Annotated in this window: 54 protein-coding genes, 1 pseudogene and 1 riboswitch (2 of these 56 cut by a window edge); of the genes and pseudogenes, 7 read left to right on the forward strand and 48 right to left on the reverse strand. The window is 65.3% G+C overall.

The features are described 5' to 3' along the window. The 28 genes from tatC to BBA01S_RS43040 all read right to left on the reverse strand — a co-directional run. A protein-coding gene (gene tatC, locus BBA01S_RS27620; RefSeq protein ID WP_027819279.1) for a twin-arginine translocase subunit TatC crosses the window boundary here: on the reverse strand, positions 1–730 show its 5' portion. It extends 53 nt beyond the left edge of the window; the window shows 730 of its 783 coding nt (coding positions 1–730); its start codon is at positions 728–730; the stop codon falls past the left edge of the window. A 57-nt stretch (positions 731–787) separates the two neighbouring features. After that, a complete protein-coding gene (gene tatB / locus BBA01S_RS27625) occupies positions 788–1,381 on the reverse strand; it encodes a Sec-independent protein translocase protein TatB (protein ID WP_027819280.1) in 594 nt (197 codons plus the stop codon). Between the two features lie 97 nt (positions 1,382–1,478). Beyond that, on the reverse strand, positions 1,479–1,721 hold the full coding sequence (gene tatA, locus BBA01S_RS27630; protein ID WP_027819281.1) for a Sec-independent protein translocase subunit TatA: 243 nt from the start codon (positions 1,719–1,721) through the stop codon (positions 1,479–1,481). Between the two features lie 200 nt (positions 1,722–1,921). Continuing rightward, entirely contained in the window at positions 1,922–2,290 is a 369-nt protein-coding gene (locus BBA01S_RS27635; RefSeq protein ID WP_027819282.1) for a histidine triad nucleotide-binding protein, read from the reverse strand. Between the two features lie 59 nt (positions 2,291–2,349). Further along, positions 2,350–2,742, reverse strand: coding sequence for a DUF4870 family protein (locus tag BBA01S_RS27640; RefSeq protein ID WP_027819283.1), 393 nt, complete (start codon positions 2,740–2,742; stop codon positions 2,350–2,352). A gap of 124 nt (positions 2,743–2,866) precedes the next feature. Then, a complete protein-coding gene (locus BBA01S_RS27645; protein ID WP_027819284.1) occupies positions 2,867–3,235 on the reverse strand; it encodes a phosphoribosyl-ATP diphosphatase in 369 nt (122 codons plus the stop codon). After that, positions 3,232–3,645, reverse strand: a complete 414-nt coding sequence (gene hisI, locus BBA01S_RS27650) for a phosphoribosyl-AMP cyclohydrolase (RefSeq protein WP_027819285.1) — start codon at positions 3,643–3,645, stop codon at positions 3,232–3,234. The genes BBA01S_RS27645 and hisI overlap by 4 nt, the downstream gene beginning before the upstream one ends. Before the next feature lie 4 nt (positions 3,646–3,649). Then, a complete protein-coding gene (gene hisF / locus BBA01S_RS27655) occupies positions 3,650–4,423 on the reverse strand; it encodes an imidazole glycerol phosphate synthase subunit HisF (RefSeq protein ID WP_027819286.1) in 774 nt (257 codons plus the stop codon). A 214-nt stretch (positions 4,424–4,637) separates the two neighbouring features. Then, entirely contained in the window at positions 4,638–5,390 is a 753-nt protein-coding gene (hisA, locus tag BBA01S_RS27660; protein WP_027819287.1) for a 1-(5-phosphoribosyl)-5-[(5-phosphoribosylamino)methylideneamino]imidazole-4-carboxamide isomerase, read from the reverse strand. A gap of 180 nt (positions 5,391–5,570) precedes the next feature. Beyond that, positions 5,571–6,212: an imidazole glycerol phosphate synthase subunit HisH gene (gene hisH / locus BBA01S_RS27665; RefSeq protein ID WP_027819288.1), complete on the reverse strand. Its 642-nt coding sequence runs from the start codon at positions 6,210–6,212 to the stop codon at positions 5,571–5,573. Positions 6,213–6,378: 166 nt separating this feature from the next. Then, positions 6,379–6,966, reverse strand: a complete 588-nt coding sequence (hisB, locus tag BBA01S_RS27670; protein ID WP_027819289.1) for an imidazoleglycerol-phosphate dehydratase HisB — start codon at positions 6,964–6,966, stop codon at positions 6,379–6,381. A 72-nt stretch (positions 6,967–7,038) separates the two neighbouring features. Next, the gene (gene hisC / locus BBA01S_RS27675) at positions 7,039–8,115 is read right to left on the reverse strand and encodes a histidinol-phosphate transaminase (RefSeq protein ID WP_027819290.1); all 1,077 of its coding nucleotides are present in this window, start codon (positions 8,113–8,115) and stop codon (positions 7,039–7,041) included. A 277-nt stretch (positions 8,116–8,392) separates the two neighbouring features. Further along, positions 8,393–9,709, reverse strand: coding sequence for a histidinol dehydrogenase (gene hisD, locus BBA01S_RS27680; RefSeq protein WP_027819291.1), 1,317 nt, complete (start codon positions 9,707–9,709; stop codon positions 8,393–8,395). Positions 9,710–9,832: 123 nt separating this feature from the next. Beyond that, positions 9,833–10,531, reverse strand: a complete 699-nt coding sequence (gene hisG, locus BBA01S_RS27685) for an ATP phosphoribosyltransferase (protein WP_042298004.1) — start codon at positions 10,529–10,531, stop codon at positions 9,833–9,835. Next, positions 10,528–11,790: a UDP-N-acetylglucosamine 1-carboxyvinyltransferase gene (gene murA / locus BBA01S_RS27690; RefSeq protein WP_027819293.1), complete on the reverse strand. Its 1,263-nt coding sequence runs from the start codon at positions 11,788–11,790 to the stop codon at positions 10,528–10,530. The genes hisG and murA overlap by 4 nt, the downstream gene beginning before the upstream one ends. Positions 11,791–11,898: 108 nt before the next feature. Further along, a complete protein-coding gene (locus BBA01S_RS27695; RefSeq protein ID WP_042298005.1) occupies positions 11,899–12,147 on the reverse strand; it encodes a BolA family protein in 249 nt (82 codons plus the stop codon). A gap of 26 nt (positions 12,148–12,173) precedes the next feature. Next, the gene (locus BBA01S_RS27700) at positions 12,174–12,929 is read right to left on the reverse strand and encodes an ABC transporter permease (protein WP_027819295.1); all 756 of its coding nucleotides are present in this window, start codon (positions 12,927–12,929) and stop codon (positions 12,174–12,176) included. Next, positions 12,926–13,861, reverse strand: coding sequence for an ABC transporter ATP-binding protein (locus tag BBA01S_RS27705; protein WP_027819296.1), 936 nt, complete (start codon positions 13,859–13,861; stop codon positions 12,926–12,928). The genes BBA01S_RS27700 and BBA01S_RS27705 overlap by 4 nt, the downstream gene beginning before the upstream one ends. A gap of 267 nt (positions 13,862–14,128) precedes the next feature. Beyond that, a complete protein-coding gene (locus tag BBA01S_RS27710) occupies positions 14,129–14,401 on the reverse strand; it encodes an STAS domain-containing protein (protein ID WP_027819297.1) in 273 nt (90 codons plus the stop codon). Then, the gene (locus tag BBA01S_RS27715; RefSeq protein ID WP_027819298.1) at positions 14,398–15,048 is read right to left on the reverse strand and encodes an MlaC/ttg2D family ABC transporter substrate-binding protein; all 651 of its coding nucleotides are present in this window, start codon (positions 15,046–15,048) and stop codon (positions 14,398–14,400) included. The genes BBA01S_RS27710 and BBA01S_RS27715 overlap by 4 nt, the downstream gene beginning before the upstream one ends. Positions 15,049–15,245: 197 nt before the next feature. After that, positions 15,246–16,277, reverse strand: coding sequence for an MlaA family lipoprotein (locus BBA01S_RS27720; RefSeq protein WP_027819299.1), 1,032 nt, complete (start codon positions 16,275–16,277; stop codon positions 15,246–15,248). 12 nt (positions 16,278–16,289) lie between these two features. Then, positions 16,290–16,901 (reverse strand): outer membrane lipid asymmetry maintenance protein MlaD, encoded by a 612-nt coding sequence (mlaD, locus tag BBA01S_RS27725; RefSeq protein WP_027819300.1) that lies wholly within the window; start codon positions 16,899–16,901, stop codon positions 16,290–16,292. A 94-nt stretch (positions 16,902–16,995) separates the two neighbouring features. Next, positions 16,996–17,772: a lipid asymmetry maintenance ABC transporter permease subunit MlaE gene (mlaE, locus tag BBA01S_RS27730; RefSeq protein ID WP_027819301.1), complete on the reverse strand. Its 777-nt coding sequence runs from the start codon at positions 17,770–17,772 to the stop codon at positions 16,996–16,998. Then, positions 17,769–18,590: an ABC transporter ATP-binding protein gene (locus BBA01S_RS27735; protein ID WP_027819302.1), complete on the reverse strand. Its 822-nt coding sequence runs from the start codon at positions 18,588–18,590 to the stop codon at positions 17,769–17,771. Before BBA01S_RS27735 ends, mlaE begins: the two co-directional genes overlap by 4 nt. 181 nt (positions 18,591–18,771) lie before the next feature. After that, entirely contained in the window at positions 18,772–19,911 is a 1,140-nt protein-coding gene (gene thiE, locus BBA01S_RS46135; protein WP_084162581.1) for a thiamine phosphate synthase, read from the reverse strand. Continuing rightward, positions 19,911–20,723 (reverse strand): thiazole synthase, encoded by an 813-nt coding sequence (locus BBA01S_RS27745; protein ID WP_027819304.1) that lies wholly within the window; start codon positions 20,721–20,723, stop codon positions 19,911–19,913. The genes thiE and BBA01S_RS27745 overlap by 1 nt, the downstream gene beginning before the upstream one ends. A 64-nt stretch (positions 20,724–20,787) precedes the next feature. Further along, complete coding sequence (gene thiS / locus BBA01S_RS27750; RefSeq protein ID WP_027819305.1) at positions 20,788–20,985, reverse strand: sulfur carrier protein ThiS; 198 nt, start codon at positions 20,983–20,985, stop codon at positions 20,788–20,790. A 79-nt stretch (positions 20,986–21,064) separates the two neighbouring features. After that, a complete protein-coding gene (locus BBA01S_RS43040; RefSeq protein WP_042298007.1) occupies positions 21,065–22,210 on the reverse strand; it encodes an FAD-dependent oxidoreductase in 1,146 nt (381 codons plus the stop codon). A gap of 279 nt (positions 22,211–22,489) precedes the next feature. Next, a riboswitch (TPP riboswitch) is annotated at positions 22,490–22,594 on the reverse strand. A gap of 320 nt (positions 22,595–22,914) precedes the next feature. Here BBA01S_RS43040 and BBA01S_RS27760 point away from each other — a divergent pair. Together BBA01S_RS27760 and BBA01S_RS27765 are read left to right on the forward strand one after the other, a co-directional pair. After that, complete coding sequence (locus BBA01S_RS27760; protein ID WP_027819306.1) at positions 22,915–24,672, forward strand: ABC transporter ATP-binding protein/permease; 1,758 nt, start codon at positions 22,915–22,917, stop codon at positions 24,670–24,672. 485 nt (positions 24,673–25,157) lie between these two features. Next, positions 25,158–26,513: a D-amino acid dehydrogenase gene (locus BBA01S_RS27765; RefSeq protein WP_027819307.1), complete on the forward strand. Its 1,356-nt coding sequence runs from the start codon at positions 25,158–25,160 to the stop codon at positions 26,511–26,513. A gap of 18 nt (positions 26,514–26,531) precedes the next feature. Here BBA01S_RS27765 and BBA01S_RS27770 read toward each other — a convergent pair whose 3' ends face one another. The 6 genes and pseudogenes from BBA01S_RS27770 to BBA01S_RS43045 form a co-directional block, all read right to left on the reverse strand. Continuing rightward, on the reverse strand, positions 26,532–26,996 hold the full coding sequence (locus BBA01S_RS27770) for a type VI secretion system amidase immunity protein Tai4 (RefSeq protein WP_042298014.1): 465 nt from the start codon (positions 26,994–26,996) through the stop codon (positions 26,532–26,534). Positions 26,997–27,007: 11 nt separating this feature from the next. After that, complete coding sequence (locus tag BBA01S_RS27775; protein WP_027819309.1) at positions 27,008–27,508, reverse strand: type VI secretion system amidase effector protein Tae4; 501 nt, start codon at positions 27,506–27,508, stop codon at positions 27,008–27,010. A gap of 159 nt (positions 27,509–27,667) precedes the next feature. Continuing rightward, on the reverse strand, positions 27,668–28,213 hold the full coding sequence (thpR, locus tag BBA01S_RS27780) for an RNA 2',3'-cyclic phosphodiesterase (protein ID WP_042298008.1): 546 nt from the start codon (positions 28,211–28,213) through the stop codon (positions 27,668–27,670). Positions 28,214–28,380: 167 nt separating this feature from the next. Then, positions 28,381–29,847, reverse strand: coding sequence for a glutamate synthase subunit beta (locus BBA01S_RS27785; RefSeq protein WP_027819311.1), 1,467 nt, complete (start codon positions 29,845–29,847; stop codon positions 28,381–28,383). Positions 29,848–29,995: 148 nt separating this feature from the next. Then, positions 29,996–34,696: a glutamate synthase-related protein gene (locus tag BBA01S_RS27790; protein ID WP_027819312.1), complete on the reverse strand. Its 4,701-nt coding sequence runs from the start codon at positions 34,694–34,696 to the stop codon at positions 29,996–29,998. A gap of 668 nt (positions 34,697–35,364) precedes the next feature. Further along, a pseudogene (locus tag BBA01S_RS43045) lies at positions 35,365–36,066 on the reverse strand (transposase); the annotation flags it as partial. Positions 36,067–36,255: 189 nt separating this feature from the next. Between BBA01S_RS43045 and BBA01S_RS27800 the strand changes: the two are divergent. Beyond that, positions 36,256–36,981 (forward strand): OmpW/AlkL family protein, encoded by a 726-nt coding sequence (locus tag BBA01S_RS27800; RefSeq protein ID WP_027819313.1) that lies wholly within the window; start codon positions 36,256–36,258, stop codon positions 36,979–36,981. A 261-nt stretch (positions 36,982–37,242) separates the two neighbouring features. On the opposite strand, the gene BBA01S_RS47060 is transcribed toward BBA01S_RS27800, so the two are convergent. After that, positions 37,243–37,407 carry a hypothetical protein gene (locus tag BBA01S_RS47060; RefSeq protein ID WP_156966101.1) on the reverse strand — a complete coding sequence of 55 codons (165 nt, stop codon included), beginning with the start codon at positions 37,405–37,407 and terminating at the stop codon, positions 37,243–37,245. On the opposite strand from BBA01S_RS47060, the gene BBA01S_RS27805 reads away from it, so the two are divergent. Next, complete coding sequence (locus BBA01S_RS27805; protein WP_027819314.1) at positions 37,406–37,783, forward strand: DUF883 family protein; 378 nt, start codon at positions 37,406–37,408, stop codon at positions 37,781–37,783. The two genes, BBA01S_RS47060 and BBA01S_RS27805, sit on opposite strands and share 2 nt — an antisense overlap. Before the next feature lie 60 nt (positions 37,784–37,843). On the opposite strand, the gene ugpQ is transcribed toward BBA01S_RS27805, so the two are convergent. From ugpQ to pilM, 8 genes are all read right to left on the reverse strand, one after another. Next, complete coding sequence (ugpQ, locus tag BBA01S_RS27810) at positions 37,844–38,599, reverse strand: glycerophosphodiester phosphodiesterase (protein ID WP_027819315.1); 756 nt, start codon at positions 38,597–38,599, stop codon at positions 37,844–37,846. A 34-nt stretch (positions 38,600–38,633) separates the two neighbouring features. Next, positions 38,634–39,869 (reverse strand): deoxyguanosinetriphosphate triphosphohydrolase, encoded by a 1,236-nt coding sequence (locus tag BBA01S_RS43050; protein WP_042298016.1) that lies wholly within the window; start codon positions 39,867–39,869, stop codon positions 38,634–38,636. Positions 39,870–40,033: 164 nt separating this feature from the next. After that, the gene (gene aroB / locus BBA01S_RS27820; protein WP_027819316.1) at positions 40,034–41,116 is read right to left on the reverse strand and encodes a 3-dehydroquinate synthase; all 1,083 of its coding nucleotides are present in this window, start codon (positions 41,114–41,116) and stop codon (positions 40,034–40,036) included. A gap of 73 nt (positions 41,117–41,189) precedes the next feature. Beyond that, on the reverse strand, positions 41,190–41,744 hold the full coding sequence (locus BBA01S_RS27825; RefSeq protein ID WP_027819317.1) for a shikimate kinase: 555 nt from the start codon (positions 41,742–41,744) through the stop codon (positions 41,190–41,192). A 151-nt stretch (positions 41,745–41,895) separates the two neighbouring features. Continuing rightward, positions 41,896–43,515 (reverse strand): type IV pilus secretin PilQ, encoded by a 1,620-nt coding sequence (locus tag BBA01S_RS27830; RefSeq protein ID WP_042298017.1) that lies wholly within the window; start codon positions 43,513–43,515, stop codon positions 41,896–41,898. Further along, complete coding sequence (locus tag BBA01S_RS27835) at positions 43,515–44,399, reverse strand: hypothetical protein (protein ID WP_042298009.1); 885 nt, start codon at positions 44,397–44,399, stop codon at positions 43,515–43,517. The genes BBA01S_RS27830 and BBA01S_RS27835 overlap by 1 nt, the downstream gene beginning before the upstream one ends. After that, positions 44,396–44,986, reverse strand: coding sequence for a PilN domain-containing protein (locus tag BBA01S_RS43055; RefSeq protein WP_042298010.1), 591 nt, complete (start codon positions 44,984–44,986; stop codon positions 44,396–44,398). The genes BBA01S_RS27835 and BBA01S_RS43055 overlap by 4 nt, the downstream gene beginning before the upstream one ends. Beyond that, a complete protein-coding gene (pilM, locus tag BBA01S_RS27845) occupies positions 44,983–45,993 on the reverse strand; it encodes a pilus assembly protein PilM (protein WP_027819320.1) in 1,011 nt (336 codons plus the stop codon). Before pilM ends, BBA01S_RS43055 begins: the two co-directional genes overlap by 4 nt. A gap of 300 nt (positions 45,994–46,293) precedes the next feature. Between pilM and BBA01S_RS27850 the strand changes: the two genes are divergently transcribed. After that, positions 46,294–48,750, forward strand: coding sequence for a penicillin-binding protein 1A (locus BBA01S_RS27850; protein WP_027819321.1), 2,457 nt, complete (start codon positions 46,294–46,296; stop codon positions 48,748–48,750). A 103-nt stretch (positions 48,751–48,853) separates the two neighbouring features. Here BBA01S_RS27850 and cyaY read toward each other — a convergent pair whose 3' ends face one another. Next, complete coding sequence (gene cyaY / locus BBA01S_RS27855) at positions 48,854–49,171, reverse strand: iron donor protein CyaY (RefSeq protein ID WP_027819322.1); 318 nt, start codon at positions 49,169–49,171, stop codon at positions 48,854–48,856. 53 nt (positions 49,172–49,224) lie between these two features. Here cyaY and lptM point away from each other — a divergent pair, with 53 nt between their 5' ends. Beyond that, on the forward strand, positions 49,225–49,536 hold the full coding sequence (gene lptM, locus BBA01S_RS27860; RefSeq protein WP_027819323.1) for an LPS translocon maturation chaperone LptM: 312 nt from the start codon (positions 49,225–49,227) through the stop codon (positions 49,534–49,536). A gap of 61 nt (positions 49,537–49,597) precedes the next feature. Then, the gene (gene lysA / locus BBA01S_RS27865; protein WP_027819324.1) at positions 49,598–50,869 is read left to right on the forward strand and encodes a diaminopimelate decarboxylase; all 1,272 of its coding nucleotides are present in this window, start codon (positions 49,598–49,600) and stop codon (positions 50,867–50,869) included. 78 nt (positions 50,870–50,947) lie between these two features. Here lysA and msrQ read toward each other — a convergent pair whose 3' ends face one another. From msrQ to BBA01S_RS27885, 4 genes are all read right to left on the reverse strand, one after another. Continuing rightward, entirely contained in the window at positions 50,948–51,688 is a 741-nt protein-coding gene (gene msrQ / locus BBA01S_RS27870) for a protein-methionine-sulfoxide reductase heme-binding subunit MsrQ (protein WP_027819325.1), read from the reverse strand. 46 nt (positions 51,689–51,734) lie between these two features. Continuing rightward, positions 51,735–52,745, reverse strand: coding sequence for a protein-methionine-sulfoxide reductase catalytic subunit MsrP (gene msrP / locus BBA01S_RS27875; protein ID WP_027819326.1), 1,011 nt, complete (start codon positions 52,743–52,745; stop codon positions 51,735–51,737). Between the two features lie 168 nt (positions 52,746–52,913). Beyond that, complete coding sequence (gene ccsB / locus BBA01S_RS27880; RefSeq protein ID WP_027819327.1) at positions 52,914–54,155, reverse strand: c-type cytochrome biogenesis protein CcsB; 1,242 nt, start codon at positions 54,153–54,155, stop codon at positions 52,914–52,916. Positions 54,156–54,232: 77 nt separating this feature from the next. Beyond that, positions 54,233–55,587, reverse strand: partial view of a cytochrome c biogenesis protein ResB gene (locus BBA01S_RS27885; protein ID WP_027819328.1) — the 3' portion only. It continues 850 nt past the right edge of the window; the window shows 1,355 of its 2,205 coding nt (coding positions 851–2,205); its start codon lies beyond the right edge, outside the window — the gene reads right to left on this strand; it ends in the stop codon at positions 54,233–54,235.

Consider the following 55,587-nt stretch of genomic DNA (forward strand, 5'->3'; position numbering starts at 1 on the left):
AGATACGCGCGGCGATGATGCCCAGCTCGTATAGCACGATGAGCGGCAGCGCCAGGATCAGCTGCGAGAACACGTCCGGCGGCGTCACGACAGCGGCAATGATGAACGCGCCGACGATCACATAAGGCCGCACTTCCTTGAGCTTCTTGACCGTGACGAGCCCCATGCGCACGAGAATCACGACAACGATCGGCACCTCGAAGGTCACGCCGAAGGCGATGAACATCGTCAGCACAAAGCTCAGGTAATTGTCGATATCGGTCGTCATCTCCGCGCCAAGCGGCGCGTTGTAGTGCGCCATCACGCGGAAGATGGTCGGGAACACCACGAAATACGCGAACGCCATGCCGCACAGGAACAGCAGGTAACTGCTCGCCACCAGCGGCACAACCAGCTTCTTTTCGTGCTGATAGAGGCCAGGCGCGACAAACGCCCAGATCTGGTAGAGCACGATCGGCAGCGCGATCACAAAGGCGACGAGCATCGTCACCTTCATCGGCACGAAGAACGAGCCGGTCACGTCAGTCACGATCATCTTGCCGTCTTTCGGCAGGTTGTTCATGAGCGGACGGGCCAGCAGCTTGAAGATGTCAGGCGCCCAATAGACGAGACCCACGAACACCACGATCACGGCGATGCCCGCGCGCATGATGCGGTCGCGCAGCTCGACGAGGTGCGAGATGAAGGTCTCTTCAGTGCCCTCTTCCTGTTTTTGTTGGGGGTCGCTCACACCGGCCCTCGGGGGTTGGAGATGGACAAGTTCGAACTCGAATGGGGCATTGGCGCGTCAGAAAAAACGCACCGGACGGCGCAGGCTGGCCGGCGTGTGCTGTGCGACGCGCGCAGCGCCCGACTGCACGCGCGTGCGCCGCAGCGTCGCGCGCTTGTACCAGACCGGCGCTGCGCTCTGCTTGACCCGCCAGTTCTTGCGTTTGGCGGTGACGGCGCCGGCGTTGCCGGAGCGCCAGGCGGTGGCGCTGGAGCCATCGCTGATGCCAGACATGGCGGAGCTATCGAGCGCCGCGCCTTCGAGCGTGGCAATCGACGAACCCGCGGCACCATCGGCGCCGCCAGCAATGCTCGGCGACACGCTCGTGCCCTGGTTCCAGGCGTCGTTCAGGTCGGTCTCGTGCTTGCGCAGATTCTCGTGAACGTTTTTCTCGACGTTCTGCGCAGCCTGCTCAAACTCGCCCTTCATGCGGCGAAGTTCGTCCAGTTCGATCTCGCGCGTGACTTCCGCCTTGACGTCGTTGATATAGCGCTGCGCGCGGCCGAACAGGGCGCCTGCCGTACGCGCGACGCGCGGCAGCCGCTCCGGCCCGAGAACGACCAGCGCGACGACGCCGATCAGCGCCATCTTGGTTAGACCCAGATCGAGCATGAATGAAGCTTTCCGTCAGCCTTGGGGCGATTCAAACAGGAACGCGCGGGAGCACGCAGGAACAAGCAGGAACAAGCGAAAGAAACAGCCACCGCGCTTAGCGGTAGTCGTTCGAACGCGGGGTCTTGTCCTTGGCATCGACGTCAACCGTGCCGCCATTCTTGGGCAGTTCGCGCTTTTGCGCGTCTGCGCCCGGCTCTTCGCCGTCGCGCATGCCTTCCTTGAAGCCCTTCACCGCACCGCCCAGATCGCTGCCGATATTGCGCAGTTTCTTCGTACCGAAGACGAGCGCCACGATCAACAACACGATCAGCCAGTGCCAGATGCTCAACGAACCCATGATCAAAACTCTCCTTAACCCCGACGCCGCACTTCATGCGCGGCGAGAAAACGTTAGCGCGAGGACGCGTTCACGCTGGAAATGTTGCCTGTAAGGTATTTCGGCTGCGTGGCATTCTGCCCTTTTTCAGCCGCCTTTTCAGAAACGTACGTGGCTTTCGTGCAACGGCCCAAGAGTCAGCCCGGCAATCAGCCCGACAATCAGCCCATGCGCTGCCACGGACGCGGCCCGGCCAGCAGATGCGCGTGCAGGTGGTAGACCTCCTGACCGCCGCCCGGGCCCGTGTTCACCACGGTGCGAAAACCGGTCTCGCCGCCGGTGTACGACACGCCCAGATCCTTTGCGAGACGCGCCACCAGCACAAACATTCTACCAAGCAGCGGCGCATCGCTTTCACCGCAATCGGCAAGGGTCGGTATATGGGCGCGCGGGATCACCAGCACGTGGGTCTGCGCGGCAGGCCGGATATCGCGGAACGCGACGAACTCGTCGTCTTCGTAGACGCGCGTGCTCGGAATGTGGCCATCGGCGATCTTGCAGAAAAGGCAGGTGCTGCGGTCGTGACTCATAGGGCTCCCAGGCAGCCGCGCCGGACGGGCAAGTGGATCAGAAACGGATCAGAAGCGGATCAGAACCACGCGCGCGGATCGGCCAGCGGCTTGTTGTCGTGCAGATACAGCCAGCCTTTGATGATACGGTACAACGTCCAGATTGCGACAGCCCACAGAATCGGAATGCCGATCACCACGACGAACAGCGCAATGCCGATCAGGTGTCCCGCCAGCCCGTACCAGAAGGTGCGGATCTGCCAGGTGAAGTGCTGCTCGTAGGGCGTGCCCGCCGCTTCGTCGCGCTTGATGTAGTTGATGATGATGGCCACGAGCACAGTGACGCCGCCCGTGAGCCAGTAGAACGCGTACAGCCCGTAAAGCACGTGCGTGAGGGTGCGCAGGCTGCGCAGACGATCCGCGTCGAGCGGATCGCGCAAGGCGGGAGGCGGGTAACCGCCGGACGTGGACATGCGTGGCTTCTCCTGTCGAGAGGGGCTCGTCCGGACTGGACGAGCCTCAATGCTTTCGACAAGCCTACTCGAAGTCGGTTGCCTGAGGCGCAGCTCAAGTGCACCCCATGCGTGGGCCAGCGGCTTACTCGCCGCTTTCCTCGCGCTCGCGGCTCTTGCGCAGCGCCTTTTCCTCCAGACCCGACAGGCCTTCGCGGCGCTCCAGCTCCGCCAGCACGTCGGCGGGGCTCAGGTCGAAGTGCGACAGCGTGACGAGACAATGGAACCACAGATCGGCCATTTCGCCGACGAGCGCCTTCGGCGCGCCGCCCTGGCGCACGTCCTTCGCGGCCAGCACGACTTCAGTGGCTTCCTCGCCGACCTTCTTGAGCACCGCGTCGTCGCCCTTGTGAAAGAGGCGCGCAACGTAGGAGGAGTCCGGATCGCCGCCCTTGCGGCTGTCGATCACGGCTGCGAGGCGCAGCAGCGTGTCGTTGGTGTTCAGTTGCGTCATTTGTAGATGTCTTCGGGGTCTTTCAGCACGGGATCGACGGCGACCCAGCGGCCTTCGTCGACAGTGCCTTCGAATTGCTGGAAAAAGCACGAGTGGCGGCCCGTATGGCACGCGATGCCGGACACCTGCTCGATCTTGAGCAGCACGACGTCTTCGTCGCAGTCGAGGCGAATCTCACTCACGTGCTGCACGTGGCCCGATTCCTCGCCCTTGAACCACAGGCGCTGGCGCGAGCGCGAGAAGTACACCGCGCGGCGCAGCTCGACGGTCTTGGCGAGCGCCTCGCGGTTCATCCACGCGAACATCAGCACGTCGCCGGTCGTGGCTTCCTGGGCGATCACCGGCACGAGGCCGTTGACGTCCCAGTTGACCTTGTCGAGCCAGCCTGCGTTTTCGATCGAAGTCGTCATGGCGTTACATCCTCACCGAAATGCCCTGGTCGGCCATGAAGCGCTTCGCTTCGCCGACGGTGTGCTCGCCGTAGTGGAAGATGCTCGCCGCGAGCACCGCATCGGCGTGGCCCTTGACGACGCCGTCCGCCAGATCCTGCAGGCCGCCCACGCCGCCCGAGGCAATCACGGGCACCGGCACCGCGTCCGAGACGGCGCGCGTGAGGTCGAGGTCGAAGCCGCTCTTGGTGCCGTCGCGATCCATGCTGGTCAGCAGGATTTCGCCTGCGCCAAACTCGGCCATCTTGCGCGCCCATTCGACGGCATCGATGCCCGTGGCCTTGCGCCCGCCGTGCGTGAACACTTCCCAGCGCAACGGTTCACCCGGCGCGGACGTACGCTTGGCGTCGATCGCCACGACGATGCACTGCGAGCCGTACTTGTCCGCCGAATCGCGCACGAGCTGCGGATTCGCGACCGCCGACGAGTTCATGCCGACCTTGTCCGCGCCCGCGTTGAGCAGGCGGCGCACGTCGGTGACGGCGCGCACGCCGCCGCCCACCGTCAGCGGAATGAAGACCTGCGAGGCCACCGCTTCGATGATCGGCAGGATCAGGTCGCGCCCGTCGGAGGTGGCGGTGATGTCGAGGAAGGTGAGTTCGTCGGCGCCCTGCTCGTCATAGCGGCGCGCGATTTCGACGGGGTCGCCCGCGTCGCGCAGCTCGACGAAGTTGACGCCCTTGACGACCCGTCCAGCGGTCACGTCGAGACAGGGGATGATGCGTTTGGGTAGAGCCATGATCTTGCCGATGTTGCCAGTCGGTTGGGTGTCTTTCGTGCGCGGCGCTTGCGCCTCCACTTCCACGAAGCACGTTCATTGTCGCGCTTTGCCGCCTGTCGCGAAATGGCGAAACAGGCGGATGTGGCGGGCCTGAAACCCGCGCGCGCATGCACGCGCGCGTGGCCGCATAAAAGCAAAAGGCCTCCGGTGACGGAGGCCAGGTGCGCGACGCTTAAGCGTCGTCGGATTCGCGCAGGCTGTCCGCGCGCGTTTGCGCCGCCGCGAAATCGAGGTCGCCCGAGTAGATCGCACGGCCACAGATCACGCCTTCGACGCCTTCGTCTTCGACTTCGCACAGCGCGTCGATGTCGGCGAGGTTGGACAGGCCGCCGCTCGCGATGACCGGAATCTTCACCGCACGCGCAAGGCGCACCGTCGCTTCGATATTGATGCCTTGCAGCATGCCGTCGCGGCCGATGTCGGTGTAGATGATCGATTCGACGCCGTAGTCCTCGAACTTGCGTGCGAGATCCGCGACTTCGTGGCCGGTGAGCTTGCTCCAGCCGTCGGTGGCGACCTTGCCGTCCTTCGCGTCGAGGCCGACGATGATGTGGCCCCCGAACGCCGTGCACGCTTCCTGGAGGAAGCCCGGGTTCTTCACAGCCGCGGTGCCGATGATCACGTAAGAGAGACCGTCGTCGAGGTAACGCTCGATCGTGTCGAGGTCACGGATGCCGCCGCCCAGCTGGACGGGGATCTTGTCGCCGACTTCGCGAATGATTTCGCGGATCGCGTCTTCGTTCTTCGGCTTGCCCGCAAAGGCGCCATTCAGGTCGACGAGGTGCAGACGGCGCGCGCCGCGCTCGACCCAATGTCGGGCCATGGCCGCCGGTTCCTCGGAGAAAATAGTCGCCTGGTCCATATCGCCTTGTTTAAGGCGCACGCAGTGACCGTCTTTGAGATCGATGGCCGGAATCAGCAGCATAGCTATCGGGTGATATCTGGAAGTGTGGTTGAAATCAGCCGGCTTCGGCGGAAAAAAGGCCCGTTCCGACGCCGTTTCGCTAGTTTAGTACAACTCTTTCGGCGGCCTTGCTGAGGAAAATCGGCCTGGGCGCACGTCGAGCGTGGCCTGGCCATCAGTGCCATCAGCGCCGCCAGTGAATTACGGGTTCCAGTGCACGAAGTTGCGGTACACGCGCAAGCCCGCCGCGGCGCTCTTTTCCGGATGGAATTGGGTGGCGAAGATGTTATCCCGCGCCACGGCCGAGGTAAAGGCAGCGCCATACGGCGTTTCGCCCACGGTGTGCGCCGCGTCGGCGGGCACCACGTAGTAGCTGTGCACAAAGTAAAAGTAGCTTTCGTCGGGCACGCCGTCCCAGAGCGCATGTGCGCGCGACTGGCGCACGCGGTTCCAGCCCATCTGCGGCACCTTGAAGCGCGAGCCGTCGTCCTGCAACTGGTCTGCCAGGTCGAAACGCACGACCTTGCCCGGCAACAGGCCGAGGCCCTTCGTGTCGCCTTCCGCGCTCCAGTCGAACAGCATCTGCTCGCCCACGCACACGCCCATCAGCGGCTTGTTGCGCGACGCTTCGATCACGGCGTCCTGGAGGCCCGATTCCGCGAGGCTGCGCATGCAATCGGGCATGGCGCCCTGCCCCGGCAGCACCACGCGATCCGCCGCGCGGATCGCTTCCGGGCGCTCGACGATCTGCACGTCGGCTTCAGGAGCCGCCTGTTTCAGCGCCTGGGCGACCGAACGCAGGTTGCCCATCCCATAATCCACAATCGCAATTGAAGTAGTCATCTCGATTCAGGACTGTCCGTCCTGCTATCCGGCATGACGACACCGGCAGTGCGCAAGCCGCATGCGCCAGTGTCGAAACCCATGAATGTACGCGTTCCCGGCGCGGCACGCTCGCAGAGCGCAGCGCATGGCCAGCGCTTCGCGGCCGCGTTGCCGGTCAAACCGCTTAAAGGCTGCCCTTCGTCGACGGAATCTTGCCCGCCTGGCGCTCGTCGAATTCGGCGGCCTGGCGCAGCGCGCGGCCAAACGCCTTGAACACGGTTTCCAGCTGATGGTGAGCGTTCAGGCCACGCAGGTTGTCGATATGCAGCGTCACGCCGGCGTGATTGACGAAGCCGCGGAAGAATTCGATCGACAGGTCGACGTCGAAGCTGCCGATGCGCGCGCGCGTGAACGGCACGTGGAATTCGAGGCCCGGGCGGCCCGAGAAGTCGACCACGACGCGCGACAGCGCTTCGTCGAGCGGCACATAAGCATGGCCATAGCGACGAATGCCCTTCTTGTCGCCGATCGCCTGGGCGACCGCCTGACCAAGCGTGATGCCGACGTCTTCGACCGTATGGTGGTCGTCGATATGCGTGTCGCCATGCGCCTCGACTTCGAGATCGATCAGACCGTGTCGTGCGATCTGATCGAGCATGTGGTCGAGAAACGGCACGCCGGTCTTGAGCTTTTGCTCACCGGTGCCGTCCAGATTGATTTTCACGCTGATTTGCGTTTCGCTGGTGTTGCGAACGACTTGCGCGACGCGCATGGCAATTTCCTTCAAACAGCCCGTAACAGGAGGGATTTTAGAGAGGGCTCGCTCAGGACACGTGGGGACGGTTCACTTGAGGACAAGCTTCAGGGCGGCGAGCAACTGCGCGTTTTCGTCGGGGCTCCCGACGGTCAGGCGCACGCAATTCGCCAGCAATGGGTGCATTTTACTCACGTTTTTGACCAGCACCCGTGCAGTCAATAGCGTATCGAACACAGCGGGCGCGTCGGGCACGCGCACGAGCAGGAAATTTCCGGCGCTTTCGAACACTTCCGCGCCCGGCAATTTCGCCACTTCGGCGGCCAGTTGCGCACGGCCCGCGCGCAGTTGTGCGGCCTGCGCGTCCAGCACATCGAGGTGATCGAGCAGGAAGCCCGCGGCCGCCTGGGTGAGCACGTTGATGTTGTACGGCGGGCGCACCTTGTCGAATTCGTTGAGCCACGCGGAGCGGCCCGCGAGATAGCCCAGACGGATGCCCGCCAGGCCGAGCTTGGACATCGTGCGCATCACGACCACGTTGTCGAACTCGCCCGCGCGCGCCATCCAGCTCTGCTGCGCGAACGGCTGATACGCCTCGTCGATCACCACCAGACCATTCGCGGCAGCGGCGGCGGCGATCACGCGCTCGATATCGGCGTCCGGGAACAGCGTGCCGGTCGGATTGTTCGGATACGCGAGCCAGATCACGGCCGGACGATGCTCGCCGATCGCGGCGACCATGGCGTCGGTGTCGAGCGTGAAATCGGCATTCAAGGGCACGCCGACGAACTCCACCTGCGCGAATTTCGCCGACATCGCGTACATCACGAAGCCCGGCAGCGGCGCGAGCACCTTGGCGCCCGGCTTGGCGCACGCCATCGTGACCATGCTGATGATTTCGTCCGAGCCGTTGCCGAGCAGCACGTCGCAGTCGGTCGGCACGTGCATCGCCGCCTTGAGCTTCGCCATCAGCGCTTCGGGGCGCGGGGCCGGATAGCGGTTGAGCGCCACGCCTGCGAGATGCTCGCCCAGCCGCGCGGCCAGATCGGCGGGCAGCGGGTACGGGTTCTCCATCGCGTCGAGCTTCACGAAGCCGGTGGCGTCAGGCACCGGATAGCTCGTCATGGCGAGGACGTCGGGGCGAATGATGTCTTGAGGTGTCGTCATGTCTGCATGGCTCGCGCGCCAAAGCGGCGAGCCGGATCGGGCGGCTCAGGTGCTGCGTGGGCCGCCCTGGTTCTTGTTGGTCTCTGGCGTGCGGTTACTTCGGTGTTCCAGGCATCGAATGCTGCCAGCGGGCGCTGTGGCGCCCAGTGCGGCGGGCATTCGAAGGTCTCCTTCCGGGGTTCCTTCAATGCTTGCAAACATCTCGATATTCGTGCGCGGCAATGCCGCGCCAGCGCGCCGCCCGAACGTGCCGGGTGGCGCCTGACGCTTCAACGCATCAGTTCTTCATGCGGTATTCGGCGCTGCGCGCGTGGGCCTGCAGGCCTTCGCCGTAGGCCAGTTCCGCGGCGATTTCGCCGAGCGTCTGCGCGCCTTCCGCGCTGACTTCGATCAGGCTCGAACGCTTGATGAAATCATAGACGCCCAGCGGCGACGAGAAACGTGCGGTACGAGACGTAGGCAGCACGTGATTCGGCCCCGCACAGTAGTCGCCCAGGCTTTCGCTGGTGTAGCGGCCAAGGAAGATCGCGCCTGCGTGGCGGATTTCGGCGCCCCACTTCTGCGGCTCCAGCGCCGAGATTTCCAGGTGTTCCGGCGCAATGTCGTTGGCGATCGCGCAGGCTTCGGCCATGTCGCGCACCTTCACGAGCGCGCCGCGATTGGTGAGCGACGTCGCGATCACTCCGGCGCGCGGCATGGTCGGCAGCAGCTCGTCGATGGCGGCTTCCACGCGCTTGATAAAGCTCTCGTCCGGGCACAGCAGGATCGATTGCGCGAGCTCGTCGTGCTCGGCCTGCGAGAACAGATCCATTGCGACCCAGCGCGGATCGGTCGTGCCGTCGCAGATCACGAGGATTTCCGAGGGCCCGGCGATCATGTCGATGCCGACCGTGCCGAACACGCGGCGCTTGGCCGATGCCACATACGCATTGCCCGGGCCGCAGATCTTGTCGACCGGCGGAATCGTGTCGGTGCCGTAGGCGAGCGCGGCAACCGCCTGCGCGCCGCCGATCGTGAACACGCGATCGACGCCCGCGATCAGCGCCGCCGCCAGCACGAGCGGGTTCTTCACGCCGTCCGGCGTGGGCACGACCATGATGATTTCGCGCACGCCCGCGACGCGCGCCGGAATCGCATTCATCAGCACCGACGACGGATACGCCGCCTTGCCGCCCGGCACATACAGGCCGACGCGGTCGAGCGGCGTGACCTTCTGGCCCAGCACGGTGCCGTCCGATTCGGTGTACTGCCAGCTATGCGAGCCGCACTCGATGCGCTGCTTCTCGTGGTAGCCGCGCACACGCGCCGCGGCCGCTTCGAGCGCCGCGCGCTGCTTCGGTTCGAGGCTTTCGAGCGCTGCTTCGAGTTCGCTGATCGGCAGTTCGAGCGCCGCGACGCTCTTTGCGTCCAGGCGGTCGAAGCGCTGCGTGTACTCGAGCACCGCCGCATCGCCGCGCGCCTTCACGTCGGCCAGGATCTGCGCCACCGAGCGCTCGATCGCCTCATCTTCGCTCGCCTCGAACGCGAGCACCGCGTGCAGCGCCTTCTTGAAGCCTGCCGCGCTGGAGTCGAGTTTGCGAATCGTGATAGCCATGCTGAATTCCATCCGTATCGGTAATGCGCGGGGCGCGCGCGACGTCTTTTGAGATACGTCGCGCGCGGGCGGCGCGGGTTGGCGTGAGGTGCGCGGGCTTGCGACGCTCGCGCACCTCACCCCTTAAGCGGCTTGCTCGCCGCGCGACGCGCGTTCGAACGCGTCGAGGAACGGCCGCAGTGCGGCGCGCTTGAGCTTGAGCGCCGCCTGGTTCACGACGAGGCGCGACGAGATCTCCATGATCTCTTCGACTTCGACGAGGTCGTTCGCGCGCAGCGTGCCGCCGGTGCTCACCAGGTCGACGATCGCGTCGGCCAGGCCGACCAGCGGCGCGAGTTCCATCGAGCCGTACAGCTTGATCAGGTCGACGTGCACGCCCTTGGCCGCGAAGTGCTGGCGCGCGGCTTCGGTGTACTTGGTCGCCACGCGCAGGCGCGCGCCCTGGCGCACCGCATTGGCGTAATCGAAGCCGTTCTTCACGGCCACCGACAGGCGGCAGCGCGCGATATCCAGGTCGATCGGCTGATAAAGGCCGCCGCCGCCGTGTTCGTTGAGCACGTCCTTGCCCGCCACGCCGAAGTCGGCCGCGCCGTACTCCACGTAGGTGGGCACGTCGGTCGCGCGCACGATGATGACGCGCAGGTTCGGGTCGGTCGTCGGCAGGATCAGCTTGCGCGAGGTTTCCGGATCTTCGGTCACGTGCACGCCCGCTGCGGCGAGCAGCGGCATCGTCTCTTCAAAGATGCGGCCCTTCGACAGCGCGAGCGTCAGCGGCGCGCCGGCTGCGGCAGCCGGCGTGGGTTGCGATTGAACCGTGCTCATGCCTCGCTCCCCTTGATGCGTTTCACGTTCGCGCCGAGCTTCGTCAGCTTGGCTTCCATGCGGTCATAGCCACGGTCGAGGTGATAGATGCGGTCGATCAGCGTTTCGCCTTCGGCGCACATGGCGGCGATCACGAGGCTGGCCGACGCGCGCAGGTCGGTGGCCATCACCTTCGCGCCCGAGAGCTTTTCAACGCCCGCGACCAGCGCGGTCTTGCCTTCGATCGTGATGTGCGCGCCCAGGCGGTTCAGTTCCTGGACGTGCATGAAGCGGTTCTCGAAGATGTTTTCGACCACTTGCGAGGTGCCGTCCGCGATCGTGTTGAGCGCCATGAACTGCGCCTGCATGTCGGTCGGGAACGCCGGGTATTCGGAGGTGCGCAGATTCACGGCGCGGGCGCGCTCGTGCATCGTCACGCGCATCCAGTCGTCGCCTTCCTCGATCGTCACGCCAGCTTCGCGCAGCTTGTCCGTGACCGCGTCGAGCGTGTTCGGACGCACGTTGCGCAGCACGACATCGCCGCCCGCTGCCGCGACCGCGCACAGGAACGTGCCGGCTTCGATGCGATCGGGAATGACGGTGTGCTGGGCGCCGTGCAGCTTCTCGACGCCCTGGATCACGAGGCGGTCGGTGCCGATGCCGTCGATCTTCGCGCCCATCGCCACGAGCAGGTTCGCGAGGTCGCCCACTTCGGGCTCGCGCGCGGCGTTCTCGATCACGGTTTCGCCATCGGCCAGCACGGCGGCCATCAGCAGGTTTTCCGTGCCGGTGACCGTGATCATGTCGGTGACGATGCGCGCGCCCTTCAGGCGCTTCGCGCGGGCTTCGATGAAGCCGTGCTCGATGTTGATCTCGGCGCCCATCGCCTGCAGACCCTTGATGTGCTGGTCGACCGGACGCGCACCAATCGCGCAGCCGCCCGGCAGCGACACCTTCGCTTCGCCAAAGCGCGCGAGCAGCGGCCCGAGCACGAGGATCGAGGCGCGCATGGTCTTGACCAGCTCATACGGCGCCACGAGGCTCGTGACGTTCGACGCGTCGAGCTGCACGCGCGTGCCGTCCTGTTCGGTGCGCACGCCCATCTGGCTGAGCAGCTTGAGCGTGGTGCGCACGTCCTGGAGATCGGGCACGTTGTCCAGCTGGACGGGTTCGGCGCTCAGGAGGCCGGCGCACAGAATCGGCAGCGCAGCGTTCTTCGCGCCGGAAACGATGACTTCCCCCGCGAGCTTTTGCCCGCCGACGATGACGAGTTTGTCCATGCCTGAAGTTTCCTGATCGATGCGGCCGGCTTGAGTGGTCGCGTCTTGATGAGCGGCGCCGCTGGCTGCGGCGCCTTTATCCTGGGTAATTCGCACTGAGATTCCAGATTATGCGTTCTGCCATTCGGCGGGCGTGAGCGTCTTCATGCTGAGCGCATGAATTTCCTGGCGCATCCGGTCGCCGAGCGCCGCATAAACGAGCTGATGGCGCTGGATCAGACGCTTGCCGTCGAACGCCGACGAGACGATCGTCGCGAAGAAGTGCTGACCATCGCCCTCGACTTCGAGGTGCTCGCACGCGAGACCTGCCGAGATGTACTGCTTGACCTGTTCCGGAGTCGGCAACGTAGCTGACATGGGTAGTGCTCCTGCCTGAATTTCACTTAGTGGCGCAGCTTGTAGCCGCTTGCGAGCAGACGCATCGCAATGGCCGCCAGCACCACGAAAAAGACGAAAACGATCGCGAGGCTCGCGAGCGGGTTGATATCGGACAAACCGAAGAACCCGTAACGGAAGCCGTCGATCATGTAAAAGAACGGGTTAAGCCGCGACACTTCGCGCCAGACCGGCGGCAGCGTATGCGTCGAATAGAACACGCCCGAAAGGAACGTGAGCGGCATGATGAGAAAGTTCTGAAACGCCGCGAGCTGGTCGAACTTCTCGGCCCAGATCCCGGCGATCAGGCCGAGCGTGCCGAGAATCGCCGAGCCCAGCACCGCAAAGGCGATGATGTAGAGGGGCGCGGAAAAGCTCATCGGAATGAACCAGATCGTCACGACGAACACGCCCGCGCCAACGGCGAGGCCGCGCACGATCGAGGCGAGCACGTAAGCCCCAAACATCTCCCATGCGGCCAGCGGCGGCAATAAGACGAATACGAGATTGCCCGTGATCTTCGACTGGATCAGCGAAGATGACGAATTGGCGAAGGCGTTCTGCAGCACGCTCATCATCACGAGACCCGGGATCAGGAAGCTCGTGTATTCCACGCCCGGATAGACTTCGACGTGCCCGCGCAGCGCGTGGCCGAAGATCGTCAGGTAGAGCAGCGCGGTGATGACCGGGGCCAGCACCGTCTGGAAAGCGACCTTCCAGAAGCGCAGCACTTCTTTATAAAACAGCGTACGGAAACCGCTCATGCAAGCCCCTCGATCACTTCCGGCCCGTTCATGACCTGTACGAAGACGTCTTCCAGATCGGCCTTGCGCACTTCCATCTCTTCCAGCTTGCAGCCGTTCGCGCGGCACAGGCCCAGGATGCGCTCGACCTCGTCGTAGCTCGTGAGACGCAGCAGGTGCTGGTTGCCGTTGCTGTTCGGCAGGTTCGAGATATCGACTTCGAGCGAACGCAGTTCGGTGGGCAACGCGCCTTCGGAGAAGCGCAGATAGAGCTGCGTGCCCGCGAAACGCTGCAGCAGCGTGCTGGTGCGCTCAAGCGCCACCACCTCGCCGCGACGCAGCATGGCGATGCGGTCGCAGAGCTCTTCCGCTTCTTCGAGGTAGTGCGTGGTCAGCACGATGGTGTGCCCTTCGCGGTTCAGGCGCGCGATGAACTTCCAGAGCGTCTGGCGCAGTTCGACGTCCACGCCGGCGGTCGGCTCGTCGAGCACGATCACGGGCGGACGGTGCACCAGCGCCTGCGCGACCAGCACGCGGCGCTTCATGCCGCCCGAAAGCGCGCGCATGTTGACGTCGGCTTTCTCGGTGAGGTCGAGATTGGCCATGACCTCGTCGATCCACGCGTCGTTGTTGCGCAGGCCGAAGTAGCCGGACTGGATGCGCAGCGTCTCGCGCACCGTGAAGAACGGATCGAAGACGAGTTCCTGGGGCACGACGCCCAGGTTGCGGCGCGCGTTGCGGTAATCGCCGACGACGTCGTGACCGCGTACCGCGATCGTGCCCTCGTCGGGCCGTGCGAGGCCGGCGAGGCAACTGATGAGCGTCGTCTTGCCCGCGCCGTTCGGGCCGAGCAGCCCGAAGAACTCGCCTTCTTCAACCGTGAAGCTGACGCCCTTGAGCGCCTGAAGCTCTTTGTAGCGCTTCTTGACGTTGCGGATTTCTATGGCTGGCATGACTCAGACGCCGCCCGTTTTGAACGGCGCGGCCGGTAAGTGCATCAATGCTGCGGGGAGACCGCGGGGAAACTTATTTGGGGACGGCTTTTTGCGCCTTCGCCGCGTCCGGAAACCCGGGGCAGCGCCCAAAAAACATTTGATTATAGGCCAAGTCGCAAAGGCCGACCCGACCTTGGTCTGAACAGGGAGATGGAGAATGCACCGGTTTGCGGCGGCTGCGCATCTGGTGATGAACCAGCGCGGCGCGCCGCCAGCCGGTGCGCGTCAATGTCGCTCGTGCAGGAGCGTATCGACGCCGTAGGCGCGCGCCAGAGCGGCGAGCGAGGCAGGCAGATTGAGGACGCTGAGGGTGGCGCCGCGTTCGTTCGCGGCGCGCTGCCAGGCGATCAGCACGGCAAGCGCGGAAGAGTCGAACTGCGTCAGCGGCGCGCAATCGACAGCCGTGGCGCCCGCCTTGATCTGGGCGAGACCCGCCGAGAGCGCGGCGTTCGCGCTCTCGTGGGTCAGCGTGGCGCCCGTAGCGAAGCGTTCGCTCACGAAGCAGCCTTGCCTGCGGCGAGTTGCTGGTTACGCTGCGTCAGGAACGAGATCAGGCCTTGCACACCGCCCTGCTGGATCTTTTCCTGGAACTGCTGCTGGTACGCCTGGATCAGCCATGCGCCGAGCACGTTGATGTCATACACGCGCCAGCCTTGCGCCGTCTTGTACAGACGGTAGTCGAGCTCGATCGGCTGGCCGTTGTTCAGCACCGTCGAACGAACCACGACATCGGTATCGTCCGGGTTGGCGCGGAACGGCTTGTATTCGATCTGTTGATCGCGAACCTGGGCAAGCGCGCCCGAGTACGTGCGGATCAGCAGCATCTTGAACTGCTCGATGACCTGTTGCTGCTGGTCGGGCGTGGCGGCGCGCCAGTTGCGGCCCATCGCGAGCTGCGTGGTGCGGCGGAAGTCCGTGTACGGCAGGATCTTCTCGTTCACGAGCTGCGTGATCTTGGTGATGTCGCCCGACTGGATCGACTTGTCGCCCTTGATCTGATCCATCACCTGCTGGGTGATGGTCTTGACCATGGCGTCAGGATTGCTGGTGTCGACGGTTTGCGCGGATGCTGAACCGGCAAACCCGGCGAATCCGGCAAACGCAAAAAACATGGCAAAAAGCGGAGACAGAAAGAATTTTTTCATATCGAGTCCTGCAAGTTGGGGAAATACGCCCCGTTGGACGCCAACGATATCACGCGAGTTCTATCGCACTGAGTCAATAAGTGCCAGGAAACTGCGACAAGCGTATCGACTTGTTACGTCAGACGTGTGCCAGGGGACGCCGGCGTGACGCGGCCAGGTTGCCGCGCGCCACGCCGGATGTCTCATTCAACCCGTGCTCAATGCAGACGCAGCATTCCCGGATAACCGAGACGCGCCGGCGGCACCATCTGGTCGCCGGGCACGTTGGTCGCCGAAGCGGCGTTCGGCACTTGCGCACCGGAGGCCGACTCCGGCGTCGCAGCGCCAGCCGGGCCTTCGAGCGTGGCCGGTGCGGACGTTACGCCGTTCGGATAAGCCGGCGGCATGCTGGCCGCGCTCGGCGTAGCAGCACGTGCGGTGCCCGAGGCCGGGACGGCGGCAGCCGCGCCGGACGCCGGTGCAGCCGCTGCCCCGCCATCGTCGGGTTCGCCGTAGTTCGGCAGCGGTGCGCCATCGCCGTAGTCGGGCACGCCCGACGCCGAAGCGCGACCATCCGACAGCAGATAGCGGCGGCGCTGCAGGTAGGTGTTACGTACGAACGAATACTGGTCGATCGCCGCGCCCTGGAGCAGGTCGCTCGCGCCGAGCAGGTTCGCACGCGTGCTGATGACGTTCAGGCCGTAGAGGCCCCACGACACCGCCGACGAATCGATGTAGCTGATGGGGTTGATGAAGTAGTTGCCCACCAGGCCCACGCCGTCGCGCACCGTGCTCGGGCCGAACAGCGGCAGCACGAGGTACGGGCCCGGCGGCACGCCATAGTGGCCAAGCGTCAGGCCGAAGTCCTGGTTGTGCTTGGGCAGCTTCGCGAGCGTCGCCACGTCGAACAGGCCGCCTACGCCGAAGACCGTGTTGATCACGATCCGCATGATGTCTTCGACACCATCGGTGATCTTCAGCTGGAGGAAGTTGTTGGCCGCGTTATAGACGTCGCCGATGTTGGCGAAGAAGTTCGTCACGCTGTCACGCACGGGCTGCGGCGTGATCTTTACGTAGCCCTTGGCGACCGGCTTGAGCGCGTACTGGTCGACCTTGTCGTTGAAGGTGTAGACCGTGCGGTTGAAGCCTTCCCACGGATCGTCCTTCGACGGCGTCTGCACCGTCGAGCACGCCGTCAGCGCAAGCGCTGCAACGCCGATCGTGATGGCGCGCATGCGTGTGGTGTTCATCTTTTATTCTCCTTATTGGGCCGCCGCGCCGGAGCCTGCCTGCGCTGGCACCGGTGCAGGAGCCGGTGCGGCGCTATCGCCGCCCGCTGCCCCGCCTGCCGCCCCGTTCGCGGCTCCGTTGCCTGCGCTACCACCCGCGCTGCTGCCAGATTTCGAAGCGCCCGAATCGGCCGCCTTGCTATAGAGGAACTGACTGATCAGGTTCTCAAGCACGATCGCCGACTGGGTCATGGCGACGGTGTCGCCATTCTTGAGCATTTCGGTGTCGCCGCCCGGCTCCAGACCGATGTACTGCTCGCCGAGCAGGCCCGACGTCAGGATCTTCGCCGACGAGTCCTTCGGGAACTGGTACTGCTGGTCCAGGTTGATCGTCACGAGCGCCTGATAGGTGTTGCTATCGAAGCCGATCGACGCCACGCGGCCCACGGTCACGCCCGCGCTCTTGACGGGCGCGCGCGGCTTGAGGCCGCCGATGTTGTCGAATTTCATCTTCACGGCGTAGGTCTGCTGGAACGAAAGCGAGCTCATGTTGCCGGCCTTCAGCGCGAGAAACAGCAGCGCAATGAAGCCCAGCACCACGAACAGGCCGACCCAGAAGTCGAGAGCAGTCTTTTTCATCGTCATCCCAATGAGAATCCGTTGCGGCGCCGCCCTGATCCAGGCGACTGCCGCGCAGCCCGCACGCCGCCATCAGGCAGGCGTGTCACGGGCCTAATCCTTAGCTGAACATCAGCGCGGTAAGCAGGAAGTCGAGGCCGAGCACCGCAAGCGATGCGTACACGACGGTCTTGGTCGTTGCGCGCGACACGCCTTCGGGCGTGGGCTTCGCTTCGTAACCCTGGTACAGCGCGGTGAACGTGACAGCGAAGCCGAACACGATGCTCTTGATCACGCCGTTGCCCACGTCAGTCCAGACGTCGACGCCGCCCTGCATCTGCGACCAGAACGCGCCCGAATCCACGCCGATCAGCAGCACGCCCACCACGTAGCCACCCAGAATGCCGACGGCGCTGAAAATCGCCGCCAGGATCGGCATGGCGATCACGCCCGCCCACATGCGCGGCGCGACCACGATACGCACGGGATCGACCGCCATCATTTCCATGGCCGTCAGTTGCTCGCCCGCCTTCATCAGGCCGATTTCGGCCGTGAGCGACGTGCCCGCGCGGCCCGCGAACAGCAGCGCCGTGACCACCGGGCCGAGTTCGCGCACGAGCGAAAGCGCGACCAGCAGCCCAAGCGCCTGCTCCGAACCATAACGGTTGAGCGTGTAATACCCCTGCAACCCGAGCACGAAGCCAACGAACAGCCCCGACACCGCGATGATCAGCAGCGAATAATTACCGACGAAGTGGATCTGCTTCGTGACAAGACGCGGACGGCGCAGCAGCGGGAAAAATTCCAGCACGAGGCGCACGAAGAAACGCGTGGCGTGGCCCGCGCGCGTGATCGAGTCGAGCACGCCGCGGCCGACCGAACTGAAAGCGCCGATCATGAGCGGCCTCCGCCAATGCCGAAGTCCGCATCGAGCGGCACATTCGTCGGGTAATGAAAACGGAACGGGCCGTCCGGTGCGCCGTCGATGAACTGGCGCACGATCGGATCGGTCGAGGCGCGCAGCTCCGCAGGCGTGCCCTGCGCCTGCACCTTGCCGTTCGCGACGAAGTAGACGTAATCGGCGATGGCGAACGATTCCGGCACGTCGTGCGTGACGAGGATGGACGTCGCGCCGAGCGCGTCGTTCAGCGTGCGGATCAGGTTCGCCGTGATGCCGAGGGAAATCGGGTCGAGGCCCGCGAAGGGCTCGTCGTACATCATGAGTTCGGGGTCGAGCGCGATGGCGCGCGCAAGCGCCACACGGCGCGCCATGCCGCCCGAAATCTCCGACGGCGCGAGGTCGCGCGCGCCGCGCAGACCCACGGCGTTGAGCTTCATGAGCACGAGGTCGCGGATCAGTTCTTCGGGCAGATCGGTGTGTTCGCGCAAGGCAAAGGCGACGTTCTCGAACACGGACATATCCGTGAACAGCGCACCGAACTGGAACAGCATGCCCATCTTGCGGCGCAGCGCGTAAAGACCTTCGCGCGTCTGCCTGCCGACGTCCTGACCCTGAAACAGCACCTGGCCGCGCTGGGCGCGCACCAGACCGCCGATCAGGCGCAGCACCGTGGTCTTGCCGCCGCCCGAGCCGCCCATGACCGCGACCACCTGACCGCGGCCAAAGCGCATGTTCAGTCCGGACAGGACGAGCCGGTCGCTATAGCCGAAGTCGACGTCGCGCAGCTCCAGAAGGGTCTCAGAGGATGAGGGCACGTAAGCTGACAAGTCCATTTACACGAAGGCGGGATTATAGGGCCATCGTGAAATTGATGCCGTGATGCGCCCATGACCCTTTGATGAAGCAACGGCGCCGTCTGGCGCCCGTTGCCGCTCGTTCCTCGCCGCTTCGCGCCCCGATTAAACCGGGTGCGCGACTTGCGCCGAGGCCGGGCCATTATTGCGTAAACGCTTTGCGCAGCGCAGCAACGGCGGCAGCCGGATCGGCCGCCTCGGTGACCGCGCGCACGACGGCCGCACTGCCCGCGCCGGTCGTCAGCACTTCCGGCAGCACGGCGCCGTCGATGCCGCCGATCGCGACCATCGGCACCACGCCGTCCAGCAGTTGCACGTAGCGCTTGAGGCGCTTCATGCCCTGCGGAGCGGTCGGCATTTCCTTGGTCGTTGTGGCGAACACCGCGCCGCACGCGATGTAGCTCGGGCGGAAGTGCAGCGCCGTGAGCATCTCGAAGTAGCCATGTGTCGACAAACCTAAACGAATGCCCGATGCGGCCAGCGCGTTGAGATCGGCTTCGCGCAGATCCTCCTGGCCGAGGTGGACGCCGTAAGCGCCTGCGGCCATGGCCGCCTGCCAGTGATCGTTGATGAAAAGTTGCGCGTCGTGCTTGCGGCCTGCCGCAACGCAACGCTCGATCTCGTCCGTGAGCTCAGGCGATGCGGTCTTCTTGCTGCGCAGCTGCACGGTCTTCACGCCGAAGCCGAGCACGCGCTCGACCCAGTCGGCGGTGGGCAGAACCGGGTAAAGGCCCAGCTTTTGCGGGCAGGTCGCGAACGGCCGCGCGGGCGCGTCGGGCAAGCCGAGCACGCGCGGGAAGCGCGCGATGTCCACCGGCCAGGCGTCGGCTTTCTGCTCGTCGCCGTCGCGCCAGGCGAGGGCCAGCACGAGCGCGTCGTGCGGATCGAAACCGCAGTCGAGGAACGCCGCCAGCGCCGGGATCCAGTCTTCGGCGAGCGTGCCTTCGAGCGCGTAGCGCTCGCCGCCCAGATGCAGCGTGACGAGCGCGGCTTGCGCTTTGTCCACGTTACCGGCGTTGTCGGGCTGACCGGCTTTCGCCTCGATCACGCCCGCGCCTTCGGTCATCCAGCGCGCGATGCTCGCGAGATGCGGCGCGGCGTCGGTCACGATGATGAGGTCGCCGCCATTGGGCGCGTCCGGCGGCGTCAGGCACAGGCGCCACGGCGCCTGCGTGGCCGGCCAGTCGCCGAGCGTCGCCCGGATGCGTTCGGCGGTTTCGGTGAGTTCGTCGGCCGGCGGCCAGAACAGTTCGCGGTCTTTGAGTCGCAGCGTGTCAGTCATTATTTGCCTCCATCCTGGTGCCAGAACGGCATGCCGACCACCGGCGTGCTCGCCACGGCGGCTTCGCGTTCGGCCATCGGCCCGGCCAGATAAGCCGTGCGGCCCGCTTCCACGCCCAGCGCGAACGCGCGCGCCATCGCTTCCGGATGCGTCGCCTGCGCCACCGCCGTATTCAGCAGCACGCCGTCGAAGCCCCACTCCATCACCTGCGCCGCGTGCGACGGCAGGCCCAGGCCCGCATCGACGATCAGCGGCACGTCGGGCAGCCGCTCGCGCAGCACGCGCAGGCCGTAGGGATTGATCACGCCCTTGCCGGTGCCGATGGGCGCGCCCCACGGCATCAGCGCTTCGCAGCCCGCGTCGAGCAGGCGGCGGCCGATCACGAGATCCTCGGTGCAATAAGGCAGTACCTTGAAGCCATCCTTCACGAGCCGCGCGGCGGCTTCGATCAGGCCGACCGGGTCGGGTTGCAGCGTGTAGTCGTCGCCGATCAGTTCGAGCTTGATCCAGTCGGTCTCGAACACTTCGCGCGCCATGTGGGCCGTGGTCACGGCTTCGTTGACGGTGAGGCAGCCGGCCGTGTTCGGCAGCAGCGGCACGCCGTGGCGCTTGAGCAGGTCGAAGAAACCGGCTTCGGCGGTGCCATCGTTCATCTGGCGGCGCAGCGCGACGGTGATCATGCCGGGGCGCGCGGCTTGCATCGAATCGGACAGCGATTGCAGCGACGGATAGCGCGAGGTGCCGAGCAGCAGGCGGCCCTGGAAGGTTTCGCCGTAGAGCGTGAGCGCGTCGGCGGTAGGTAAGGTGGTCATGGCGTGGAATCCTTGAGCGAAAGACGCGGAGGCAAGACGTCGAGCGTGCGGCGCGAGCCGACGATCAGCCGCCCGCCACCGGGCTCACGACGTCGAGGCGGTCGCCCGCCGACAAGGTGCGCGCGCCATGCTGGCCACGCGCGACGAAATCGCCATTCAAGGCGACGGCAAACGGGGGACGCGCGCCGAAGGCGGCAAGCGCATCGGCGACAGTCGCGCCCTCGGGCAGCGTGAGCGGCTTCTGGTTGATCTGAATGTCCATGGCGAATCGGGTCACTTCGTTAAATCGTTGCGGGGCGCAAGGCGCGCGCCGCGCTTCGTGATTGCGGCGGCGCACGTCATCAGGCGTGGGCGCGCTCGCTGTGTGTGTCCTGCCCTGCAGTCGCGTGCAGCATCGAGGCCCAGCGCGACTCGGCACGCAGCGCCTCGAAAGCGTCGGCATCGGCGAGCTTGCCCGCCAGCATCGCTTCGGCCATGCGCACGGCTTCGTCGGCGACGGCGGGCGCGATCATGAAACCGTGGCGATACAGGCCGTTCACGCGCAGCGTTTTGCCGTCACCCCGGCCAGCGTCCCAGATCAGCGCAGGACGATGGTCAGGCAGCGTCGGGCGGCACTGCGAATTGAGTTCGAGAATGCGCGCCTCGCCGAACGCCGGATGCACGGCAAAGGCCGCGCTCAGCAGTTCGAGCGCCGAGCGCACGCTCACCGGCGAGCGGTCTTCGCCCTCGATTTCCGTTGCGCCGATGACGTAGAGATCGTTCTGCTTCGGCGCGATATAGAGCGGATAGCGCGGGTGCAGCAGGCGCACCGGACGCGTCAGGCCGATACCCGGCGCGTGCACGCGCGCGACTTCGCCGCGAATGCCGCGCAGCGCGGGCAGCGCGGGCTTGGCGCCGAGGCCCCGGCAATCGATCGTCACGCGCGCCTGCGGCAGGTTGGCGTCATCGACGCTCGTGTTCCAGTGCGTTTGGACGCCGCGTTGTGCAAGGCCTGCCGCGAGCGCCGCCAGCGCCTGGCGGTTGTCGAGCTGGCCTTCGCCGTCGAGCAGCCAGCCGCGCGCGAAACGCCCGGCGAGCGCCGGTTCGGCGGCGTCGAGCTGCGCGCCCTGGAGCGTCGTGAAGTGCGCATCGGCGAGCTCGCGCGGCGCGTTGGCGCGCACGCGTCGCTCGAACAGCGGCGCTTCGGTGCGGTCGGCGTGATGCCAGACGACGAGCGTGCCGTTGCGCTGGAAGAACACCGGCTCGGGCAACTCGGCCAGAATGCACGGCCACGTTTCGAGCGAGGCGACGCCCAGTTCGGTGATCAGCAGTTCGGCGACCGCGGCTTCGGCGAGCGGCGCAAGCATGGCCGCCGCGACCCAGGCCGCGGCTTCCCCGCCCTCGGGGCCGCCGCGCTCGTAGAGCGCCACGCGATGGCCCGCGCCCGCGAGCCGCCAGGCGACGAGTCGTCCGCTCAGCCCGCCGCCCAGCACGGCGAAATCAGGCATGGCTGATCCTGGCGCGCGTGCGCCGGAAACCGGGGAATGATCGGAAATCAAATTGGAAGCAGCGGTCATCGTATCCTTTCCGTACGGCAAAAATGCGTACCCAAGGACGAAACCGGCTGGCAAGGCCGGCCGTGCAAACGATGTGACGCGCGAAACTGGTCATGCGCCGCAAGGATTGCCCGGCGGGAATCTGGACGCCTGAATAATCAGACGATGAGCGAATGAATAATCGCCCCCTATCGACTGATCAACTGGATCAAAACTGATCGATGGCGCCAGCAAGACTTTCCGGAAACTTCCCGCGCCGGTATTACCCGGATCGGGTGCGAAGGGTCTCTCTCAGCCTCACTCCGGCATGCCGGTGAAGCACCCCTGTTTCGTCAACGGCCATTAGACCACAAAAGCCGCGCGAGCCGCAAACGGCCGGGGCAGGCGCACAATCTCTGCTCTGGCACAATGCGCTGAACCGGCGCAAACCGCGTGGCGCAGGCGCAAAGTGTGACAATACCGGCCCTGCCGCGCCGCGCGTGTGCAGGCCCGCTTAAGCATGCCGATTAAGACTCGCTTAAGCGGTGCGGGACAGAATCGCAACGCTGACAGACGAACGTCAAAGCCAACGTCAAAAACTTCAGCGCACGGCATCACGCCACGCATGGCGGGCATCGTCGACGCCGGCCGCGGGCCGGCACAACATCAGGACGCACATGACCAACTCCACTCCCCGCGCCACGCCGGATCAGAACGAGCATCACAAGATCACGGCCTGGAGCCTGATCAAGCCCTACTGGGTCTCCGAGGAACGCTGGATCGCCTGGAGCCTGCTCGTCGCGATCATCGTGATGAACCTGCTCGTCGTGTGGATCAACGTGCGGCTCAACAGCTGGAACGCGGACTTCTACAACGCCCTGCAGAACAAGGACGTCAAACAGTTCCCGCATCTGCTGATGATCTTCACCGGGCTTGCGTTCGGCTTCATCATCCTCGCGGTGTACGGGCGCTATCTGCGCCAGATGCTCGGGTTCCGCTGGCGTCAGTGGCTCACGACGCGCTTCCTGAGCGACTGGCTCGGCAAAGGCGCGTTCTATCGCATCGAGCGCGACCGTCTCGCCGATAACCCCGACCAGCGTATCAGCGACGACCTGCAATCGTTCGCCACCACCACGCTTTCGCTCACGCTCGACCTGCTCTCGACGGTCGTGACGCTGGTGTCGTTCATCACGATCCTGTGGTCGCTGGCTGGCGCGCTAACCTTCTCGCTGGGCGCGACGCCCATCACGATTCCGGGCTACATGGTGTGGGCCGCCGCGCTCTACGCCGTGTTCGGCTCGCTGGTGATCCAGAAGGTCGGCCATCCGCTCGTGTCGATCAACTACCAGCAACAGAAGGTCGAGGCCGACTTCCGTTTCGGCCTGATCCGCCTGCGCGAAAACGCCGAACAGATCGCGCTCTACGACGGCATGGAAACCGAGCGCGGCAACGCACAGGGCCTCTTCACGCACATCCGCGACAACTGGTGGCGCGTGATGAAGTACACGAAGCGCCTCACCTTCGTGCTGAGCTTCTACGGCCAGATCGCGATTATCTTTCCGCTCGTCGTGGCCGCGCCGCGCTACTTCGCGGGCGCGTTCACCTTCGGCGTGCTGATGCAGATTTCGCAGGCCTTCGGCACCGTGAGCGACTGCTTCTCGTGGTTCATCAACAGTTACGCCACCCTCGTCGAATGGCGCGCTACCGTGAACCGTCTGCGCGAATTCGTGCGCGTCGTGCATTCGCCGCGCCTGAAGGAAAGCGTCTCGCCGGCCACGGAACACGGCGGCATCAACCTGCATTACGTCGATGCGAGCGAGCTTTCCACCGAACACCTGAAACTCGCGCTGCCCAACGGCAAGCCGCTTTCGGAAGTGCGCGACATCGCCATCAAGCCGGGTTCGCGCTGGCTCGTGCGCGGGCCGTCGGGCTCGGGCAAGAGCACGCTGATGCGCGCGCTCGCGGGTCTGTGGCCGTTCGGCGAAGGCTCGATCGATGCGCCGGTGGATGCACGCATGATGTTCATTCCGCAGCAAAGCTACCTGCCGATCGGCACGCTCAAGGCGGCGCTCACCTACCCCTCGCCCGCCGACGATTACAGCGACGAGGACTGCCGCGAAGCACTGCGCGCCTGTCGCCTGGAGGAGTACGCCGATCGCCTGAGCGAGTCGGCGCACTGGTCGCGCGTGCTGTCGCCGGGCGAGCAGCAGCGCCTTGCTGGCGCGCGCGTGCTGCTGCACAAGCCCGACTACCTGTTCCTCGACGAAGCGACCAGCGCGCTCGATCCGGACAACGAAGGCCGTCTCTACAAGCTGTTCGTCGAACGCCTGCCCAAGGCGGCGATCGTGAGCGTCGCGCACCGCGAGTCGCTTGAGGCGTATCACGGCGAGACGCTCGAAATCGCGCGCTCGCCTGAAGAGCGCGTCGCGGCTTAAGCCCAGCGCACGCCTTCCAGTCGATATCGCGCGCGGAGCCATCCAGGCTTCGCGCGCGTTTTGTTTTGGGCGCGCCCGTCGCGCACTCATTCGCTCGCTACCGAATCTTCCGGCCGCGCGCAAGCCCGCCAGCCGACCTTTTCCCCACACCCGCCTTTCAACGTCCTCGCATCGTCGGCACATCGCCCCTAAAATAGGCGCGACCCTGCCGCCCGGCACACCAGCGCCGACACAGACGCAGGCGTCGCAGACGAGATAGTCGCCACCCGCCGACCCACCCGGCCGTGGCCAGCACAACAAACGAGGGGGAGACGAGGCGCCATGGGCTCTTTTCAATGGTTCAGTGAACTGAACGAACGCCACCGCAACAGGCGCGAACACGAAGCCAGGGCGTGCGCCCGCGTGCGCGCAACCCCCTGCAGCCTCCGCTGCACAATGCGCCTGAACGTGCTGCAATACCGTCCATTCCCTACGCTACGACCGGCATGAAAACGATCGTCCTCGGCGCCGGTGTGATCGGCGTCGCCACTGCCTGGTACTTGAGCGAACAAGGCTGCGACGTTACGGTCATCGAGCGCGAACCGGGCGTTGCGCTCGGCACGAGCTTCGGCAACGCGGGGGTGATCGCACCCGGCTACGTCACGCCCTGGGCCGCGCCGGGCATGCCGGCCAGGCTCATCAAATTTCTGCTCAAGCCCACGTCGCCGCTGATCTTCCGGCCGACTTTCGACGCCGCGCAATGGCGCTGGATCGCGCGCTGGCTGCGCGAATGCGACCTTGCGCGCTTTCGCGTCAACAAGCAGCGCATGCAGCGCATCGCCTACTACAGCCGTCATTGCCTGCATGCGTTTCGCGCACAGCATGCGTTCGAGTACGGACGTAGCCAGGGCTATCTGCAACTCTTTCGCAGCGACGCCGATCTCGAACTCGCGCAGCCGGCGTTCGACGTGCTGCGCGACGCGGGCATTGTCTATCGCGAACTGGACGCCGCAGCCTGCGCGCAGGTCGAGCCGGGGCTCGCGTGGTCGCGCGTGAAACCGGTGGCGGGCCTCTATCTGCCCGACGACGAGGCAGGCGACTGCGCCCGCTTCACGCGTGAGCTGCGCGCCGTGTGCGAGAACAAGGGCGTGAAGTTCGTCTTCGATACCGAGGTGCTCGCGCTCGAAGCCGCGGGCGGCAAGGTGACCGGCGTGCGCGTGCGGCCGGTGCCGGGACGCGAGGCGCGCAATCGCCGCGAGCAGCGCCGCGCGCCCGCCGAAGTGCTGCGCCCTTCCGATCTGAGCGAGCCGGTCGCCAACGCGGCGCCGCAGACGCTGACTGCCGATGCAGTGGTGGTCGCGCTGGGCGTGGAAAGCGCGGCGCTGGTCGCGCCGCTGGGCGTGCGCGTGCCGCTGTATCCGGTGAAGGGGTATTCGGCGACGCTGCCTGTGGTCGACGAGCAAAAAGCGCCGCGTGCCGCGCTCATGGACGAATCGCTGAAGACGGCGATTACGCGCTTTGGGCCGTATCTGCGTGTGGCGGGCACGGCCGAGATCGGCAACCATCGCACGACGCTGCGCGAGCAGGCCTTGCAGACGCTGATGAAGGTGCTCGACGACTGGTTCCCGCATGCGGCGACGCCTTCGTCGGCGCAGTTCTGGGTCGGACGCCGGCCGATGTTGCCGGACGGCGCGCCGCTACTGGGCGCGTCGGGCGTCGAAGGTCTGTGGCTGAACGTGGGCCACGGCTCGACGGGCTGGGCAATGTCGATGGGCTCGGGCCGAGTGGTCGCCGATCTCGTCGCGCAGCGCAAGCCGGAGATCGATCTCGAAGGGCTGACGTTGGCGCGCTATCGGCGGTGAGTGTGTGCGCTTGATGCGTCAGGGCGCTTTGGTCTTCGCCTGAGCCTTTGACGCGACCGGATTGTCCTGGCGGTAAGTGCGATTGGGATGGATCACCAGTTGCCTGACCGCAGTATCAAGCTCCTTGCTGTGATACAGGTCGAGGCATTTCAGGAGGTCGAATTTGACGTCCTTGATTTCCGCGTCGGCCAGTGGGTTGTGATAGTCACGCGCCAGGTAGCGATCGATGAGGGCACCGATCGCGTCTGGGCCTTTGTCCATGTCGTAATAAGTCCAGTCCCGCAAGGCACTGACGCTGCTGCCCGCGTCTATCGCAGCGTCCTTGTCGCTCTCATAGGCCCTGGCGATACACGCGGCCAGAACCATATCCTTGAAGTTCTGCGCATAGGTCTGTGTGGCCGCTTGCGGCGACGTCGGGCTGCCATCCTTTGCGTGACTGATCGACGCCCCAGTGGCAAAAGCGAATACCGCTAGAACGCCCATCAAGGTCTTTTTCACGGCAGGCTCCAGAAGTTCGCGCGGTCGGTGCGATACCGGGCTTCTGGTTCGTTGAAGTAGCAATGATCATAGCAGCCGCTCCCGTTGTACAAGGTCGCGTGGCCCGCTGCGTCCGACCAACCGGACACTTCGAACAGAATGACGCCTTTCTTCCCTGCAAGGGTTCCGCCGCCGGACGGTGGATAGTTGACGATTTCCGGCTGCCCCCATCGTTGCCTCAGAAAAGCAATGAGGTCTCTTACGCGAAAGAAGTATTGGCGCTTGTCCGCGCCGGAAACGGTTTTGCCCGCAATTGGCGGAATGACCAGTCCGCATTGATTCAGGATATAGCTCATCCGGACTGCGCAGGTATTGCTCCATCGTTGCGCCGCGTCGGGGTTGCCAATGTTCTTTTCGACATTGCCACCGATCACCTGAGCGGCCTTCGCCGCGGAATCCACCGGGTCGTAAATTCGCATCGCTGCTGCCCAGGCCACAGAAAAAGACGGTCGACTCATTACGCACCCTTGCTCTTCTCGTTGAGGGCTGTTCGCCCTGGCAAGTCGATGCCGGCCACCCGCATCGACGAAGATGCATCGTAAGCCTTTGTTTGTATTGCGCATTCCCTGGAATTTGACCTACATCCAGGAAAACTTATTTGAGCCGCTGAGTTCGCGCTAAACCGGCAAACTCGCCAGCGCTTCATAACGCGCGCCCTGCTTCGCCAACGTGCTCGAATACAGCACGAGCGACGTGAACCGCAAAGGCGGCAACTCGACGTTGCTCGTCGGCGGCGCACCATGCGCGTCGCGAGCAAAACGCGCAAGCGTCACATGCGGACGGAACGCGCGCGCATCGAGCGACAACCCCACTTCGCCCATCGACGAGCGCACGCGCCAGTCGAGCGCCGTGAACGCATCGGACATCGCCAGCACGGCCACCAGCAGGCGCGGCTGCGCGTGACCCGGCCAGCATTCGATTTTCGTGACTTCGGCGGGTGGCACCGGCATCGCGTGATCGGCGAGCCGCTGCGCGAGCGCCTCACCTTGCGCGAACGACATCGCGCCGATGAACGCCACCGTGAGATGCAATTGCGCGTACGGCACGCGCCGCGCGTTGAGCGGCACGTCGAGCGCTGCCAGTACGTCACGCGAAGGCGCATCGGGCGCAAGCGCGATGAAACAGCGCTTCCACTCCTGCGCCTCGTCAATGGCTTCGGACATGATCGGGAGCCTCGAATCGGCGGGCAACCGGATCATGGTACGCCTGCACCCGCCGGACGTAAAAAAGCCGGGTCATCCTTGCGGATGCCCGGCTTTTACCTCTGTCTCCTGCCGTCTCCCGCACGTTCCGCCGAACCGGTGGAACGTACTAGAAGCCACAAGAAGCGTTAGCGCGGCAGCTCCGTGCTGCCCATCAGGAACGCATCGACGGAACGTGCGCACTGACGGCCTTCACGGATCGCCCACACCACGAGCGACTGGCCACGGCGCATGTCGCCTGCGGTGAAGACCTTGTCCACCGAGGTGTAGTACGCCTTCTCGCCTTCGGTCGCGGCGCGCACGTTGCCGCGCGCATCCTTCTCGACGCCGAACGCTTCGAGCACCGGCGACACCGGCTGCGTGAAGCCCATCGCGAGCAGCACCAGATCGGCCTTCATTTCGAATTCCGAATCCGGCACTTCGACCATCTTGCCGTCCTTCCACTCGACTCGCGCGGCGATCAGTTTCTCGACCTTGCCGTTCTTGCCTTCGAGGCGCTTGGTCGCGACGGCCCAGTCACGCGAGCAGCCTTCCTCGTGCGACGACGAGGTGCGCAGCTTGACCGGCCAGTACGGCCACACGAGCGGCTTGTTCTCGGCTTCCGGCGGTTGCGGCAGCAGTTCGAACTGCGTGACGCCCTTCGCGCCGTGACGGTTCGACGTGCCCACGCAATCCGAGCCCGTATCGCCGCCGCCGATCACGACGACGTGCTTGCCCTTGGCGAGCAACTGGTTCGGCAGCTTGTCGCCGGCGTTGACCTTGTTCTGCTGCGGCAGGAAGTCCATGGCGTAGTACACGCCTTCGAGTTCGCGGCCCGGCACCGGCAGGTCGCGCGGCGTTTCCGAACCGCCCGCGATCACCACGGCGTCGAACTGTTCCTTCAGCTCGTCCGGCGTGATGGTTTCCTTGGACGTGTTGCCGATGTACGCCGGCAGCTCGCCCTTGCCGATGAACACGTTGGTGCGGAACGTCACGCCTTCCGCTTCCATCTGGCGCATGCGGCGGTCGATCAGCCACTTTTCCAGCTTGAAGTCGGGGATGCCGTAGCGCAGCAGCCCGCCGACGCGGTCGTTCTTTTCGAACACGGTCACGTCATGACCGGCGCGCGCGAGTTGCTGCGCCGTGGCCAGACCCGCGGGGCCCGAGCCGACGACGGCAACCTTCTTGCCCGTCTTGTGCTTCGCGATTTGCGGCGCGACCCAGCCTTCGGCCCAGGCCTTGTCGATGATCGCGTGCTCGATCGACTTGATGCCGACCGGGTCGTTGTTGATGCCGAGCGTGCACGCTGCTTCGCAGGGCGCCGGGCAGATGCGGCCCGTGAACTCGGGGAAGTTGTTGGTCGAGTGCAGGACTTCGATCGCGTTCTTCCAGTCTTGATGGAAAACGAGGTCGTTGAAGTCCGGAATGATGTTGTTGACCGGGCAGCCGTTGTTGCAGAACGGGATGCCGCAGTCCATGCAGCGAGCGCCCTGGACTTTCGCGTCGGCGTCGGAGAGCGCCGCGACGAATTCCTTGTAGTGCTTCACACGCGTGAGCGGTGCTTCGTACGCCTCATGCTGGCGCTCGAACTCGAGAAAACCGGTTGCCTTACCCATTTGGTTCTCGTCTATCTAATCTATTCGGTGAGGGGGACTGCGCCCGCCGCCGCGTATTCGGTTTTCGTAACCCGGGTTTTCGTAACCCGAGTTTTCGTAACCCTCGCGCGGCGGGCGCTTCGTCTGTGAGTCGTCGTCGCTTCGCGGATCAGGCGGCCAGTTCTTCCTGGTTCGCCTTCTTCGCGCCGATTTCGCCCAGTGCGCGCTTGTATTCCGTCGGGAACACCTTCACGAACTGGCGGCGTGCCGCATCCCAGTTTTCCAGCAGCGCCTTTGCACGCGGCGAGCCGGTGAACTGGAAGTGACGCTCGACGAGTCCCTTGAGCAGCGCTTCGTCGGTCTGGCCTGCGTGCCACAGTGCGCGGTCGACCGTGCGTTCCTGTTCGGCCTGTTGCAGCACCGGATCCAGCGTGACCATCGACTTGTTGCACTTGTTGGCGAAGGAGCCATCCGGGTCGTACACGTAGGCGATACCGCCCGACATGCCCGCCGCGAAGTTACGGCCCGTTTCGCCGAGCACCACCACCGTGCCGCCCGTCATGTATTCGCAGCCGTGGTCGCCCGTGCCTTCGACGATCGCCGTCGCGCCCGAGTTACGCACCGCGAAACGCTCGCCCGCCACGCCACGCAGGAAGGCTTCGCCTTCGAGCGCGCCGTACATCACCGTGTTGCCGCAGATGATGTTTTCTTCGGACTTGCCGCGGAAGTCGTTGGTCGGACGGATGATGATGCGGCCACCCGACAGGCCCTTGCCGACGTAGTCGTTACCGTCGCCCACGAGATCCAGCGTGATGCCGCGTGCGAGGAAAGCGCCGAAGCTCTGGCCCGCCGTGCCCTTCAACTGAATGTGGATCGAGTCTTCCGGCAGACCGTCGTGGCCGTACTTCTTCGCGACCATGCCCGAGAGCATCGCACCGACCGTACGGTTGACGTTGCGCACCGGCTGGATGAACGAGACGTGCTCGCCCTTGTCGATCGCAGCGCGCGCCTTCTCGATCAGCGTGTGATCGAGCGCCTTGTCCAGACCGTGGTCTTGCGTGTCGACGTGCTTGCGGGCGACGTCTTCGCCAACCAGCGGCTGATAGAACACGCGCGAGAAGTCCAGACCCTTCGCCTTCCAGTGTTCCACGCCACGGCGCGTGTCGAGCAGATCCGCGCGGCCGACCAGGTCGTCGAACTTGCGGATACCCAGTTGCGCCATGATTTCGCGCACTTCTTCAGCGATGAAGAAGAAGAAGTTGACGACGTGCTCGGGCTGGCCCGAGAACTTCGCGCGCAGCACCGGATCTTGCGTCGCGACGCCGACCGGGCAGGTGTTCAGGTGGCACTTGCGCATCATGATGCAGCCCTGGACGACGAGCGGCGCCGTCGCAAAGCCGAATTCGTCCGCGCCGAGCAGCGCGCCGATCACCACGTCGCGGCCCGTCTTCATCTGGCCGTCAGCCTGCACGCGGATACGGCCGCGCAGCTGGTTCAGCACCAGGGTCTGCTGCGTTTCCGCCAGACCCAGTTCCCACGGCGTGCCAGCGTGCTTGAGCGACGAGAGCGGCGACGCGCCCGTGCCGCCGTCGTGACCGGCGATCACGACGTGGTCGGCCTTGGCCTTCGCCACACCGGCTGCCACCGTGCCCACGCCCACTTCCGACACCAGCTTCACCGAGATCGACGACACCGGGTTCACGTTCTTCAGGTCGTGGATGAGCTGCGCCAGATCTTCGATCGAGTAGATGTCGTGGTGCGGCGGCGGCGAAATGAGGCCCACGCCCGGCACCGAGTAACGCAGCTTGCCGATGTACTCCGACACCTTGTGACCCGGCAGCTGACCGCCTTCGCCCGGCTTCGCGCCCTGCGCCATCTTGATCTGGATCTGATCGGCCGACGACAGGTACTCTGCCGACACGCCGAAGCGGCCCGACGCCACCTGCTTGATCTTCGAACGCAGCGAGTCGCCATCCTTCAGCGGGATGTCCTTGACGACTTCCGGCCCGATGATCGACTGCATCGTGTCGCCGTTCTTGATCGGAATGCCGCGCAGTTCGTTGCGATAGCGCTTCTCGTCTTCGCCGCCTTCACCCGTGTTCGACTTGCCGCCGATACGGTTCATGGCGACCGCCAGCGTGGCGTGCGCTTCGGTCGAAATCGAGCCGAGCGACATCGCGCCAGTCGCAAAGCGCTTGACGATTTCCTTGGCCGGTTCGACGTCGTCGATCGAGATCGCGCGCGCCGGATCCAGGCGGAATTCGAACAGACCGCGGAAGGTCATGTGACGCTTCGTCTGGTCGTTGATCAGGTGCGCGTATTCCTTGTACGTCTGGTACGAGTTGCTGCGCGCCGAGTGCTGGAGCTTGGCGATCGCGTCCGGCGTCCACATGTGGTCTTCGCCGCGCACGCGGAACGCGTACTCGCCGCCCGCGTCGAGCATGTTGGCGAGAACCGGGTTGTCGCCGAATGCGTCGTGGTGCAGACGGATCGCTTCTTCAGCGACTTCGAACAGCCCAATGCCGCCGACCTTCGACGCCGTGCCCTTGAAGTACTTGGCGATCAGGTCGTCAGCCAGGCCGACGGCTTCGAAAATCTGCGCGCCCGTGTACGACATGTACGTCGAAATGCCCATCTTCGACATCACCTTGAGCAGGCCCTTGCCCACTGCCTTGGTGAAGTTGTAGACAGCCTTGTCCGCCGACAGGTCGCCCTTCAGGCCGGTGGCCATCTGCGCGAGCGTTTCCATCGCGAGGTACGGGTGCACGGCTTCTGCGCCGAAGCCCGCGAGCAGCGCGAAGTGGTGCGTTTCACGCGCCGAGCCCGTTTCCACGACGAGACCCGTGCTCGTGCGCAGGCCGTGCTGCACGAGGTGCGAGTGGATCGCGGACGTAGCCAGCAGCGCCGGGATCGCGACGTTGTCGCGGTCAGCACGGCGATCCGACACGATCAGGATGTTGTAGCCCGACTTGACCGCATCGACGGCTTCCGCGCACAGCGACGCGAGACGCGCTTCGATGCCTTCCTTGCCCCAGGCCACCGGATAGCAGATGTTCAGCTCGTAGCTGCTGAACTTGCCGCCCGTGTACTGCTCGATCGCGCGAATCTTCGCGATGTCCTTGAAGTCGAGCACCGGCTGCGACACTTCGAGACGCATCGGCGGGTTGATGTTGTTGGTGTCGAGCAGGTTCGGCTTCGGGCCGATGAACGACACGAGCGACATCACCATGTTTTCGCGGATCGGGTCGATCGGCGGGTTGGTGACCTGCGCGAACAGCTGCTTGAAGTAGTTGTAGAGCGTCTTGTTCTTGTTGGACATGACCGCCAGCGGCGAATCGTTGCCCATCGAGCCGACAGCCTCCTCACCCGACATCGCCATCGGCGCCATCAGGAACTTCAGGTCTTCCTGCGTGTAGCCAAACGCCTGCTGACGGTCGAGCAGCGCAGCGGCTTCAGCGCGCGCGGTCGCGACGTCTTCCGCCTTCGGCTCGATTTCGTCGAGCTTGATGCGCACGGCGTCGATCCAGCTCTTGTACGGCTTGGCGTTGGCGAGGTTGTCCTTCAGTTCCTTGTCGTCGATGATGCGGCCGTGTTCCATGTCGATCAGGAACATCTTGCCCGGCTGCAGACGCCACTTCTTGACGATCTTCGATTCCGGAATCGGCAGCGTGCCGGCTTCCGACGCCATGATGACCAGGTCGTCGTCGGTGACGATATAGCGCGCCGGACGCAGACCGTTACGGTCGAGCGTCGCGCCGATCTGGCGGCCGTCCGTGAAGGCGATCGCAGCGGGGCCGTCCCACGGCTCCATCATCGCCGCGTGGTATTCGTAGAACGCCTTGCGGTTCTCGTCCATCAGCGTGTGCTGTTCCCAGGCTTCCGGGATCATCATCATCATCGCGTGGACGAGCGGGTAGCCGGCCATCACCAGCAGTTCGAGGCAGTTGTCGAACGATGCCGTGTCCGACTGGCCCGGATAGATCAGCGGCCAGAGCTTGGGCAGGTCGTCGCCCAGGACGTGCGAGGCGATCGCGCCGGTACGGGCGTTCAGCCAGTTCACGTTGCCCTTCACGGTGTTGATTTCACCGTTGTGGGCAATCATGCGGTACGGGTGAGCCAGCTCCCACGCCGGGAACGTGTTGGTCGAGAAGCGCTGGTGCACGAGCGCCAGTGCCGACACGACGCGCTCGTCCTGCAGGTCGCGGTAGTACACGCCGACCTGACCGGCCAGCAGCAGGCCCTTGTAGACGACCGTGCGCGCCGAGCACGACGGCACGAAATATTCCTTGCCGTGCTTGAGCTTGAGCGCCTGGATGCGGTGGCTCGCGGTCTTGCGGATGATGTACAGCTTGCGCTCCAGCGCGTCCGTGACCATCACGTCCTTGCCGCGACCAATGAAGATCTGGCGGATCAGCGGCTCGCTGGCCTTGACCGTCGGCGAGATCGGCATGGTGTGGTCGACCGGCACGTCGCGCCAGCCCAGCACGACCTGGCCTTCTGCGCGCACCGTGCGCTCGAGTTCCTGTTCGCACGCGAGACGCGAAGCGTGTTCCTTCGGCAGAAAGATCATGCCGACGCCGTACTCGCCGAACGGCGGCAGCGTCACGCCCTGGCGGGCCATTTCTTCGCGGTAGAACGCGTCCGGAATCTGGATCAGGATGCCCGCGCCATCGCCCATCAGCGGATCGGCGCCGACGGCGCCCCGGTGGTCGAGGTTTTCGAGAATCTTCAGGCCTTGCTGAATGATTTCGTGGCTCTTCTTGCCCTTGATATGGGCGACGAAACCGACGCCGCAGGCATCGTGTTCGTTTTGCGGGTCATACAGACCTTGCGCTGCGGGCACCGCGGCGCGCTGCAGGTGATCGTTCATGGGGACACCGTCCTAGAGGGGCCAGGGGAATGGCCGTTGATTCCGTACTTTGTTTTCCCGCCGCTTGCGTGACCGCTGTACGGCGTTGCGCGGGCGATGCAGGCTTCCCGCGTTGTGCGTCCAGGAGAGCCGAAAGGCGAATATACGCGACGAATCAAGGGCATGCAAATAAAACCGTGTGTTTAGACCCCAATTATCGTCATGGTGCATTGCGGTGCTTTTTTATTGGGGACGCATCAAAATCGGGCAAAAGAAAACGGCACTCGCAGGTGCCGTTTTTCTTCGTAAGGTATTGAACTAAAAGAAGATCAGTGCGTGCCGGTGCCGGGCTTGTGGTCGTGATGGGTCGACGTGGATCCAGAACCGCTGCCCGACCCCGACGGCGACGAACCCGCAGAATGCCCGCTCGAACCACCCGTATTTGCCCCTGGCGTTGCGCCGCTACCACTACTGGAATGGCTGCTTGCATGGCCCGCCGCGTTCGATCCGGGCTGCGCAGCCGTCGGCGGCGATGAAAAGGGGCCTGATGAACTGACCTGCGGCGCGCCCTGTCCGGCAACATGCCCCGGAGTACCGCCACCCGCATTGCCGCCCGTCGCGACAGCGCCCGGGCTTGTCGTTCCTGCACTCGCCGTGGCCGCAGCACCGAGCGCCCCAGCCGCGGCCGCCGGCGCAGCCGGTTCGCGCACCTTGCGAGGCCGCCCTCGCGGCAGCGGCGACACCCGCCGGTTCGCCGTGCGCGACGCCCAGTCGCGATAGGTGTCGCTGCCAAGCACCCAGCCCTTGAGCGTGGCCTGCATCAGCTGATTGGTCTCGCGCTCGTCGAACGGCTGCTCGCAGAGTTCGCGATAGGCGCGCTGGCGCTCGAACGGCGTATTGCCGAGCGCCCAGTAAAGCGGGTGGTCGGTGATGAGGCTATCGACGGTGAGCCCGATGTGATGCCGGTAGCTCGACCAGCGATAGTCCTCCGCCGCCGCGACAAGGCCGTTGCGCACCGGCGCGAGTTCGACGACGCGGCTTGCCAGCAGGAAGAAGCGCTCGCCCTCGATGACGGTCGCGCGGTAGCGGCCCTCCCAGAGCGTGCCGCGCCGCGCGTAGCGGCGGTTGAAGTGCGCCACATAGCGCCTGCCGACCGCCTGCATCGCCTTGGGCAGGCTGGCTTCGTCGGATGGCGTGACGAGCAGTTGCACCGCGCCGGGCATCAAGACCCAGGCATGCACTGCAAGGTGGTGATCGCGCGCCGCTGCCTTGAGGCAGTCGATGAACAGTTCGTAGTCCTGGTCGTCGACGAATGCGGGCTGCTGATCCAGTCCGCGCAGAATCACATGCTGCGGCTGGTCGGGAACATAAAGACGTGCAAGCCGTGCCATGCTCGATTTTCCTGGTCCGTTGGTGAATACCCGCAGACCCGCCTGGGCCGCGCCAGCGCTTGTTCTCGCGGGCGTTGCAGCTTAGGCGGAGACCTCGCGGCGCTTAGGGAAAAAGCTCTAACGGTCGCATATGGTTTGTTGCAAACGTTGTGTTCATAATGAGCGGGCCTTTAATGGAGGAGCACATATATGAAATTAAAACAGGCGCTGGCAGCAGTCGCCGCGCTCGCCTGCATGTCGGGGGCTTACGCGCAAACGGCCAACACGTTCTACGTTACAACGGGGTGGTTCCATTTCAGTCCGCAGGACAGCAGCGATGCACTGAAGATCGACAATGTCGGCGGCACGACCGTCAACCAGTCGTTTCCTGGCACCGGTGCCGGTATCAGCAGCTCCGATACCTTTGGCCTGAGCCTGGGTTACTTCATCACCGATCACCTGGCCACTGAAGTCGAACTGGGCGTTCCGCCCAAATTCGACCTGAACGGCGAAGGCTCGCTCGGCGCTTACGGCAAGCTTGGCTCCGCCCGACTCTGGAGCCCCGCGCTTCTGTTCAAGTACTACTTCAACAAGCCTGACGCGAAGTTCCATCCGTACATGGGCATCGGCGTCACGCATGTCTCGTTCTCCGACGCGAAGATCACCAACAGTGATTTCATCAACAGTGCTGCACTTGGGGGTCCGACCAGCGTTTCGACGGACAGTTCCTGGGCGCCGGTGTTCAACGTCGGTTTCAACTACAACTTCACGAAGCACTGGTTCGCGGGCTTCTCGCTCTCGTACATCCCGGTCAGCGTGATCGCGACGCTCAACACCCAGAAGCAGACGCGGGTGGGTGTGCTCTCGCAGACCGCCGAAGCGAAGATCCACCTGAACCCGCTCGTGACGTACCTGAAGGTCGGCTACATGTTCTAAGCGCGCTTCGCGCTTCCGGCATCCGTGCCGCCTTCCCTGGCCGCCTTCCGTCCCGCCCTCGCGGCATCCGACGGTTGGCGGTTTCTTCCTCCTGACTACGTCAAACCCTCCTACTTCAGCACCGGTCGTTCCTGACAACCTGACCAGAAGCGGATCGGCTTTGCTTGATTCTATGCCTCTGGGAAAAACCGTGCTGTCCCCGTAATCATTTGTCGCAAACAAAGCGCAAAGCAAGTCCGGGAAAGCCCGCCACATCGGCCCTCAGCGCCGCGCCAGTTGGGCCTGCGCGATTTTCTCGATGCACACCTCGCCGCGCCGGGCACCCGATTTGCGCAATACTCGGACTCCTTCTCGAGCGTCCTGCCCTTTTTTGCGCAGACGCCGCGAGCCCCAGAACCTGAGATTGCCAAAACGGAGCCATTTCATGAGCGCATTCCCGAACACGCGAGACGCCCTCGGAGATTCCTGGACCCGCACGGGCCGCCATGCGAAGCGCATCGCGCGCCGCGGCCGCAACGCCGCCGCCGACATCGCCGACGAACTGCGAGAACTGCTCGGCGAACTGGAAACCACGCTGGGCGAAGGCACGCAAGCCGACGCCGCAGCCCTGCGCGCCGACGTGCGCAAGCGCCTCGACGCCGCGCGTGAACGCCTCGAAGTCGCCCGCGCCGCCGCGCGCGAGCGTGCAGGCGTGGCGATGGATCAAGCCGACGATTACGTCCACGCCAATCCGTGGCAGGCAATCGCGATTGTGGGCGGCGTCGCGCTGGTCGCGGGCGCGATTCTGGCGCGCTGCCGCTAAGGGTCTGCCGCTAAGGGCTATTGCGGCTCCTGTAGAAGTCGCGGGCCCACGCGCCGATGTCTAGCCGTCGAGCGCGTGCGGCTCGATCAGATCGATGCGATCGGTGCAGATCGTATCCACGCCCCAGCTCGCCAGTTCGCGCGCGCGATCCAGTTCGTTGACCGTGTAGGCCAGGACGAAAAGTCCTGCCTCCTTGATGCGCGCGACCAGCGCCTGATCCAGATGCCGATGGCTCGCGTGCAGCGACACGCAGCCCAGTGCGTCGGTCTGCTCGCGCCAGTCCTCGGGCACGCGCTCGAACAACAGGCCGCGCGGCAGATCCGGTGCGGCTTCGCGCGCGGCCGCCAGCGCCTCGAACGAGAACGACGACAGCAAAGGCGGCAACCCCGCCGCTTTCTTGCCCAGCCAGAGCTTCGCCGCCTCCGCGCCGACGATGCGCCCCGTGTCCTTCTCGCGCCCCGGACACGGCTTGATCTCCACGTTCGCCGCCAGCCCTTCCTCGCGGCAGCATTGCGCGGCCTCGGCGAGCGTCGGCATGTGCTCTTCCTCGAAACGCGGATCGCACCAGCTTCCCGCGTCGAACGCCGCGATCTGCGCGTAGCGCAGTTGCGCCGCCGCCCCGCGCCCGTTCGAGGTGCGATCGACCGTGTCGTCGTGCAGCAGGAAGGCGATGTTATCGGCGGAGAGCTTGGCGTCGAACTCCACCATCGTGTGCCCGAAGGCCGCGCCCACGCACAGGCCCGCAAGCGTGTTCTCGGGCGCGAGCGTGCCGCCGCCACGGTGCGCGGCGACGCGCGGATACGGCCAGGTTTTCATCGAAAAAACTCCAGAAAAAGCGCGCGGGCGGGCGTCAGACTTCGTCCGAAACGACGAACAGACGCCGATACTCCTTGAGCGCGTAACGATCGGTCATGCCCGCGATGTAGTGCGCGATCAGGCGTGGCTGCGCGGCCGGATCATGCACCTTCTGGTACGCGGGCGGCAAGAGACGCGGATCGTCGCTGAACGCGTCGAACAGCCCTTTCACGACGCGCTGCGCCTTGTTCGCCATGCGCATCACGCGATAGTGGCGATACAGGTTGCGGTAGAGAAAGCGCTTGAGCGCGGCCGCCTGCGCCGCGATGCGCTCGCTGTGCGCGACAAGCGGCGGCGCGGCGCGCACGTCGTCGAGCGACTGCGGCGCGTGTTCAGCAAGATTGCGGCGAGTCTGGCCAATCAGGTCGACGATCAGCGTATTGATGATGCGCCGCACGGTCTCGTGCACAAGCCGCCGCCCTTCGATCTGCGGATACTCGGCGCGTGCGGCTTCGTAATGGCTTTGCCAGAGTTCGACTTCGGCCAGTTGCTCGATGGTGATGAGACCGGAGCGCAGACCGTCGTCGACGTCGTGATTGTTGTAGGCGATCTCATCGGCGATGTTGGCGATCTGCGCTTCGAGCGACGGCTGGCGCCCGAGCAGAAAGCGCTCGCCCAGTTCGCCAAGCTGCCGCGCATGCTCGCGCGAACAATGCTTGAGAATGCCCTCGCGCGTCTCGAAACACAGGTTCAGGCCGTTGAACGCGCCATAGTGTTCCTCCAGCTCGTCGACCACGGCAAGGCTCTGCAGGTTGTGCTCGAAGCCGCCGTGATCGCGCATGCATTCGTTGAGCGCGTCCTGACCCGCGTGGCCGAACGGCGTATGGCCGAGGTCGTGAGCCAGCGAAATCGCCTCGACGAGGTCTTCGTTCAGGCGCAGATTGCGCGCCACCGAGCGCGCGATCTGCGCGACTTCGAGACTGTGCGTGAGCCGCGTGCGAAACAGGTCGCCCTCGTGGTTCACGAACACCTGGGTCTTGTATTCGAGACGGCGAAACGCAGTGGAATGGACGATACGGTCGCGGTCGCGCTGGAATTCGCTGCGCGCGGCGGGCGGCGGCTCGGCGAAGCGGCGGCCGCGCGACTGGGGAGAATGCGCCGCGTAGGGCGCGAGACCCGTTTCAAATTCCGATTCGAATTCAGATCCGGCTGCGCCTCGTGCAGGCGCGGGTGCGCGTGTGTCTGGGGTGTTGCCTGCGACGCGGGCCTCATCGGCCGGCGCGCCGCGCATGTCGCTGCGGGTGTCGCTCAACGGTTCCTCCGCATGGATCGCAAAGTGGACGGCTTGGGCCTCGTGGGCGCGAACCGTCGGTCAGCTCAACTTCGGAACTACATCGGCACTGCATTTTTGGGGCGCCGCACCGGCACTCGCGTCCGGTACGGCAAGCGGGCGAGTCAGCTCTTGACCGTCGCCGCCAGCGTGGCCTGCACCGCTTCATCGGGAGCAAGGCCGATATGCGTCTCGCCAAAGCGCTTGAGCAGAATGAACTTGATCGCCCCGCCTTCGGCCTTCTTGTCGACCTGCATCAGCTCGACGTAACGGTCGGCGCCCAGCGCGGGGCCGACGTCCGGCAGATGCGCCGCCTTGACCACGCGCACGAGACGCTCGCGCGACGCTTCGTCCAGCATGCCCATGCGCACCGACAGATCGGCCGCCATCACCATGCCGCAGCCGACGGCCTCGCCGTGCAGCCACTCACCGTAGCCGAGGCCCGCTTCAATCGCGTGACCGAAGGTGTGGCCGAAATTGAGGATCGCGCGCAGGCCGCCTTCGCGCTCGTCGGCGGCGACCACCGAGGCCTTGATCTCGCACGAGCGCTTGACCGCGTGTGCGAGCGCTTCGGGCTCGCAGCGGTTGAGCCGCTCGACGTTCGCTTCGATCCAGTTGAAGAATTCCGCGTCGGCGATCGCCCCGGTCTTGATGACTTCGGCCACGCCCGCCGCCAGTTCGCGCGCCGGCAGCGTGCGCAGCGCGGCGATATCGGCGATCACGGCCTGCGGCTGGTAGAACGCGCCGATCATGTTCTTGCCAAACGGGTGGTTGATGCCGGTCTTGCCGCCCACCGACGAATCGACCTGCGAAAGCAGCGTCGTCGGCACCTGGATGAAGGGCACGCCGCGCATGTAGCAGGCTGCCGCGAAGCCGGTCATGTCGCCCGTCACGCCGCCGCCCAGCGCGATCAGCGTGGTCTTGCGGTCGGCGCGCGAGGTGAGCAGCGCGTCGAAGATCTGGTTGAGCGTTTCCCAGTTCTTGAACGCCTCGCCATCGGGCAGCACGACGGTGTGCACGTCCTTGCCGAGCGGCGCGAGCGCGGCGCGCAGCTTCTCGCCATACAGCGGCTCGACCACGGTGTTGGTGACGATCGTCACCGACTTGCCGGCGATATGCGGCGCGAACAGCGCCGTCTGGCCGATCAGATCGGAGCCGATGTGGATGGGGTAGGCGCGGTCGCCCAGTTCGACGTTGACGGTAATCATGCCAGGCAGTAGTTCAAAGTGTGGGGCGCTGCGGTGAAATGCTGCGGCGAAGCGCCTGGGCGCCGGAAAAACGCTACTCGCTCGCCGGGGAGCGCAGGACGCCGGCCATGTCGAGTTGCATCAGCACCATATTGACGAGGCCGTTCACCGACGGACGGCCCGTCTCGATCACGAAGTCCGCGACTTCGCGATAAAGCGGATCGCGCTGCTCATAGAGCGCTTCGAGGCGCCCTTTGGGATCTTCGGTCTGCAGGAGCGGGCGGTTCTTGTCGCGACGCGTGCGCAGCCACAGGTCATGCGGGTGGGCGCGCAGGTACACGACGAAGCCACGCTCCTTGAGCGCCGTGCGGTTCTCAGGGCGCAGCACCGCACCGCCGCCCGTGGCGAGCACGATGCCTTCGCGCGCGCTCAGCTCCTCGATCATCTCGGCTTCGCGGTTACGAAAACCCGCCTCGCCTTCGAGTTCGAAGATCACCGGGATGCGCGCGCCGGTGCGCGCCTCGACCTCGTGATCGGAGTCGAAGAACGGACGCTCAAGCCGGCGCGCGACCGCCCGGCCCACGGTCGTCTTACCGGCGCCCATGAGCCCTACGAAAAAAACATTGGCGTTTGCGTCCCGCACTTGCAGCGTTTCCTACAAAAGATTGGTGCAGCAGCTTACTGGCAAAGCGGCGGCGTTGTCGAGCCTGCAGGCCGCGCGCTCCGGCCCTTTGAGCCATCCCGCGCAGCTTTTCCCTATTTTGGGGCCGAATCTTGCACAAAGACGGCACGAGCATCGGTCAATCCGCGCTGACTACGCGCGGCGTGATAAAGACGACCAGTTCGCTGCGCTTGTCATAGTGCGCGCGATGCGAAAAAAGCACGCCCAAAACCGGTATTTTGCCCAGGAGCGGCACGCGCGTCACATCATCCCGGTCATCACTTGCATCGATACCGCCAATCGAGACCGTTCCGCCGTCCTCGATTTCCACCCGGGTCTGCACGTGTTTGGTGTTGATCGCCGGCCCCGCGGCGGTCTGCTCGCCCACGCTGTCCTTGGCCACGTCGAGGTCGAGAATGACGCGGCCATCGGGCGTGATCTGCGGCTCGACCTCCAGTTTCAGGCTCGCGCGCCGAAATTGCACGCCCGACACGCCCTGCCCGACCTTCGCCTGATACGGCAACTCCGTGCCCTGCTCGACGACGGCCTTGGTGCGGTCGGCGGTGACGACGCGGGGGCTGGAGACGACCCGCCCGCGCCCTTCGGCTTCGATTGCGCTCAGTTCGATGTCCAGAAGACGCGTGGCGCGTGCCGCCAGCAGCGTCAGTCCGAGCTGCGCGGCGGCGAAACCGTTCAATGCGCCCGCGCCGAGGTCGAAGACCTTGCCCGCACCGCCATCGCCAGCGGCCGTGCCGCCACTCAGGCCGCGCGCGACGCCGCCGTCCACGACGACCGGCGTCACGCCAAGACGCACACCCAGCTCCCGCGACAAGCCCACATCGCCTTCGACGATGCGCGCCTCGATCAGCACCTGGCGCGCGGGCGCGTCCAGCCGCTGGATCAGCGCGGCGATCTGGTCGAGCCGCGCGGGCAGATCGGTGACGAAGAGCAGATTCGTGCGCGTGTCGGCGACCGCCGCGCCGCGCTTCGAGAGCGCGCGCTGCGTGCCTGAGCCGGTCAACAGCTTGCGCAGGTCTTCGGCGCGCGCGTATTGCAGTTCGAACGCACGGCTTGCGAGTGGCTCAAGATCGGCGGCGCGCGCATGGGCTTCGAAGCGCTGACGCTCGCGCGCGGCCAGTTCCGTCGCGGGTGCGACCCAGAGCACGTTGCCGATGCGCTCCAGCGCAAGGCCGTTCGAGGCCAGCAGCAGGTCGAAGGCGGCGCGCCACGGCACGCGGTCGAGGCGCAGTGTCACCTGGCCGCGCACGCGCTCGCTCGCGACGATGTTGAGCTTCGTGAACTGTGCGAAGGCGTGCAGCACCGATGTGAGTTCGGCGCGCTGGAAGTTCATCGAGATCGGGCGGTCGGGCGGCAGGCCGTCGTCTGCCGGGTTTGCGTCGCTCAGGCGTGCGACGGTGGGAAGCGGGGTTGGCGGCCCTTCGAGTGGCTCCGCTGCGGGCTGCGCAGTGGCTTGAGCAGCGGCTTGAGACGCGGCTTGCGTGGTGGCCGTTGGCGGCGGCGCGTCAGGCGCTGCGCTGTCGCCTGCAACGTCCGCGTCCGTGCCTTCGGCGAATGGATTCGCGACCCAACCCGTCTGCGCGGCAGGCTCGCCTTCAGGCAAAGGCGGGGCGTCGTAGCGCGCAACCGGAAGCGCCGCCGATTTCCACGCGGGCAGCGGTGGCGGCACTGCGGCGTGCAGAGCCGAAGCGACGAGTGGCAAAACCAGCGGCAAAACCAGGACAAGCGCGCGCCGCATCATCATCGCGTCTCCTTCGGCCACGCGAGCGTCTGCGTCGCGCCATCGGCCGCGAGCACGACGCGCGCCGGGCTCACTTCAACGACACGCGCGCCCGCGAGCATCGTCCCCGCCTGCACCGCCGTCGTTCCTTCGGCGGTTTCGATGAGTGCGACGGCGCGTCCACGTTCCACGAGCATCCCGGCAAGCCGCAGCGTGCCTTCACCTTTCGCACTCTGGCTGCTGCCGAAGCGATCCGAAAAAGGATCGGCGGCGCTGCTTTCATCGGCGTCATCGGAAAAGGCCACGGCGGGCAAGCCGTCGAACACCTGCAACAACGCCGAAATGGTGAGGCCGCTCGTACCGCGCTTGAGCGACAGCTCCGTGGGCACCGCGAGTTCGGGCAGCCCGGCAAGACCGTCGAGAAAAGCCCGCAGTTGCGCGAAGCCACCCTGCGCCATGAGTTTCGTCGCACGAAACGCCTGCGCTTTTGCGCCGCCGGGCGCGGCAGGTTCCAGCGCGATCAAGGCGAGGCCGGCTCGCGCGGCGAGTTGCGAGACGTTGCGCATGTCGTCGGCGCCGGTGCCGTTGTGCGAGCGCTGCGGCCAGTCGCGCGCGTCGCGCCGCAGCGCGGGCAGACGCGCCAGCGTCTGGTGCGCGGTTGCGAGCCGTGCCTGGGCGTCATTCAGGATGACATGCGCGGACTGAGCGCCGCCCGCATCCAGCGTCACGCAGGCTACCGCCGTCAGCATGGCGGCCAGCAAGCCCAGCGCCAAAGCCACGATCAAGCGTCGCCGCACACTCCACGCGTGAACAGGCCGCCAGCCGCGCAGCAATGCCGCGCTCAGTCCACCATGGGACGCCCCTGGGAAACCCAACGCCTGCGCCCCTGAACTCACATCGCTCATTTCGCCTCCTTCGCGCCCTTCCACACCAGCCGCGCCGCCACATGGATCGGCGCACCCTGTGTCGTGCCGTGCGGCTGCCTGCCTTGCGCCTCGCGTTTCATTTCGCGCACGTTCACCGCCTCGATATCGCGCAGCGTGTGCAGCCGTTCGAGCCACGCGGCCGCGGCAGCTTCATCGGTGGCGCTCGCGTGGAGCTCGGTTTCATCGGCGTGCTGGATGAGTTGATCGAGCGTGACGCCTTCCGTGCGCACCCGGGCCAGCGCCTCGATCAACGCGAACAGGTGCATGAGCGGCTTCGCCTTTTGCTGGGCCTCGCGCAACGAGGCGGCGCGTTCGTCCGCTTCGCGCGCGAGCCTGCGCGCTTCCCGCAACGGCGCACCCAGTTGCGCGAGTTGCTGCTCGGTCGCCGCGCGCCGCGTATCGGCACGCATGCGCTCGAACGTCTGCCAACCCGCCGCGACCGAGCCGAGCGCCCCGCCGATCAGCAGCGCCGCCAGCCATTCGAGCGCGCGCCGCCTGCGCAACCGCCGCACCGCAGCGAGCCGCCACGGCAACAAGTTGAAACCGTCCCACGCACGCGCGCTCATTCGTGCACTCCACGCATTGCCAGTCCAAACGCCACCGCACACGCCGGGTCGTGCAGCAACTGCGCGTCGAGCGGGACACCAGCGTCGGCGAGCGGCGCGCATTCGAACGGCAGCACCGGACAGCCGAGCACATCGCCGACATCGGCCAGCGAAAAATGCACGCCGTGCAGCAAGCCGAGGTCGCCGGCCACAATCGCGCAGCCGGTCTGTTCGGGGCCCGCCAGATCGCGCAGCGCTTCGACCAGGTCGGCGTGCTCCAGCGCCGGAAAGTGCATCGTGCGAGCGATGCAATCGTCGGCGACGAACCAGCCGTGTACGCCGTCCGCGCCCACCCAGAGCGCGGCCCACGGCTCGTGCGCGGGCAGCTCGAACGCCGCCGCGTGGCGCATCGCGCGCAGCGCCGCGTGCGCTTCGTCATCCATCGCGCACAGCGCCACGCCCGCCATCGCCGCGCACTCGATGCGCGACTCCAGATAGGCGCGCGCCGTGGCCGCGATCATCACCTTGGCTTCGTGCGCCGAAGCCATGCCGCAGTCGATCGCCAGCGGGCCCACACGCCAATCGACCGCGAGCTCGTGCCGCTCGATGCCCGCGACGCGCTCCGCTTCGGCCAGCACCAGTGGCTCCAGATCCGTGAATAGACCCGAAACGTCGGCAACAGCGGCAACGCCCGGCGGGCTGGGCGCAAGCCGCGCGAGCGGCACGGACGCCATCAGCGTCACGCCCGTGGGCAGCGCCATCGCGCAACGCAGCGAGGCCTCGGCGCAAGCGCGCGGCATGGCGCCGAACACTGCCTGCAAGGCCGCCACCAGCGCAGCGCGATCGACGATCTCCGCGCCGGCGAGCGCCTCGCGCGCCAGCGGCACGCGCCCCAGCCATTCGATGCGCAGCGGCCCGCCGCCGAACACGCGCTGGCTCAGCACGACCAGCGTGACGCCGCGCGCGTGCACATCGACGCCCGCCGCATAACGGCGCGCCCCCAACAACAGCGGATTGAGCAGGCTCATCGCCTTCCTCCCTTGTGCGTGGCGCCGCGAACGATTCGCGGCGCGCCCTGGGAGAAATTGTGCGAAGCGGCGCCGATGCCGAACACTCGGCCAGATGGCCAATCTTTGCGGTAATTGCGCCAAGCGCGGGCGAGCGCCTTCTCGCGCATTCGAGACGCGGCTAGAGTGCGTCTATATCCCGTATCCGCGCAGTCCCGTCGCCCCGCCTTCCCCACCGCCCAATGGTTTCAATGCGTAAGCATTCCGAAAGCGCGCGAGGGCGGGCGGCTATAATCGCGGGACTGTTTTTTCGGTGTCCGTATGCAAGAAGCCCAGCCGCCCTCGTCCGTTCCGCCGTCCACGCCGCCCGAGCCCACCGCGCCGAAAAAGCGCCGCCGGCCCTGGTGGGCGCGGCTGCTCATCGGCTTCTTCGTGCTGATCCTCGGCGCTGTCGCCAGCGTGGCGCTGGTGCTCGGCTACGCGCTGATCGTCGCCACGCCGAACCTGCCCTCGCTCGACGCACTCACGGACTACCGCCCCAAGGTGCCGCTGCGCATCTACACGCGCGACCACGTGCTGATCGGCGAATTCGGCGAGGAACGGCGCGACATCGTGCATTTCCAGGACGTGCCGGCCAACCTCAAGAACGCGATCCTCGCGATCGAGGACGCGCGCTTCTACGAGCACGGCGGCGTCGATCTCACCGGCATTGCGCGCGCGGGCATCGTCGCGCTGACCAACGGCCACGCGTCGCAGGGCGCGAGCACGATCACCATGCAGGTGGCGCGCAACTTCTTCCTGTCGAGCGAAAAGACCTACACGCGTAAGGTCTACGAGATGCTGCTCGCCTACAAGATCGAGTCGAAGCTCTCGAAGGATCAGATCCTTGAGGTCTACATGAACCAGATCTATCTGGGGCAGCGCGCCTACGGCTTCGCGAGCGCCGCGCGCGTGTACTTCGGCAAGGATCTGAAAGACCTCACGCTCGCCGAATGCGCGATGCTCGCGGGTCTGCCCAAGGCGCCGTCGGCGTACAACCCGGTCGTCAATCCGAAGCGCGCGAAGGTGCGCCAGGAGTACATCCTGGAGCGCATGCTGGAGCTGCGCTACATCACCCAGGAACAGTACGACGAAGCCGCGGCGCAGCCGCTCGTGGTCAAGGGCCAGGGCAAGGAATTCAGCGTGCACGCCGAATACGTGGCGGAAATGGTGCGCCAGATGATGTACGCGCAGTACCACGAAGAGGCTTACACGCGTGGCCTGAACGTCGTCACGACGATCGATTCCGCCGATCAGGACGTCGCTTACCGTGCGCTGCGCAAGGGGCTGATGGACTACGAGCGCCGCCACGGCTATCGCGGCCCCGAAGCGTTCATCGACCTGCCCAGCGACGCCGACGACCGCGAGCAGGCCATCGACGACGCGCTGCTCGAACACCCCGATAACGGCGAACTCGTCGCGGCGGTCGTCACGTCGGCCAGCCCGAAGGAGGTCAAGGCGACTTTCATGGACGGCAACACCGCCAGCATCACCGGCGATGGCCTGCGCTTCGCCCAGTACAACCTGGGCACGCGCGCGCAGCCGAGCCAGAAGATCCGCCCCGGTGCGATCATCCGCGTGGCGCGCAACAACGCCGGCGAATGGTCGATCACGCAGTTGCCGCAGATCGAAGGCGCATTCGTTTCGGTCGTGCCGCAGGACGGCGCGATCCGCGCGCTGGTGGGCGGCTTCGACTTCAACAAGAACAAGTTCAACCACGTCACCCAGGCGTGGCGTCAGCCGGGTTCGAGCTTCAAGCCGTTCATCTACTCGGCGTCGCTCGACAAGGGCCTCGGGCCGGCCACCGTGATCAACGACGCGCCGCTGTTCTTCAGCGCAGCGGAAACCGGCGGCCAGGCGTGGGAGCCGAAGAACTACGGCGGCGGCTTCGACGGCCCGATGAGCATGCGCACCGCGCTCATGAAGTCGAAGAACCTCGTGTCGATCCGCATCCTCAACCACATCGGCACGAAGTACGCGCAGCAGTACATCACGCACTTCGGCTTCGATGCCGACCGCCACCCGGCCTATCTGCCGATGGCGCTGGGCGCGGGGCTTGTCACGCCGCTGCAGATGGCGGGCGGCTATGCGGTGTTCGCCAATGGCGGCTATCGCGTGAATCCGTATCTGATCGCCGAAGTCACCGACCAGCGCGGCGTGGTGGTCGCGCAGGCCCAGGCGCTCGTGGCGGGCGAAAACGCGCCGCGCGCGATCGATCCGCGTAACGCGTACATCATGAACAGCCTGTTGCAGAGCGTCGCGCAGCGCGGCACGGGCGCGAAGTCAAACGTCCTCAAGCGCACGGACCTGGGCGGCAAGACCGGCACGACCAACGATTCGCGCGACGCATGGTTTGCGGGCTATCAGCACACGCTCGCGGCGATTGCGTGGATCGGCTACGACAATCCGCGCAGCCTCGGCGACAAGGAAACCGGCGGCGGCCTCGCCCTGCCGGTGTGGATCGAGTACATGCAGAAGGCGCTCAACGGCGTGCCCGACTACAAGATGCCGATGCCCGACGGTATCGTCACGCTCGGCGACGAGTTGTATTACGCCGATGCCACGCCGGGACGCGGTTTCGTGTCGACGGTGGGGATCAGCCAGGCGGCGCTGGAGGCGGCGGCAAGCGGTGGCGGATCGGCCTCGGGCGGCGAAGGCGATGCGGGTGCGGCGCCCGCGCCCGAGCAGGTCAACGCCAAGGAAAAGGAAGACATCATGAACCTGTTCCGCGGCCACTAAGACACCAAAGCAACACTGAAGCGACAGGTTCGCACGAAGCAAAACGGGCGCCCGAAGGCGCCCGTTTTTTATGCACGCGGCTGTTGCAGCCGATGCATCGGCATCACGGCTTGAAGGTCACCGGCTCGCCGGCCTGCTCGGTCGCGTAGGCGGTGAGCGCCGAGAAAAACTCGGTGCCCGTGCGCGTGTCGAGCCACTGCTCGTCGATGAAGCGGTAATGGAAACCGCCCGCTTTCGCGGCGATCCAGATTTCCTTCATCGGCGGCTGCAGGTTGACGATGATCTTCGTGCGGTTCTCGAATTCGAGTGTCAGAACGTTGCCGCTGCGCTCAAGTTCGATGTCGGCTTCGGCCTCGTCCACAGCGCGTTCCACCGCCGCAAGCACGGCCTCCGCGCGGCTCAGGTAGTCACTATCTGCCATGCTAAACTCCACCAGTTAATCATTCAGGGACAATTATGCGTGTCAATTCCCGGATGCGCGCACGGGCATCGCGCGTTTCGACGTCCGCCGCGATTCTAGCCGCTTTCGCGCTTGGCGCAGTGTCGCTCACGGGTTGTGGCCAGAAAGGCCCGCTCTACATGCCGACCGTGCCGCCGATGCCGCAGAAGCCAAGCTTCGAGACCCAGCCCGCCGATCAGGCTCAGGCCGGTTCGGACGCCGAAGCAGGCTCGATTCCCGACACGTCGGGCACGCCGCTTTCGCTGTCCCCGGACACCGAGCTGAAATCCGCTCCCGCTTCGGCCTCCGCTGCGCAGCCGGCTTCCGCCGCAACGCCGGCGCAGTAAGCCACCGAAAGCGCATCAGCAGCCGAACCCGCAGCCCCCTCACCCGCAACCCGAACTCCGCATGACCCAGCCCGCTTTCCACCGCGTCGACGGCCAGCTTTTCGTCGAAGGCGTTTCCGCCGCCGATCTCGCCGCGCAGTACGGCACGCCGCTCTACGTCTACTCGCGCGCCGCGCTCACCGGCACGTGGCACGCCTATGCGGACGCCTGCGCGGGCCGCCGCGCCTCGGTGCACGTCGCGGTCAAGGCAAACAGCAACCTCGCCGTGCTGAACGTGTTCGCGCGCGAAGGCGCGGGCTTCGACATCGTCTCGGGCGGCGAACTCGCACGCGTGCTGGCCGCGGGCGGCAAAGCGGAAAACACGGTGTTCTCGGGCGTGGGCAAGCATGCCGACGAAATGAAGACGGCGCTCGAAGCGGGCGTGAAGTGCTTCAACGTCGAATCGATCCCCGAGCTCGACCGTCTGAACGCCGTTGCGGGCGCACTCGGCAAGAAGGCGCCGGTGTCGCTGCGCGTGAACCCGGACGTCGACGCCAAAACGCACCCCTACATCTCCACCGGCCTGAAGTCGAACAAGTTCGGCATCGCCTTTGAAGACGCGCGCGCGACCTACCGCGCGGCAGCGGCCATGCCGAATCTTCAGGTCGTGGGCATCGACTGCCACATCGGCTCGCAGATCACCGAAGTCGCGCCGTACCTGGACGCCATCGACAAGCTGCTCGAACTCGTCGACCAGATCGAGTCGGACGGCATTGCGATTCACCATATCGACGTGGGCGGCGGCCTCGGCATCCGCTACGACGACGAAACGCCGCCGGATATCGGCGCGTTCGTGACCACGGTGCTCGACCGCATCGAGGCGCATGGCACGAAGACCGGCAAGTCGCGCGAAGTCTGGTTCGAGCCGGGCCGCTCGCTGGTCGGCAACGCGGGCATCCTGCTCACGACCGTCGAATTCCTGAAGCCGGGCGCGGAAAAGAACTTCGCCATCGTCGATGCGGCGATGAACGATCTCGCGCGCCCCGCGATGTACGAGGCGTACCACGCCATCGAGCCGGTCGCGCCGCGTGCGGGTGATGCGCACGCGTACGACATCGTCGGCCCGGTGTGCGAGAGCGGCGACTGGCTGGGCCGCGACCGCACGCTTGCGATCGAGCCGGGCGACGTGCTGGCGATCCGCTCGGCGGGCGCTTATGGCTTCGTGATGAGTTCGAACTACAACACGCGTCCGCGCGCGGCCGAACTGCTGATCGACGGCACGCGCGTGCACGTCGCACGCCAGCGCGAGACCGTCGAGCAGCTGCTCGCGGGCGAAAATCTGCTGCCGGATTGAGCACGCGGTTTTTCTCCGCGCCATGAAAAAAGCGACGCCTCAAGCGTCGCTTTTTTATTGCCTGCGCGGCGTGAACGATCAGGAAACCTGGCGCGCCTTCACCCTCGCCGTGAGCCACACAGCCAGCCGCCAGCCAAGCAGCGCCAGCATGATCGCGCCGTAAATCTTCGGCAAAATCAGGTCGTGCTTGCCGGACTTGAGCCACCAGAAGTGCAGGATCGCGAGTACGCCAATCGCGTAGATCAGCCGATGCAGGCTTTGCCAGCGGCGGCCGAGCCTGCGCACCATCGCCTTCGTCGATGTCACGGCCAGCGGAACCAGCAGCACGAAAGCCGCGAAACCCACGGTGATGAAGGGCCGCTTGCCGACGTCCTTGAGCATCGCGGCGACATCGAACCATTTGTCGAACCAGATGTAGGTCGTGAAATGCAGCGCCGCGTAGAAGAACGCGTAGAGGCCCAGCATGCGCCTAAAGCGCAGCAGCGCGTTCCAGCCGGTGAGCCGCCGCAGCGGCGTGACCGCCAGCGTGATGCAGAGGAACACGAGCGTCCACAGGCCAGTCGAGCGCGTGATGAATTCGATCGGATTCGCGCCAAGCCGGTCTGTTACGCCGAAGAACACAATGCGCGCCAGCGGATACCACGCCGCGACGAACACCGCGACCTTGGCCCAGCGCAGCCAGCGCGGGCCTGTCGCTACCTTCGCGGCCTGCGCGCCACTGGTTGTGCCACCGCTGTTGCCACCGCTTTTGCCACCGGCCGCGCCGGCGCGAGCGGGCTTTGCGGTGCGTGCCACTGTCGTCGTCGATTCCATCGCCATCACTCCCTTTGCACGTGCCCTTTGCTCTTCCCTTTACCTGGTTCGATCAGAAGTTCTTGCGCAGATCCATGCCCTGATACATCGACGCCACCAGATCGCCGTAACCGTTGAACATCAGCGTCTTGCGCTTGGGCGTGAAAAAGCCGTCCTCGCCGATGCGCCGCTCGGTCGCCTGGCTCCAGCGCGGGTGATCGACGTTCGGGTTCACGTTCGAATAGAAACCGTATTCGTTGGTCGCGTAGGTGTTCCAGCTGGTCGCGGGCTGTTTCTCCACGAAGCGGATCTTCACCAGCGACTTCGCACTCTTGAACCCGTACTTCCACGGCAGCACCACGCGCACGGGCGCACCGTTCTGGTTCGGCAGCACCTGGCCGTACAGCCCGACCGTGAGCAGCGTGAGCGGGTTCATCGCCTCGTCCATGCGCAGGCCTTCGGAGTACGGCCAGTCGAGAATCGGCTCGGCGAGACCCGGCATCTGCGAGCGGTCGGCGAGCGTCACGAACTGCACGTACTTCGCGTTGCCGGTCGGCTGCGCGCGCTTGATCAGCTCGGACAGCGAAATGCCGATCCACGGAATCACCATCGACCAGCCCTCCACGCAACGGTGGCGGTACACGCGCTCTTCGAGCGGCGCGAGCTTGAGGACGTCGTCGATATCGTAGACCTTCGGGTTCTTGATCTCGCCCTCCACGCTGACCTTCCACGGACGCGGGCGCAGCGTGTGCGCGTTCTGCGCGGGGTCGGCCTTGTCGGTGCCGAACTCGTAGAAGTTGTTATAGGTCGTGACGTCCTTGAACGGCGTGGCCTTGTCGAGCGCGACGAACTTCGCGTTGGTCTTCGCGCCGAGCTTCATCGCTTTCGGATCGGGCGACGCGTATTCGGCGAACGCATCACGCGGGTCGAAAAGCCCCATCCCCGCGCCCATGCCGCCGAGCGCGAGCGCCCCCGCCGCTTTCATGAAGCGGCGGCGCTGTTCGAACACTTTTTGCGGCGTGATCTCGTGCGCGGCGATGTCGTCGCCGGTGAGGATGATCCTGCTGCTGCGCCTGGTCCACATATCGATGCTCCTGAAGTCTGGCCCCGCCACGCTCGCACGTTTCAAGGCTGTCATGCCCGCTAACGTGCGCAAACCGGAATCCTTCCCGCGGATACAAAAAAAGACCACGAAAAAAACCGCCGGTGCGCGAGGCATCCGGCGGTTAGTTCGTTCGATCAGATGTTTCGGTTACAGCTTGCCGTAACTATGCAGGCCCGACAGGAACATGTTGACGCCCAGGAACGCGAAGGTCGTGACGAGCAGACCCGTGAGCGCCCACCAGGCGGCCACGCCGCCGCGCAGGCCCTTCATCAGGCGCATGTGCAGCCAGGCCGCGTAGTTCAGCCAGACGATCAGCGCCCAGGTTTCCTTCGGATCCCAGCTCCAGTAGCCGCCCCACGCCTGCGCGGCCCACAGCGCGCCCAGGATCGTGGCGATCGTAAAGAACGCAAAGCCGACGGCGATCGACTTGTACATGACGTCGTCGAGCACGTCGAGTTCGGGCAGGCGATCCGCCAGCACACCGCGCTCTTTCATGATGTAGGCGACGCCCACCATCGCCGACAGCGCAAAGCTGCCATAGCCGATGAAGTTGGCCGGGACGTGGATCTTCATCCACCAGCTTTGCAGCGCAGGCACGAGCGGCTGGATCTGCTGCGCATCACGCGAAATCGAGTACCACATCAGGAAGCCGACGGCCGCGCTGATGACGAGCAGCACGAAGGCGCCGAGCGCGCGCGTCGCGTAATGCTTCTCGTAGTACAGGTAGAACAGCGCCGTGATCAGGCTGAACAGCACGAACACTTCGTAGAGGTTCGAGATGGGAATATGGCCGACGTCCGCGCCGATCAGGTACGACTCGTACCAGCGCACCATCAGGCCGGTGAAGCCCATCAGCACCGCGGCCCACGTGAGCTTCGTGCCAATCGCACCGCCCGTTTCCGAGCGCGAGAGCAAACCGATCCAGTAGAACAGCGTGGCGAGCACGAACAGCGCGCTCATCCACAGGATGGCCGACTGGCTGGAGAGGAAATACTTGAGGAAGAACGCCTGGTCGGCGCGCGCGAGGTCGCCCTGATAGATCTGGATGGCGCCAACCGACATCACGGCGATGGCCGCCATCAGCAGACGCGACGGCTTCCAGCGCCAGCCCAGCACGACGAGCGCCGGCACCGTGCCGCACAGCACGAGCTTGTCGTAGTAGTTCATGTGCGCGTGGTAGCGCGAGAGCGCGAAGCCCGCGCCCGCCACCATCGCCAGCGCGAACAGCCAGTCGAGCGCCGTCAGGCGGCGCAGGAAGGGCCGGTCGTCGAACAGCGCGTCGTTGCCGAAATGAAGATCGGACGCGCCGCGCGCGTCCTGAGCCGCGGCCGTCGCAGCGCGGTCGGCGCGGCGGGTCTTTGCGGAGGATGAAACCTGAGTCAAGTCCATGGGCTTACCGGTGTTGATCGTGAGTGTCCGTAAAGTGCGCGCATCGAGGTCTTATCGATGCGCGTGGATCGCGTGGATCAAGCGTTACGGTCCGTCCCGTGGTTGTCTGCGCCTGAGTTCCCGGGCGGGGCGCCCAGGGTGCGCGAGACCATTTCACGGGTGCGGGCAAACTCTTTCTCGAAATCGAGCGTGCGGCGCGCGGTCGACATCGCCATGATGACGTCGACGCCCTGTCCGTTCGTCCCGCTGCGCTCTTTCAGCCAGAACCACAGACGGCGCTCGCGCACATAGAACATCGAGAAGATGCCGAGCACGAGCAACAGGCTGCCAAGATACACGACTTTCTTGCCAGGCGCGCGCGTCAACTGAAATACCGAAGCTTGCACCTGCTTGAATGAATCGAGCTGTAGATAGATAGGCGATCCGTACAGGAAACTGTCCGAAACAGCGTTGATCGAGTCCTGCACGAAGCGCGCGGACTGGGCGTCGGGCGTGAGCGCGGGCTCGCCGGCCTGCGCGCGCGCGAGCTGCCAGAGATCCCACGTCGCGCCTTCGAGCATGCGCAGCAGCAGGCCTGCGGCCTTTTCCTGCTGGTCTTTCGGCACCGATTTGTCGATGAAGCCCGCGACCGCCTGGAAGCCGCCCATCTGCGACTTCGGTGCGCCTTGCATGGACGGATCGGTGCCCGAGAAAAGGGTCAGCACGCGCGAGGCGCTGTCTTCCAGATGCTGCTGGAGATCGCGGTTCGAATCGGGGACTGAGCGCGCGGCGAACTGATGCGCCGCCTGCGCGCGCAGCTTCGGATCTTCGAACGCGGCGCGCAGCAGCATCCACTCCTTCATCGTGCCGCCTGCGTCGGCGGGAATGCGCAGGTAGCGGAACGGCTCGTCCGGGTTCTCGCGCATGCCCGCGAGGAACATGCGCTCGCCGCTTACGTCGACGGGCAGCATGTAGTTGTTGTACTCGCGCGCCTGGCCGTCCTTGTCGCGCACCTTGTATTGCACCGACGGCCCGACGTTATGCAGGTCGAGCGGCTTTGACGTCTTCGCGCCGGAGCCCAGACGTTCGTCGAACGCCTCCTTCAGGCTCTGGTGCGCGACGCCGCGGGCATCGTTCTGGCCGCTGCCGTTCGACGTGTTTTCGACGTTGATGGCGCGGAAATCGGCGAATTCGATAGTCTGGCCATCGACGCCCGGCACGCTCTGCCCCGCCGGCAGCTTGAGCGGCGCCGAATTGCCGATCGTGCCGCCGAACGGGAAGCTCTGCGCGCTCGCGCCGCTCATCGGCCACGCGGTCATCTGCATCTGCGAGCCGCCGTCCTGGAAGCTCGACTGGTAAATCGACACGCCGTCGTACTCGAACGGCTCGTTGACCTCGATGCGCGCCGGAATGCGCTGGCCCGTCTTGTGATCGATCACGACGATGTCGCTCG

The organism is Paraburkholderia bannensis NBRC 103871 (genome assembly GCF_000685015.1).
In the GTDB taxonomy this organism is placed as follows: domain Bacteria; phylum Pseudomonadota; class Gammaproteobacteria; order Burkholderiales; family Burkholderiaceae; genus Paraburkholderia; species Paraburkholderia bannensis.

What these genes read in the sequence shown, in the direction of transcription:
- tatB (WP_027819280.1), bottom strand. Translation starts at nt 1,381, where the DNA reads ATGCTCGATCTGGGTCTAACCAAGATGGCGCTGATCGGCGTCGTCGCG.
- tatA (WP_027819281.1), bottom strand. Translation starts at nt 1,721, where the DNA reads ATGGGTTCGTTGAGCATCTGGCACTGGCTGATCGTGTTGTTGATCGTG.
- BBA01S_RS27635 (WP_027819282.1), bottom strand. Translation starts at nt 2,290, where the DNA reads ATGAGTCACGACCGCAGCACCTGCCTTTTCTGCAAGATCGCCGATGGC.
- BBA01S_RS27640 (WP_027819283.1), bottom strand. Translation starts at nt 2,742, where the DNA reads ATGTCCACGTCCGGCGGTTACCCGCCTCCCGCCTTGCGCGATCCGCTC.
- BBA01S_RS27645 (WP_027819284.1), bottom strand. Translation starts at nt 3,235, where the DNA reads ATGACGCAACTGAACACCAACGACACGCTGCTGCGCCTCGCAGCCGTG.
- hisI (WP_027819285.1), bottom strand. Translation starts at nt 3,645, where the DNA reads ATGACGACTTCGATCGAAAACGCAGGCTGGCTCGACAAGGTCAACTGG.
- hisF (WP_027819286.1), bottom strand. Translation starts at nt 4,423, where the DNA reads ATGGCTCTACCCAAACGCATCATCCCCTGTCTCGACGTGACCGCTGGA.
- hisA (WP_027819287.1), bottom strand. Translation starts at nt 5,390, where the DNA reads ATGCTGCTGATTCCGGCCATCGATCTCAAAGACGGTCACTGCGTGCGC.
- hisH (WP_027819288.1), bottom strand. Translation starts at nt 6,212, where the DNA reads ATGACTACTTCAATTGCGATTGTGGATTATGGGATGGGCAACCTGCGT.
- hisB (WP_027819289.1), bottom strand. Translation starts at nt 6,966, where the DNA reads ATGCGCGTCGCGCAAGTCGTTCGCAACACCAGCGAAACGCAAATCAGC.
- hisC (WP_027819290.1), bottom strand. Translation starts at nt 8,115, where the DNA reads ATGACGACACCTCAAGACATCATTCGCCCCGACGTCCTCGCCATGACG.
- hisD (WP_027819291.1), bottom strand. Translation starts at nt 9,709, where the DNA reads ATGGCTATCACGATTCGCAAACTCGACTCCAGCGCGGCAGGCTTCAAG.
- hisG (WP_042298004.1), bottom strand. Translation starts at nt 10,531, where the DNA reads ATGAGCACGGTTCAATCGCAACCCACGCCGGCTGCCGCAGCCGGCGCG.
- murA (WP_027819293.1), bottom strand. Translation starts at nt 11,790, where the DNA reads ATGGACAAACTCGTCATCGTCGGCGGGCAAAAGCTCGCGGGGGAAGTC.
- BBA01S_RS27695 (WP_042298005.1), bottom strand. Translation starts at nt 12,147, where the DNA reads ATGTCAGCTACGTTGCCGACTCCGGAACAGGTCAAGCAGTACATCTCG.
- BBA01S_RS27700 (WP_027819295.1), bottom strand. Translation starts at nt 12,929, where the DNA reads ATGAGCGGTTTCCGTACGCTGTTTTATAAAGAAGTGCTGCGCTTCTGG.
- BBA01S_RS27705 (WP_027819296.1), bottom strand. Translation starts at nt 13,861, where the DNA reads ATGCCAGCCATAGAAATCCGCAACGTCAAGAAGCGCTACAAAGAGCTT.
- BBA01S_RS27715 (WP_027819298.1), bottom strand. Translation starts at nt 15,048, where the DNA reads ATGAAAAAATTCTTTCTGTCTCCGCTTTTTGCCATGTTTTTTGCGTTT.
- BBA01S_RS27720 (WP_027819299.1), bottom strand. Translation starts at nt 16,277, where the DNA reads ATGAACACCACACGCATGCGCGCCATCACGATCGGCGTTGCAGCGCTT.
- mlaD (WP_027819300.1), bottom strand. Translation starts at nt 16,901, where the DNA reads ATGACGATGAAAAAGACTGCTCTCGACTTCTGGGTCGGCCTGTTCGTG.
- mlaE (WP_027819301.1), bottom strand. Translation starts at nt 17,772, where the DNA reads ATGATCGGCGCTTTCAGTTCGGTCGGCCGCGGCGTGCTCGACTCGATC.
- thiE (WP_084162581.1), bottom strand. Translation starts at nt 19,911, where the DNA reads ATGACTGACACGCTGCGACTCAAAGACCGCGAACTGTTCTGGCCGCCG.
- BBA01S_RS27745 (WP_027819304.1), bottom strand. Translation starts at nt 20,723, where the DNA reads ATGACCACCTTACCTACCGCCGACGCGCTCACGCTCTACGGCGAAACC.
- thiS (WP_027819305.1), bottom strand. Translation starts at nt 20,985, where the DNA reads ATGGACATTCAGATCAACCAGAAGCCGCTCACGCTGCCCGAGGGCGCG.
- BBA01S_RS43040 (WP_042298007.1), bottom strand. Translation starts at nt 22,210, where the DNA reads ATGCCTGATTTCGCCGTGCTGGGCGGCGGGCTGAGCGGACGACTCGTC.
- BBA01S_RS27760 (WP_027819306.1), top strand. Translation starts at nt 22,915, where the DNA reads ATGACCAACTCCACTCCCCGCGCCACGCCGGATCAGAACGAGCATCAC.
- BBA01S_RS27765 (WP_027819307.1), top strand. Translation starts at nt 25,158, where the DNA reads ATGAAAACGATCGTCCTCGGCGCCGGTGTGATCGGCGTCGCCACTGCC.
- BBA01S_RS27770 (WP_042298014.1), bottom strand. Translation starts at nt 26,996, where the DNA reads ATGGGCGTTCTAGCGGTATTCGCTTTTGCCACTGGGGCGTCGATCAGT.
- BBA01S_RS27775 (WP_027819309.1), bottom strand. Translation starts at nt 27,508, where the DNA reads ATGAGTCGACCGTCTTTTTCTGTGGCCTGGGCAGCAGCGATGCGAATT.
- thpR (WP_042298008.1), bottom strand. Translation starts at nt 28,213, where the DNA reads ATGTCCGAAGCCATTGACGAGGCGCAGGAGTGGAAGCGCTGTTTCATC.
- BBA01S_RS27785 (WP_027819311.1), bottom strand. Translation starts at nt 29,847, where the DNA reads ATGGGTAAGGCAACCGGTTTTCTCGAGTTCGAGCGCCAGCATGAGGCG.
- BBA01S_RS27790 (WP_027819312.1), bottom strand. Translation starts at nt 34,696, where the DNA reads ATGAACGATCACCTGCAGCGCGCCGCGGTGCCCGCAGCGCAAGGTCTG.
- BBA01S_RS27800 (WP_027819313.1), top strand. Translation starts at nt 36,256, where the DNA reads ATGAAATTAAAACAGGCGCTGGCAGCAGTCGCCGCGCTCGCCTGCATG.
- BBA01S_RS27805 (WP_027819314.1), top strand. Translation starts at nt 37,406, where the DNA reads ATGAGCGCATTCCCGAACACGCGAGACGCCCTCGGAGATTCCTGGACC.
- BBA01S_RS47060 (WP_156966101.1), bottom strand. Translation starts at nt 37,407, where the DNA reads ATGAAATGGCTCCGTTTTGGCAATCTCAGGTTCTGGGGCTCGCGGCGT.
- ugpQ (WP_027819315.1), bottom strand. Translation starts at nt 38,599, where the DNA reads ATGAAAACCTGGCCGTATCCGCGCGTCGCCGCGCACCGTGGCGGCGGC.
- BBA01S_RS43050 (WP_042298016.1), bottom strand. Translation starts at nt 39,869, where the DNA reads ATGCGCGGCGCGCCGGCCGATGAGGCCCGCGTCGCAGGCAACACCCCA.
- aroB (WP_027819316.1), bottom strand. Translation starts at nt 41,116, where the DNA reads ATGATTACCGTCAACGTCGAACTGGGCGACCGCGCCTACCCCATCCAC.
- BBA01S_RS27830 (WP_042298017.1), bottom strand. Translation starts at nt 43,515, where the DNA reads ATGATGCGGCGCGCGCTTGTCCTGGTTTTGCCGCTGGTTTTGCCACTC.
- BBA01S_RS27835 (WP_042298009.1), bottom strand. Translation starts at nt 44,399, where the DNA reads ATGAGCGATGTGAGTTCAGGGGCGCAGGCGTTGGGTTTCCCAGGGGCG.
- BBA01S_RS43055 (WP_042298010.1), bottom strand. Translation starts at nt 44,986, where the DNA reads ATGAGCGCGCGTGCGTGGGACGGTTTCAACTTGTTGCCGTGGCGGCTC.
- pilM (WP_027819320.1), bottom strand. Translation starts at nt 45,993, where the DNA reads ATGAGCCTGCTCAATCCGCTGTTGTTGGGGGCGCGCCGTTATGCGGCG.
- BBA01S_RS27850 (WP_027819321.1), top strand. Translation starts at nt 46,294, where the DNA reads ATGCAAGAAGCCCAGCCGCCCTCGTCCGTTCCGCCGTCCACGCCGCCC.
- cyaY (WP_027819322.1), bottom strand. Translation starts at nt 49,171, where the DNA reads ATGGCAGATAGTGACTACCTGAGCCGCGCGGAGGCCGTGCTTGCGGCG.
- lptM (WP_027819323.1), top strand. Translation starts at nt 49,225, where the DNA reads ATGCGCGCACGGGCATCGCGCGTTTCGACGTCCGCCGCGATTCTAGCC.
- lysA (WP_027819324.1), top strand. Translation starts at nt 49,598, where the DNA reads ATGACCCAGCCCGCTTTCCACCGCGTCGACGGCCAGCTTTTCGTCGAA.
- msrQ (WP_027819325.1), bottom strand. Translation starts at nt 51,688, where the DNA reads ATGGCGATGGAATCGACGACGACAGTGGCACGCACCGCAAAGCCCGCT.
- msrP (WP_027819326.1), bottom strand. Translation starts at nt 52,745, where the DNA reads ATGTGGACCAGGCGCAGCAGCAGGATCATCCTCACCGGCGACGACATC.
- ccsB (WP_027819327.1), bottom strand. Translation starts at nt 54,155, where the DNA reads ATGGACTTGACTCAGGTTTCATCCTCCGCAAAGACCCGCCGCGCCGAC.